Origin of the sequence: Aquisalibacillus elongatus, from assembly GCF_003843875.1 — a bacterium.
Lineage (GTDB): Bacteria > Bacillota > Bacilli > Bacillales > Alkalibacillaceae > Aquisalibacillus > Aquisalibacillus elongatus.
This window is the reverse complement of record NZ_RKRF01000010.1, coordinates 56923-114593: the sequence shown is the minus strand read 5'-3', so window position 1 is coordinate 114593 and position 57671 is coordinate 56923. Positions and strand designations below refer to the sequence as shown.

Below are 57671 nucleotides of genomic sequence, written 5' to 3'. Positions count from 1 at the left end.
CTTCTTCTAGAATAACGAATTTATTTTTCGTATATTCAAATCCTTTTACAATATCATCGTTTGTCACTTCTTTCTCACACACAGGACAAACTTTCTCATATTTAACTGGAGACTGGCACTCTTTATGCAAATTGCGTAACTTAATATCTTTATTTTCCGTTGCTGAGTGGAGTTTGACCGGGATATTGACTAGCCCAAAGCTAATCGTTCCTTTCCACATCGTATGCATATTCATCACCTCTTTTAACGTTAGTTTTTGTCTTCTCCTCATAATAATGCAAGGTTAAGTAAAAATTATAAAATGGAGGGATGAAAATGTGGAAACCGATGTTGCCAACGTTAGTGGACGAAGCTCCAAGCTCAAAGGATTGGGTTTATGAAATTAAATATGACGGATTTCGTTGTGGATTAGAATGGACCGAACAAAACGTTAAGCTTTGGAGCCGAAATGGCAAAGAGTTAACAAGCTCCTTCCCAGAAATCACGCAATTTTGTAAAGCTTTAACAGAAGACATTAGAGACCATCTTCCTTTATTTTTAGATGGCGAATTAGTGGTTTTAAATACTCCTTATCACGCTGATTTTTCATCCATTCAACAACGTGGCCGACTCAAGGCCAAAAATAAAGTTAAAAAATTCAGTGAAACTAGACCCGCTTCACTGATCATTTTTGATTTAGTTACATGTTCAGGTGAATCGGCAAACGCTCAAACCTTAAAAGCCCGTCGAAAACAACTTGAATCCTTATTTGAGAACTTAAGGGTAGAAGAATTTCACCCTAGTCAGCGCTTAAATTTAGTTGAACAATTCCAATCGTTAGAAAGTATCCAAGACATCATGGACCTTCATCAAAGTGAAGGCTTAGTGGCTAAACATCTTTCATCAAATTACAAACTCGGAAAACGAACGGATCAATGGATAAAGGTTAAACACTACCGAGTGGTACAAGGTGTAATCACAGGTTGGAATATGAATAACGACTATTTCGATGTCGAAATTTTAAATGGTCAAAATTATGTTCCGTTAGGTAAAGTTAAAAACGGCTTTTCAACTCAACAAAAAGATACCCTTGTGTCTTTTATTAAAGAACATGGAGAGCCAACTGATCAGGAATCCTGGACAGTTCCCGAGGCAGCGGTCGTCGACATTAATTGTTTAGATGCAAATGATGAAGAACTAAGAGAACCTTCTTTTAAACAGTTTCGTTTTGATTTAGAACCAGACGAATGCTCGATAGAAAATGTAAGAATTGGACTTGCTCAACTGCCCAAAGAGGTTGATATATCTAAGCCAGACAAACTTTTATTCCCTAGTGTCAGTAAACTTGATTATGTCCTTTATCTAAGAGAAGTGGCACCACTGTTATTACCAAGACTAATCGATAAACGAATTACGATGATTCGTTATCCAGATGGCATTCATGAACATTCATTTTATCAAAAACACCTACCCGATTATGCACCGGATTTTATTAAAACTGCTCCTAGTGAAGATGATGAAGAAGATATCTTATGCCAAGATCTAAAAAGTCTTCTGTGGTTTGGGAATCACGCAGCTCTAGAATTTCACGTTCCATTTCAAACCATTGATTCAGAATACCCAGATGAGATGGTGTTTGACTTAGATCCACCTACACTCAATGAGTTTCCATTAGCTATTAAAGCCGCCCTTTTGATTAAAGACATGGTTGAACATCAAGACTATGCCCCTTTAGTTAAAACGTCAGGCAAAACAGGACTTCAAATCCACATTCCATTAATGCCTAAGAGTATGACGTTTGATGATACAAGAGAGTTTATGGAGGCTGTTGCGACCGTTTTAGTTAACCAATACCCTGAAGACTTTACGATTGAAAGACTTAAGAAAAACCGAGGAAAACGTTTATACATTGACTATATTCAACACGCCCCTGGTAAGACCATTGTTGCCCCTTATTCACCAAGAGCGACTGAGGATGCGACAGTTGCAACACCTTTATTTTGGAATGAAGTCAATGAACATTTGAATCCTAAAGACTTTACCATCCATAACGTTCCTAACAGATTAATTGAGCAGGGATGCCCGTTTTTACTGAAAAGAAATATGGAACCTTATGCATAAGAAATAATCTCTAGGAAAAATTATGAATTATGAACTAAATCGGTCAGGTGACATTATGAATTTCAAAAAATGGTTCTTTAAACATCATAAGGAACAAAATCCTAAGAATAACAAAGCTGAAGTTGATGATAATCTATTTGACTTACTAAAGCAGCTACGTGGTTCAAATGATTTCAAAGAAGTTGTCATCAAGGATGGTATTAAGAAAGTAAAACTTTTTTACTTTCATTCATTAGTTGATCGTAAAATTTTACATCGGGATATTATCCCTTATATAAAAAAGGAGCAGGTAAATTCTGTTGAAGATGTTCGAGAAGTCGTACCTTCTGAAAACATTGAAACAACCAGTGATGTAAATAAAATTCAAAACCAAATTCTCTCAGGATCCTGCATGGTTCAAGTAGGTGAAAACAGCCAAAGTGTTGCTCTAATGCGGGCTAAAATTAATAAAAACCGTAACGTTTCGATTCCTGAAGTTGAATTTAGCGTCGTTGGTCCAAAAGAAGCTTTTGTTGAATCACTAGATACGAACTTAAACCTCATTCGTAAACGGTTACCCATCCCTGAATTAAGAATTGAAGAAATGACTGTTGGTAAAATTACGAAATCAAAAGTTGCCATTCTATCGATTGAAGGCATTACAAATGAGGAGAACGTTAACACCTTAAGAGAGCGTCTACAATCAATTGAAGTAGACTCCATCATCGATAGCTCTTATATCGTGCAATTAATTTCAGATAATCAAAACTCACCTTTTCCACAATTAATCGATACTGAACGGCCTGACAGGGTGGCGGCAATTTTGACGGAAGGGAAGGTTGCGTTTTTAGTCGATGGTGCGCCACACGCAATCATTGCACCAACGACTTTAGTAGAATTTTTCTCAGCATTTGAAGATTATTTCTTAAATTGGATTACGGCTTCATTTTTTAGGCTCGTACGTTTATTTGGAGTATTCTTTTCTATCTTGGTTACACCTCTCTACGTAGCCGTTTTAACGTACCATTATGAATTAATTCCAAAAGATTTATTAGGCATTCTCGTCACTTCCAGACGGGAAATACCACTTCCGCCTATATTAGAAGCCATCTTTTTAGAACTGGCGATTGAGTTACTTCGAGAAGCAGGTGCAAGGCTTCCAACAAAAGTCGGCCAGACCATTGGCATCGTGGGTGGAATCGTGATTGGAACCGCCTCTGTTGAAGCCGGATTAACGAGTAATGTTTTATTAATCTTTGTAGCACTTGCTGCTTTAGCATCATTTACAACGCCTGTATACCAAATCGGTAATACGATTCGACTAATCCGTTTTCCATTTCTATTTAGTGCTCACTTGTGGGGATTACTAGGAGTGTCAATCTGTTTTTGTTTCTTTATGGGACACTTGCTTAGGTTAACTTCTTTAGGTAGGCCATTTTTAGAACCGATATATCCTCCTAGAGTGAAGGACTTTAAGGATGCTTTCATTCGTCTTCCTTGGACGTTCCAATCTCAGCGCCCTGTGGAGGTTCAAGCACAAGATACAATGCGCTTTAATAAGAAAAAGGCAAAAGAAAAAAAGGAAATCGATGAGTAGGGATTAAAGTGAAGGAACTACAAAGACAAGTTAGTGATAGATATAAAGTGTCACCTTATTTAGTACTTTTTCTAATTAGTTCTATTCAAATCGGAGTTGGAGTATTAGGCTTTCAATCTAACGTTGTTAATATTGCTGGGAACGATTCATGGATTGCCGTCATTTTAGCGGGATTGCTTATCCATATACTTATATGGATAATCTACAAAATCTTAAAGTATGGAAATGGCGATCTCATAACAATTCATTATGATGTGTTTGGCAAATGGCTTGGTGGTGTATTTAGCTTTGTTTGGATTTTATATTTCATTGGTATTGGTGTAGTCGTGCTAAGAACATTTTTACAAGTCGTCCAAGTATGGATGTTTTCGGACATAAATATGTTTTGGGTAACATCAGTCTATTTAATATTAATATATTATCTAGTCTCGGGTGGTTTTCGTGTAGTAACAGGTGTAGCGTTTCTAGGAATCGTTATACCATCCTATCTCATCCTATCACTCATTTATACATTGGAATATACTAACTTCAATCACCTATTACCCGTATGGAATCATTCATATCGAGATATTTTATCCGCTAGTCAAACGATGACATTCAGTTTCATTGGTTTTAGCGCATTATTAATTTTTTATCCTTATATAAAAGAACCTGAAAAGTCGAAAGTCTGGGGCCATGCGGGGAATTTATATTCATTTATTTTATATTTAATAATCATTCTAATTACTATTGCTTATTTTACAGAAGGTCATTTAGTCAGGCATTACTGGCCGACGCTTACGATGTGGAAAACGGTTGAAATGCCATTTGTTGAGCGGTTCGAATACATTGGAATCTCTTCATGGGGACTCATTATTCTACCAAATGTTTGCTTAGCATTCTGGGCGGCTTCAAGAGGTATAAGGCAACTCTTTCGTTTTAGTCAACGCAAAGGATTAATCTTAATTTTATTACTAACTTTAGGAGCAAATATGTTTATTAGTAGTCACGATCAATTAGTGACGTTTAACGAGTATTTCTCGCAAATTGGATTTTATTTAATTACATGTTATTTACCTTTCTTACTCTTAATGACTTATTTTCGAATAGGAAGGAAGAAAAAGTCATGAAAAAAGCGCTTCTTATTTTAATAATTGTGCTATTATCAGGATGTATTGACCAAAGAATCCTAGATGAAGTTCGTTTGACCACAGCTGTCGGTTATGATCCAGGTGAGAACGACCAAATCAAAGTAACTGCTGTATCACCGTTTTTTCAAGCCGATAAATCAACGATTAATGAAACATTCACAGTGTTAACACCCTTAAGCAAAGACGCTAAACATAAATTCAGTATGTCGAATTCAAAACCTTTCGTCAGTGGAAAAATTGAAGCTATTATTATTAATGAGGAATTAGCAGATAATGGCGTATTAACAATTGTAGATGGAATGATTAGAGATCCGTCTATAGGTTCTAGAGCATATATAGCAACGACCAAAGATGAAGTTTCTAAATTACTGCAAGGTCAATATAGTAGCCAAGATAATGGTATGTTTATTTCCGACACACTTGATCACAATATCATTTCAGGATCATTGCCTAGAACAAACCTTCATTTATTTTTTAATGATTATTACGCTAAAGGTAAAGATCCATTTATACCTGATCTATCACAAGACAAGAATTCAATTAAGATTTCTGGGGTGGCCTTATTAAAAGAAGATCAAATAGTCGGACATGTCAATCAAGATCAACTTTTCACATTTAAGACGTTAGTTCAGAAAAAAACTGAGAATGATACATTCTTAGTTGATATTAACGATGAAGATCAAGCCTTGTTATTTAAAATTAGTTCACATACAGATTATGATATTCAAAACCTTAATAATAATCCTGAGGTTAAGGTTAAAGTCAAAATGAATTTAACCATTCGTGAATACTCTGAAAGTGAATTAAACGAGAAAAAAATTATAGAAATTGAAACAGCGGCCGAAGAAAAGTTTAAAGAACAAGCAACAAATCTAATACAACAATTTCAAGAATTAAATGTTGATCCGATTGGAATAGGTCAAATGGCAAGCGCAAAATCAAGACAGTGGAATAAAGAACAATGGTACGACCAGTACCCAGACATTAATTTTCAAATCGAGACAAATTTTAAAATAACCGAAACAGGTGTAGCAGAGTAAAAATGGAATAATTCTACTTACTTAAACATCCACCTAACTTACACTTGATTGTTCCTAATTAACATTTAAAAGCTCCCAATTAACTTTAGTGGCTTTTCTATTTACGTTTGAACGTTTTTTATTAACATTACGAGCTTTTTTATTAACATTATAACTCTTCCTAATTAACTAAAAAAGGTTGGTATCAACTGTCGCCAGTTGATACCAACCCAAATTTATGGCTGTTCCCTCATTTGCTTAAACAATTGATGTCCAAAGACTGCTGCACCAGCTATCAATATGGCTTGGATAATCGAATTGAAATTAAACCCTAACATGGTGCTTGTTAAAATTAAGCTGATTCCTAGTAAGGTTAGCGGTATAAATCTAGTGGGAAATAGTTTAGCTTGTTTAATCATTTTCCCTAGAATCATGAGAACAGGAACTAAGATAAGGGCTTCTTCCATAATGAAGTTCATAAACTCCATTCTCCATCCCTCCTTTATCTTTATATCTGATTCACCCAGCCAATTCGAAATGGTCCTGATATTACACGATATATAACTTTAGGATTGGATATACCATTTTTTTCTCTATTAGAAAGCTGCAAAATTAGGAGCTTGAAGGAATTAACATGTCCCACTTTGCTACCTAACAATTAGCAACCTTCATATACTTTATATATTCAAATGCAATCAATAATGAAACGGTGGATGAACTAATTTAAGATCTATTATTAAAATCGGCTTTCATCATAAAATGTGGAGTTATATTTTAAATACCATGTTCTGAATTTTTTGTAAACGGGATATTGACCCAATTACAGCACATAAATACAAAAAAAGAGCAAATTCCTGAATCGGAAAATGCTCTAGCTATTATTATTTAGACAATTTTAAACCAAATCATTGTTATACCCAACTTATAAAGCTTCGTTAACTTATTTTACAATACAATTATTCTACTACTATATTTGACTGTATATAAACGTTATGTGCGATTATGCTACCATCTTTATAAAGATCATATGTGACATTCGTAAGTTCACCGTGAAATGTAATCTTACCTTCTGGTTTTGGGAGCGTCATGGCTACAACTGATGTTTTTTTGCCTTGTTCAATGCTATTGATCATATCAGTAATTTGATCTTGTTCTGTTGTCTCATATTCGGTTGTCCCATCAATGTTGATTGTCACTTGACGGTATTGTTGTTCTGGTAAAATGACTTGATCCACAGGGGCACTTAAGATTGGAATCATACCAGATTCATCGCTACACTCTGTTAAATTAATATGAACTTGTTGTTCTTGAAAACTCTCCTCGATCGACTGACATGTCACTGATTTTACTTCTTTTTCTGAACTAAATCCGTCCTGGGTGTTATCCATATACACATTAAAATGATCCTCGTTTGGCTTTATCACCTCAAAAGTTGGGTCCCCTTCTACAGTATAGGCCATGATTCTAAGCGTCTTTCCGTCCTTTAAATGATGAATGTATGCGATATTTTCATAGTCTCCGTGTATAAATAATAAATCATTTGGTTCATCAATTTCTCTAATTATGTCAAACGCCTTTCCTTGTCCTGGATATGACTCTGCAATCGCACCTGTTTTTACCTTTAATTTCTCACCAAACATCAGTGACTCTCTCATCTGGTCATCGACGTCATCTAAGTTAAAATAAACAGCACTGCCTGCCTCTTGGTTTACGGTTTCAAATTTCATTTCATGAAACGGTTTTGATAATCTATTCTCAGTTACTAGAACTCTATTTTCATCCAAATCAGCTACATAACCTTCAAACGTATTCAGGTCTTCATGCTCATCAGGCATACTGCCATCAGACTGAGAAGATCCACAGCCCGTCACTAAAATTAGTCCAACTAAGATAAATATTTGGGTTAATCTTTTCAATAGAAAAACCTCCTTCATCTAACTAGTCGTATTAGATCGAAGGAGGTTACAATTTTTAAGCATTTATTTGAAAACCTATTTTACCGAAATTTTTCGTATCTTTTAAATAATTGAATGCTTCTTCATACTCATCTAACCTGAACGTCCGGTCTAGCTCAGGCTTGATTTGGTACTCACTCACTAAATCTAACATCGTTCTGAATTCTTCTGCACTTCCCATCGTTGAGCCTAATAGATTAAACTGCCCATAAAAGAAGTGCCTAATATCAATCTCAACTTTATCTTCAGTTGTAGAACCGAACGTCACAATGGTTCCACCTTTTCGAATGATCTTTAACGATTTATTAAATGTCGCCTTACCTACACTTTCGATTAATAAATCGACTGATTCATCCTTTAACGCTTCATTCCAGTCACTATGCGTATCGATGGCTACATCAGCCCCTAAAGACTTAGCCTTCTCTAGCTTTTCCTTGCTTCTAGAGGTTACGATAACTCGTGCCCCAACTTCCTTAGCGAATTTCAGCACAAACGTCAGCACACCACTTCCGATCCCTGGTAACATGACCGTATCATTTGGCTTCACTTTTCCACGTGTAAATAACACTCGATAAGCAGTCAGTGCTGCTAAAGGCAATACTCCCGCTTCAGCCCAAGTTAAATGTTCAGGCTTCCGCTCTACATGGTCAGCGTCCATGACGATATACTCTGCAAACGTTCCATCATCTGGTAAACCTAGAATTTCAAACCCTTCTGGCGGAGCTTCGCTAATCCTATCCCAACCTAAGCCTGGGTTAATCACAGCTTCATCGTCTATATGCCAATCCTGAACGTTAGAACCGATCTCTGTAATTACACCCGCACCGTCTGAGCCAAGAATGAGTGGACCATCTTCCACTTGATGACGGCTAGTAACCGCAATGTCCCGACGGTTCATACCAGCAGCTTTTAATTTAACTTTGACTTGGTTTGGTCCAACTAAAGGTTCTTGTACGTCTTCAATTGTTAAGCCTTCAAGTCCCTTTAGTTCCTTATGAACAATCGCTTTCAACGAGCTTCCTCCTTTCTAATTTTTTCACCTCAAATTCCATCGTTTAAACCTTACCTTACCATTTGGAGGAATTTGTGTCATTCGCCAAAGGTCTTCTGTCATAATACTTCCTATCGTTGGGTAGCCTCCTGTTGTTTGTGAGTCCGCTAATAGCACCACAGGGTCACCGCTCGGCGGAACCTGTATCGTTCCAAAAGTCACGGCTTCGGAGATAATATCAACTGGCTTTCTTAGTTCAATTGCTTGATCACCTTTTAATAAAGCTCCCATGCGATCACCTTTTGTAACAGTAAAGCTAGTAGAATAAAAAGCCTTTATAGATAATTCATCAAATAATGATTCATGGTGGCTCGGAACAACTCTTAACGTCACTTCATTAGTATAAGTGGGAATCTCTCTGTGTGGAATATTTAATGACTGGAGAACATGATTCGATTTTATTGAAAGACGATCCTTTTTCTTTAATCTTCGACCTAATCCGGCTTTTTCATAAACAGATTGCGAACCGAGATATTCTGGCGAATCCACACCGCCAGCCAATGCGATATATGTGATGACACCTGAATTAGTTCCTTTTAACGATAATTGTTGGCCTTTATTTAGTTGTATCGGGGTCCACATTGAAACAAATTCGCAATCTACTTTTGGAGTCATAGGTGCCCCAGTGATAGACACTGTCACATCTTCTAAGATCTTAAATTTAGCGCCACCATACATGACTTCAATGGCAGCTTCATGCTGGTTATTTCCAACTAGTGCGTTCGCCCATTCAAACGCATATGAATCCATCGCACCTGATATAGGCACACCGTATGAACGGTACGTTAGTCGACCTTGATCTTGTATAGATGTATAAACACCTGGTGATAAAACTTCTAACATTATCATCTTCCTTACTCTAACGATTTGATCTGAATCTGTTCATCTTCTAAAGCCTGTTTAATGAGTCGAGCATTTTGGGCTGCTTCAGGTGTATCCCCATGAAGACAGATTGTATCTGCGTTAAGTTTCACGTATGTCCCATTATTCGTCAGTACTCGTTCGTTTTTAACGATGTTTATCACTTGTTCGACAATATCTTCTAATTGATGTTTGACACTACCCGGTTCATGACGAGGCATTAAAAGGCCTTCCTCAGTATAAGTCCGATCTGCGAATGCTTCCTGCACAATATCTAACCCTTTTTCTCTCCCCGCTTCAACTAAGAAGCTATTACATAATCCAAACAATTTCAATTTAGGGTTAAAATCGCATACCGCCTGTGCAATCGTTTGAGCCATTTCGTAATTTCGATTTGCCATATTGTAAAGAGCGCCATGCGGTTTTACGTGCTGAACTTCAAGTCCATAAAGTTGAGCGAATCCTTGAAACGCTCCGAGTTGGTAAACAACCAAGTCATATATTTCATCTAAGTTAAGATCTAATTGCTTCCGACCAAAACCTTTTAGGTCAGGAAATCCTGGGTGTGCTCCTATAGCAACACCTTTGTCTTTCGCTAATTGGATTGTTTTAGGAATCGTTTGATAATCTCCAGCATGAAATCCGCAAGCTACATTGGCAGAGCTGACCACATCTAGAAGTTCATGATCGTGTCCAAACGAATAGATCCCAAAGCTTTCACCTAAATCGGCGTTTAAATCAATAGTTTTCATCTAACCACTCCACTTCTGGCTGTTGTCCTTCATCAAGTTGTAATTTGCTTATTTCATAAAATTTTAGGACGTCACCTGCTTGAAATAAAAAAGGTTGCTCTTTTTCTAAATCAAAAATCGAAATAGGTGTATACCCAATAATATTCCACCCACCAGGTGATTCGACTGAATAAATACCTGTTTGGTGATTAGCTATTCCGACACTTCCAGCCGGTGTCTTCGGTCGCGGTTGGTTTAGCCTTGGAGTGGCGAGCTGTTCATCTAAGCCACCTAAATAAGGAAAACCTGGCAGGAACCCAATCATATAAACCTGATACTGACCATCCACATGACGCTTAATGACCTCATCAGTCGTTATATGATTGTATTGAGCTACACGTTCTAAATCTGGACCATCATAATACACCGGAATATGAATGATTTTTGTCTTCACTTCATCAGACTGACTAGTTAATTCTTCAATCAGGCCTTTAAGTTTGTCTTCCATTTCGTTGTAACTAATCAATTTATGGTTGAAAAACACAGTCACGTTTGTATAAGTAGGCACGACATCGATGATATAAGGGTCATTTAGTTCTAATATCTTTCGATAAAGCTGCTGCGCGTTCCGGTTAATGTTTAAGTCAATGACATCACCGAACGAAACCGTTATAGACTGGTCATTTAATGGAAAAATCTTTTGCATGCTAATCCCTTTCTTTGCTGACTTTTAAATATGAACCGATGATTGAAATGACGAATACAATTCCAAATGATCTTAGGAACATTTGGAAGGCGGACGCTCCTAAAATAGCTTCATTTCTAAACTCTTCACGCTCCGAAACCATTGTTAATGACGAAGATAAATGCGTTCCGGAATAAATTAAAAAGGCCATCATCATCGAAACAACGAGACTGTAAACAAAAATTGACTTCAATCTGGTACTAATATTTAATCCACTAAATCGTCTTGCTATAACGACTATAAAAACTACGGTTACAGCAAATAACAACCAATATATGGTTTCATAGTTTGTAATACTTTGATAGATATCAGCGTATTCTCTTCGAATATCAATCGGTTTCGAGAATAAATGATAATTTAAGAACTCATGTAATTCGTCTAACTCGATAGGCTCGCCGCCGTTAGGATCCCCACTACGTCTTAGAAATTCTAATTTGTTTAAAAATACAATGTTAAGCAAGTAAACGGCAATTTGTACAATGATGACTAAACTGAAAATCGATGGATTGGCATTTAAAAGTTCCATTACTTCACTGTGTCTTAAATCTTTAAAATAAACAATAGAGGAGAATATTAACATAATTGAAAATAAAATCATGGATAAAATGGCGCTATACTTAATTGCTTTAATCCCTCTAGGGAGCTCTACTTTTCTTGTAAAACTAAAAACGGATAATATTACGACAAAGCTAATAAGAAAACCTTTCCATAAACTGTGTAAAGATAAAAAGCTAAGTGATGATTCTCTAATAAAATCCCTACCGTCCATTGAACCTGTGTATTGAGTGACTAAACTTACAACAAATAGTATCAAAGCATATACAGTACTAAATGCTAAAGCTTTGAGTAATAAATCCTGCCAATTGTTAAATTGAACCCTTCTCATTATGACAATAGAGACAATCGCAATTGATACCATCGCAATGACAAAGTAATAAGCTAAGCCCATATACGATGTATTTTTTGTACTATAATCAATGACCTCTTCTCGCTTATCGAAATTAGAACTTTCTACTTCTGTCGGCACTAAATTAGCAATCAACAAAAGGTCAAACGGTGACATACCATTACCTTCTTCAAGTTCGGTAGGCTCAGGTTCACCTTGATTATTATTATTCCTATTGAAGTGGTTTATTTCATCTTTAATGTTCTTAAAAGAGGACGTTATATAACGGTACTGATAAAATATTTCTTGAGATGGATTATATTCTTGAGAATCTACATAACCTGGTTCACCATTTGTTTCCTCACCGACAGAAAAGTAAGTTAAGAATGCAATCATAATCATAGATATAATGACAAATGGTGCCATCTTAAGCATAGTCTTTCCCACAAACTTATAATTCAAGTTTTCTCTGCTATAAGATATTTGCCTGTGATCTTCCATTTGTGTCGCTTCTAACTGCTCAAATGTTTCTCCACAAAAATGGCAATACAAAGCATCTTTAACTTTATTAGAACCACAGTTTGGACATTCGAATTCATAGTTTTCACGATTTAAAACTTTCGATTCATGAGGTTTATGTAAAGGATAACCATCATGTATACAGTAATGGGACGTTGGACTATTGGCGGTACCACACTTCGTACAATAAATCATGTGGATACCCCCTGCTTTTGGTTATGCCTACTTCCACAAACATGGCAAAAGTTAGAATGGAGTGCCATCTCCGTCCCACATGCTCGGCAATATGAAGTCTCTTCTTCTTTCACACTCTCAATCTTTTTACCACATCTTGAACAATATGTATCATTTAGATCAATAGCATGACCACAACTACACCTAAATTGTAAGTCATCACGATTCAATTTCGATTTTAACTCATACATTTCAGCATCAAGAGAACTAATTTTCTCTTCAAATTCCGTAAGTTCCTCACTGTAGAACTGTCCAATCCGATATTGATAATAGATTGATTGTCCCAGTTTTGCTAACAGTTTTGACTTCTCTCTTTTTAGTCTTTCAATCTCTTGATTCACATACTCATTCATCGTAATCCCCCATTATTAACCATCAATAAATATATTTTAACATACAAAATATTCAATTAAATTATCGAATCTTCAATTTAAAAAAATAAAAAAAGCTATCCCTGTCGAACGTAGACAGGGATAGCCTTGTATTCAAATACTACTGATTTTCTTTACCGTTTCCTTTGCCTTTTCCATTGCCATCACCGTTATCTTTGTCTTTATCTTTACCTTTTTTAACGATATTGACTTTACCTTCAGCTTCAGCTGTTGTAACATTACCAAACTCGTCAGTGGCATTAACTTGAATAGTAAAGCTCTGTCCTTCTAGCCCTTTTGGAATTGTCCAGTACCCAACATAATGTCCTTCCTCTGTTTCCATCATAGGAAGTTCATCCGTATCTTGTAGACTATTTGTATCAGATACTAAATTCGCAAGAACTGAGAATGTTGCGTCAAGGTCTGTTTCACTGTCGAATTCAATGACGACTGTTTCACCTTTCATTACACTTTTGTCCTCAGTTGGAGTTAAATTATTTATTTCTGGTGCGGTGAAATCAACTTCAACGGTCGTCGTTTCTGTACTCATGTTTCCAGCAAGATCATATGCTTGAACTTCAATGTTATTCTCACCTTCATCAAGCATAATACGCTTAGAATAGGTTCCATCCTCAATTGAAGCTTCTTGACCATTTACTAATACATAGTCAAGGTGTTCATCTGAAACGTTACCTTCAACTGTAACAGTCTCTCTATTTAACATGTCTCCATTTGATGGGTGCTCAATCGATAACTCAGGAGCAGCTGTATCTAGAGTTACCGTTACAATATCAGTTTCATTTGCTTGTTCCCCATCTACCATGTTGATAGCTTGTAATTCATTCGTTCCTTCTTCTAATTCAATCGGTAAGCTGAACTGTCCTTCTTCATCAATCTCAACTTGACCAACTTCTTCTCCGTTATTTTCAATCACAACCGTAGTTGTTGGAGAGGCTGTACCTTCAACGGTTAACTCAGATTCATTTGTAATTAAACCATCAGAAGGGTTTGTTAACTTAACATCTTCTACAGCATAATCCACTCGTGCACGAATCATGTAGTTACCTTCATCAGCAGGAGATTGAGACCAAGTTCCACCTACAGATTGGTAGCTTCGTTCTGCATTTGTACTGCTCTCATCTGTAGCGAGCCCTGGAACATCAGGATTCGCATCTGTTTGGACATACACCATATAGAAGTCACCGTCAACTTGAATGTTATATTCACGTAAATCAACGACTGTCCATTGATCTAAATCGCGAATTGCCTCAGCTTCAATTGGACCGATCAACTTCTCTCCAGGTAATCCATCAGATCCACTAGCATCCCAAACTTCAACCGCAAAGTCTGTTCCACCTGGATTAGGCCAATCCGTTCCATGGAACTGGAAGACACCATCTGTTACAATCGCTTCGTCTTTTCCTTCTGGAAGCGACATTTTAACAGCCCATTTATTGCCCGCGTCATAAAAAGCACGCGCGTTCTCAGCTGTTCCATCATCGTATCCAATTTCTTCACCTGGATACGTGAACATAGGTTCAAGTTCAATATTTAATTCTTTGTTCTCATCAAAATTCACGCTAATTTCTTTGCTGTGGAATCCTTGTGCATATACTTTCATCGTGTATTCGCCTTCGTATGCTGTTAGATCATAATTACCATTAGCATCCGTTTCCACAGGTTCAACGTTTGCATCTTCAATAAGCTGCAAAGTTGCACCTTCAATTGCATTGCCAGAGTTGGCGCTTGTTACCGTACCTGAAACAGAGTAGCTAGGTAATTCTTCTAAAACAAAGTTAGCATTCACAGTCTCATCTGCTTCAAGATTAACCATTTGTTCTTCAGATGCAAAACCGTAAGCTTCAGCTAGTACTGTGAATTCACCCGCAGGATGTACAAAGGAATAACTTCCATCAGCAGGGTTCGTATTCACAGACTTACCACTTTCAAGAACAGATACTTGGGCATCTAAAGGAAGTGTATTGAGATCATTCGACGCCTCAAATTCTTCAACTTTAGGATCTACCATAAGTGGTTCTATGGTTGACGGATCGACTCTTTCAGCATCTTTAGGTTCTATATTTACTGGATCAGTTGGTTGAATAGTAGCGTTGGAACCAACCGTTGAGTCTGAAAGCGTCACATCGTCAATATACCAACCTTCTCTAGTTATAATACTGTCAGAATCTAAATTGAATCCAATATAGACTCTTTCACCAGCATAATCAGACAAATCAACCTCAACTGTATTCCATGTTTCATCTGTACCAGTTAGCTCAAGCAACGACTCCCAGTTTTCCATATCGTGAGAGATAAAGACATTACCATAATCCCAACCAGATTCAATGTTGTACCAATTTTCAAATTGAAGGTATGATTCGCCTTCTGGCAAGTCAATTGGAGGCATTAGTAAAGTGGAATTTTCACTATTATTATAATCGCCACCTAAATTAGTAGCATACACATTCTCTCCTGATACTGCGTCACCTGGTCCTGAAGTTGGTTCACCTTGTTCCCAAGAAATATTTTCTCCATTAACTTGCCAACCAATTGCAGGTGATTCGAAGTCAGCGGTATAACCAACTGTTACTCCCGAATCAATTGAGACAGTATATTCTTCACTTACTGTATTACCTCCGAAATCATCAACTGTAACAGTATAAGTGAGGTCTCCTTCTACAACATCCTCTCCAGGAATTGTTGCTTCATACAGACCAGATTTAAAATTACCTTCTGAACGTACCGCTTCAACGGTATTCTCATCACCATTAGCGTTCACATAAGATACTTCTACTGACGTAACGCTAATATTATCACTTGCTTCAATTAATAGATCTAAGTCCATTTCTGAAAATGCTTGTTCAGGTGCTTCATGGTTGAACGTAGGTGCTTCAGTGTCTTCACCATCCATTGTTACAGTCCCTTCAATCGTACCTAGTCCATCCATTACAGCAGAAACGGCGTTATAAGCATCTACTAAACCATGTCCAAAACCATTATTCGGTGATTCTGGATAATCACCATTTGTTAATGGTAAAGCAGTTGACATTAAAATTTCTTCTAGGTCATCTACTGACAACCCAGCATTAGCTTCAATTAATAATGCGGCTACACCAGAGACGGCTGGTCCTGCCATCGATGTACCATTCCATCCACCTTCATATCCGCTACCTGGGACAGATGAACGAATATTTACACCTGGTGCTGCAATTTCTGGTTTGATTTCATCGTAAGGTGATGGGCCTTCTAACGAGAAGCTTGCTAAATTATTACTAGCATCAGTAGCACCCGTTGCAAAAGATTCAGGATAGTTAGCTGGAACAGCAATAGATCCTGGACCACCTGGATTTGTTAACGTTGTATTACCCGCAGAGAACTCAGGGAAAATGCCAGCAGCTCTCCAAGCAGTTACCACATCACGATACCATTCATCTAAACCTGGGCCTCCACCCCAAGAGTTATTAACAACATCCGGAGCTTTAGAGACATCTCCACCTGGAGCTAAAATCCACTCGCCACCAGCTAAAATATCAGCATCTGAGCCACTACCACCAGCACCAAAAATTTTAACACCAATAAACTCAGCCCCTGGTGCTACACCAACCTGGTTAGAGCCGTCTGGTTCACTACCTACCATTGTACCTGTAACATGAGTACCATGACCATGATCGTCATACGCACTGCTTTGTCCATTTACAGGATCGAAAAAGCTATACGTATGATCAACTTCACCAGTTGAAGCGTCGTAGCCACGATATTTTTCCATTAGAGCAGGGTGATCCCATTGAACACCTGTATCTAGTGAAGCAACTACAATACCTGATCCATCAATACCCATATCCCAAACTTGGGGTGCATTAACTTGTTCTACGTTCCACTCAACATTCGCTATTTCTGACTGAATAGCTTCTGCATTTTCATCAATCTCTACATCATACAACTGTCTAGTTTCATTAGGTAGAATTTTCTCTACACTATGGAAATTAGATAGTTTATTTGCAATTTCTTTTGTTGCTGTAACAGCCATCCCATTTACAATGTAATATGAATGGAAATCGTCTACTGTACCACTGTCCATTGCTTGTTCTAGGAATTTAATAACATCTGCCTGAGATGTTTTTGCTGTATATTTCAACTCCGAAATCACTGATGAGCGCTGTGCAAGTTCCGTATTAAATGCAGATAAACCTTGTGATTTAGCATTTGTTTTTGCTTCATCAGCTACTTTTTGAACATCTGCTTTTTCACTGAACTTTACTAAGAATGTCACCTTCTCATCATTTTCAAACTCATCGTTTAACCGTTCGCTGATCTTGTTTTGATTTGTAGCTTCTTTTAATGAGCTAGCTATATCTCCAGAATTGGCGAAAGCCATTCCAGGTGCTACTAGTGTCCATAGCATAGAGATAGTCATAGCAATACTCATTACTTTTAATCTCTTCATTATTCTCCTCCTCCCGAAATTTAAAACCGTTTGTTTTTCTGAGATGAGGGTTTATTTGACCGTTTGTCCCCCTTTCTTTTTATAAATCTATCAATTATAGCTACAACCAAGATGTTATGTTTAATATAATAGAGATGGTATAACGAAATTTGTCATAAAATGTAATAATTTGTAGCCCGAAAATAAAATCAGTTCATTTGCTTCATCCAATTTTTGTAATTTGAAACTTAAGCCTTTTATTTCGACAATAAACGCCTTTTAATTCTATGACTATTGTACTCATTCTTTATTTCAAGATCATAATTTGATAGATTAGTTCTATCAAACATTTTAATTTATATAATTTTACAAACCTTAGCAGATAGTTAACCACTCATTTATTCCATAAAATGACAATTTTATATCTACTAAGTTCTAAAGGAGAATTCATATGAAAAAAATATTATTAACTGGTTTTGAACCATTCCTATCTTTTAATACAAACCCGACGATGGAAATTGCAAATAGCTTAGATGGAGAAACTCTTGAACAATATCAAGTGATCACTCGAATTTTACCTGTAGAATTCAAAAAGGCAGGAAACGTTATGACTGAATTAATCGATGAGATTGAGCCTGATGTTGTCGTTGCTTTAGGACTTGCAGGTAATCGTAGACATATAACACCAGAGAGAATTGCTATTAACTGTAATGAAGGACCTGAAGATAATGAAGGTAATAAACCTGATGGGGAAAAAATATACGAGGATGGCCCTGATGGTTATTTTTCAACATTGCCGATTAAATCGATGGTTGAGCACATGAAAGAAAAAGGATACCCGGCTTCTATTTCAAATTCAGCGGGGACATATGTTTGTAATCATGTGATGTACCATGCACTTCATCACGCTCATGTACACAAACTTAATTACCGAGCAGGATTTATTCACGTTCCACCTTCACACGATATGGCCTTAGAAAAGCCTCAGTTAGCTAGCTGGTCTCAAAAAGACCTGAACGAGGCAATCCTAGCTGCGATAAAAGTGTTTTAAACGTATTTTTAATATAAAAATCCCGAACGATTTTAGTTATCGTTTCGGGATTTTTTCTTAATAAGTTCATCTTCTAATTCTCGAACTCTCTTGTTTAAACTGTAAAACATCGGGAAAAATAAAATAGCAACGATGACAACAGGCCCTAATGAACTTAATAATAATTCCCTTAAAGAATCCAAATTTTCACCTCCAATAATTACATCAAATCTTCTTCATCCCGCTTTTCGATAGCTTCTTTTGTTAAACCATCGACTTTATCTCTAAATCTGTGCGCTATTCGACTAGATGCATTAGCAGCAATACTTCCAACAATGTCATCTAAAAAAGTATGACACTTCTCGCCACTTTTTGTATCTAAATATTGGATGACGCCGACTTTTTGTTTATCCAGGTGCCCATAAGTGGTTACTGCAATACTACCATAACCTAACGCAGCGCCTAGCGCAATGGTTTCATCCACACCGAAAAGGCCTTCATCTTGTGCGATTAACGATTGTAAAGGTTCAGACAATTGTTCCTTCTCAGCCAACACATCGAGCTCAATTCCGACCAAAATAGCATGCTGAATTTCGCGTTTTTCTAACACTTTCTCTACACTATCTACACAATCATCCATAGTTAACGTATCATTATAAGGTCCTTGCATAATATACACAATATCAGCTATATCTTCAACGGAAACCCCCCGTTCTTCTAACCGTTGTCTTGCTGCTAATTCAACTTCTTGACTCCTAATATGCTTTAACGACATGTGAACTCCCCCTCTTTTTATTATATCACTTGAGGTCTTTCGGATGAGTTTAAATTATCGCAATATTCTAGTATTAAATGAATAGAGAGTCGTAATATTAGCCATAATGAATAAATATGGTAAAATTGTCTTGTCACAGATATACAAACATGATGGAGGTTTTAATGATGGGCAGAAAGGGTACCATGGTTGAAAAGGATATTGATAGTCAATATTTGAATGAAACGTTGACTGTTAAGATCTTTAAACCTGAAAACTTCTCACCCTTATACAAATATCACATTTGTATCATGCAAGATGGTGACGATTATTTTCAATTAGGACGAATGGCAACTGTAAGTGATCGTCTTCATGAACAAAATGAAATTGAGAATACCATTTTCGCAGGCATACATTATAAAGATCGTCATGATCGTTGGGATAAATATCACCCAGATGGTCAAAATAATGACGCTTATATGAAATTTTTAGTATTTGAAGTTGCCCCACTTCTTGATAAAGAATTACCGAGTTATCATGTTGGATCATGTCGTGTACTGATGGGCGATTCATTAGGTGGAACTGTATCCTTAATGACTGCATTAAAATATCCGAATAATTTTGGGAAAATTATTATGCAATCACCTTATGTGGATGAGACTGTAACTTCTGCCGTAAAAGAATCAACAGAGGTTCAAAGTATGACGATTTATCATACGATTGGTAAAGATGAAGTTGAAGTTCCAACAACTAAGGGTGATAAAGATGACTTTCTAACGCCAAACCGTGAAATATCCGAGGTTTTAAATGAGCGCGTCAGTGACTATACTTATAAAGAATTAGAAGGAAAGCATACTTGGAAACAATGGCAAAAAGACTTACCAGAGGCAATAAAGAAAATTTTCGGAAATTAAGTCTATTTACTGACGAAATTTTATTGAATTTTTTGTTATAATAATGATTAGACTTTTTTATATAGTAACGTGAAATTTAATTATTAGGAGGGAATTATATGTCTGAACTAACATATGGCATTGCAATTTTTCCATCAAAAGAAATTCAAGACACGGCAAATTCTTATCGAAAACGATATGACCCAAGATATAACAAAATTCCACCTCATATCACCTTAAAAGAGAAGTTTCAAGCCAGCCAAGAAGAAATTAAAGAAATTACAAAAGAACTGAACCAAGTAGCATCAGAAGTTGAACCTTTTGAAATTGAAATTAACAAAGTAAGCTCTTTCAGCCCTGTAACAAATACAGTTTATTTAAAAGTTGAACCAAATGAGAGCTTAACGACTTTAAACAAAAAAATGAATGAAGGAAAGTTCTTAGAAAACCAAAAGTATGCATTCGTTCCTCATATTACAATTAGCCAGGAATTATCTGAGGACGAGCATTCTGATGTTTATGGAAGCTTAAGAATGTCAGAGTTCGATATGAAAGATCATATCGACCGTTTTCAATTATTGTATCAACTAGAAGACGGTGCTTGGACAGTATTTGAAACATTTAAGTTAGGAAAATAACGATGAGAGTATTTGAAGTAAAAACTAATCAACAGTTGGAAGATGCTTATCAGGTAAGAAAAATAGTCTTCATTGAAGAACAAGACGTTCCACCAGAAATTGAAGTCGATGAACATGAGGATTCAGCTATTCACTTCGTTGGATATAAAGATGAAAAGCCGATCGCTGCTAGTCGTATGAGGCTAGTTGACGATTACGGCAAACTAGAAAGAATTTGCGTCTTAAAAGAAGAACGCGGCAAACATTACGGCGTTGAGATCATACAAGAAATGGAACAATACTTAAAAGTTCATAAAGTTAAAAAGTCGAAATTGAATGCTCAAACCCATGCTGAAGATTTCTATAAAAAGATTGGGTATAAGACAGTATCAGATGAATTTATGGACGCTGGAATACCTCATGTGACGATGGTGAAAGAACTAAGCTGACGATTGAATCGTCAGCTTTTTTATATGAGAAGGTATTGAGTGAGCCTCATTTGACCATACTGAATAAAGCCAAATGTTCATTCAGGATGGTGACAGAATTGGATTATGTAAGAATTTTAGCAGATAGTCTAATAGGCTTCACAGCTTTATTCATTTTAACCAAAGTACTTGGGAAATCTCAAATCACACAAATTACAGCTTTCGACTTTATCGCTGCTCTAGTTTTGGGTGAATTAGTCGGGAATGCTCTTTTTGACCCTGAGGTTGGCGGCCTTATGATCATATTTGCTGTTTCAATTTGGGGGGTATTAATTTATATAACTGAGTGGTTTACTCAAAAGTACAGGCGTACAAGGACAATCTTAGAAGGGAAACCCTCAATCATTATTCGAAGGGGCCAAATACAGCGTGATATTATGAAAAAAAGCAAACTCGATATGAACCAGCTCATGCACTTATTACGTGATAAAGATGTCTTTTCTATTCAAGAAGTCGATTATGCCATTTTTGAGACAAATGGCTCTATCAATGTTTTGAGAAAGTACATTTACCAGACACCAACGAACGAATTCTTTAACGCAACCCCTCAGGAGACTGTCTTGCCAATATCCGTTATTTCAGACGGAGAATTACTACCTGAGAACATTCAAGAGATTGAATGGGACGAACAACAAGTGCTAGAGGAAATATCAAATCAAGGCCTTCAGCTAAATGAAGTGATGTACGCCGAATATAATAAGGAGGAAGGGTTGTATGTTTTACCATACTAAGTCCCTTCCTCCTCTTTTATTTGAAACATCCAGCGATGACGCTGAATGTAGTGATCAATTTTTTCTTGTTGAATTAAAGCTGTTATATATGCAGTAGCAGCTGTCCTAAACAATAAGAACATGGATAATTGGCTAGCATTCACTGACATTTCATCACAAAAAATAGAAACAAGCTCTTCATGAGAAATCGGCTGCTTGTCCTGGATGATACAGTACAATCTATGAAGAAGGTCTTGATGATATTCTATATTTCGTTCAATTGTTTTTATAAAATTTTCTTCATAATTTCCATGCCCAGGGACTGCCCCATTGGCTGAGAACGATTTTAGTTTTTCTAAGCTATCCATAGTTTTGTAAACACTTGTGATATAAGGGATTTTGTGTTTGTGTAACTCTTTTTCACCAAAGTAACTGTCAGCAGCAAATAGTGTGTCATGAATGCGTATAGCTAATTGATTATAACTGTGACCTGGTGTCGCAATTGCTTCAAACTGAAACTCATCAATCTGATGATCCCCTTCATCTATCACGATGTCCGCTTCGATTGAGGGTCCTTCTAAAAATTTATTTCTCAACTCATCAAGTGGGTCATTTCCCATAAACAAGTAAGTTGGTTCTAAAATGGGATGTTGTAAAATGGTAGCTTCAAATTTAGGAGCAATGACTTTTACATTATATACATCCTGTAAATATTTAGCTCCGCCATAATGATCTGAATGTGCATGCGTAATGAGCAAATGAGTAATTGGTAGATTTTGAGCCTCTATTTGTCTCACGACTTTTCTTATGGAGGATTTATCAATGGCAGCATCAATAATCATACCTTGATTTCCTTCATGCACATAGCCGATATTAACGGAGCTTAAAAATACATAATTGTGTTCATTAATTTGTTGCATATTCATATTAACGAAACTCCTTTATTAGTTCGATACTAAATGGTTTCGCTAAAATATCTCCCTTTTCCTGTTATATCTGCAAGTTGATTGTGATTAAATTTTGTGTACTTCGATTCTGTTGGCTGATAAACTTTAGTTGGCTTATAAGCCGATACGCTGTTTTCATTTGATTGTTCGTGTAAGTCTTCTTCTTGACCGCGTTTCAATTCTTTCAATTCTGCACGAAAGATTTTCTCTAAAGCTAGGTTGGATTTCTGTGATTTGGTAATATGACGACGCTGATATTGTTGATACTGATGAAAATCAACCGGTAAAATATAACCCACCATCACCAACCCCTTTCTACAAATAATTTACCCTTTCTTCTATTAAAATATTCGTATTTAATAGATTTTATGTGGGGTATTATTTAAGATTCGAACCATTTTTCTATTTTTTGCATCCAATCATCCAGTCGTTTTTCATCTTCTATTAAAACCTTTTCCCATTCTTGCTGTTTTTCCTGCTCATTTATAAACTTTTTTTCAGGAGACTTGCCAATTTCAATTAAAATTTTCTCAAGATCCGTTAGCCATTTCACGTCAACAACTCCTTTTGTCTAAAAAAGAACCCGTACGATGTACGAGTTCTTCTTCGCCATAAAGTCAAATTTAAATTAAATCCAGAAGAACGGTGGGCGTCGGTCTTCATGGTGATCGTCGTCATGATGGTCACCATGCTCTTCATGTTCCTCGTGCTCTTCGTGTTCTTCCAACTTTGGCTCTTCAGCCCCCTCCATCTCTTCCATTCTTCTACGCGGTGGTCCAAATAAGAAATCACGATCACGACGTTCTGGACGCTCAGGGCGCTCAAACACCACATTATCAGCTCTCACCACTAAATCTTTTACGCGAACCTCTTTCTTTTCGTCTGACACAACATTCACTCCCTCCAACGAATTTACGATACTAGTATATTCATCCAATATTTTTCAGAATGGTCGCTTGACCTACTAATTAAAATTTTAGCTATTAATAATTTTATAAAGCTAGGACTCTTATAACGAAGAAAAGTAAAAATCACATCAATTGCCCACACCCAACCGTGTCAAATGCATAGATTATTAACGTAAGAAAAGTCATATATGACCAGAAAGGAGAATGACAATGTCTTGTCGAGGAGAAGATCGTTCAGACAACTGCGTAAGTGATATTCTTCGTCAAATTGTAGACGCACAAAACGACATCGTCGAAAACGATTGTGATATAAGTTGTAAGCAATCGATTGAGGATTTATTGGGTGATACTACATCACCGTCCGGCCTGGATACAGTTCCTGTACTCCTATACTGTGAGTGCAAACCATTTAAAGGTTTTGGGGTCCGCAATGACCAAAACCGTACTTGTGTAGCTAGCTTCTACTTCCGTGTTCAGAAGGTTTATGATGACGACTGTGCTGTATTGGAACTATTACGTGACCCTGCAGACTCTCGTCAAAACCCATCAGACCCTTGTGAACAAAAAACAGCTAACTTAAGAAGCACTGGCATTTGCATCAACGTTGACTTAGATTGCTTCTGTCACGTTACTTGCTTACCAGCGACAAATGCTAGAAATTAATTCAAATAAAAAATGCCTGCAAGGTTGACCTGCAGGCATTTTTTGTGTTTATAAATCTTAAAAACCGATAAGCTGAATATCCAAAATAATATCTTTTGGTAAAGCTCGCCGGCGTGGAATATCTCGAACGACCACATTCACGATCTCATCACTTATATCCTCAATAACCCCATTAATCGTTCCTTCTTTGGTTAGGATTTTACATTTTAACTTAGGCAACGTCTCTTGCATTTTTAAGATGTATTGAAACTTTTCGTCTAAAGACAAACTTTGAAAACGACTTCTGCTAGAGGCCTTTGCTTGTTCTGCAGGATCTTGTTTTGCATCGTCCTGACCGCTGTAATAAAAAGATTGTGAAGTGACTTCTGGGAACGCCTCCTGATTTTGGGCAATATACAATAAAGGTGGCTTTGAGCGTCGATCTTCCATCAACACAGACTCCTTTCTCTTTTGACTCTATCCCATTTTATGCATATTAGCCCATAGTCGTGAGTTAAGTATGATTTAGTTTTCAGATTCTAAATTTCTTATAACCTCATTCAATATTTGTATCATTTTTCAGGGTTATCTGCTTTTTGAAAACCTTTTTTAGAATAAGCGAAACAGCTAACACAATCCGTAGTAATTTCATCAAAAAACCTCCCCTTACTCAAATAAAGATCCCATTTATTACTAATCATATAAAAAAGCAGCTCAATTTTTAATTGAACTGCTTTTAAGTCTTAATATCCCATTATATTGTAACCCGAATCCACGTGAATGATCTCACCTGTCACACCGCGGGATAAGTCACTCATTAAGAAGTATGCTGTATCACCGACTTCTTCTTTCGTTACAGGTTTACGTAATGGTGAGCGTTCTTCGATTTCTTTAAGGATCGCGTTAAAATCACCGACACCTTTAGCCGACACGGTACGAATTGGACCAGCTGAAATAGCATTTACGCGTACACCGTATTTTCCTAAATCATTTGCTAAGTAACGCATAGTGGCATCAAGGCTTGCCTTTGCAACACCCATGACGTTGTAGTTTTCAACGACACGCTCACCGCCTAGATACGTTAGTGTTAAAATGCTTCCGCCTTCAGTCATGAGATCTTTAGCCGAGCGAGCAATTGCTGCTAATGAGAAAGCACTGATATCTTGCGCTAATGCAAATCCTTCTCTTGATGTATTTAAAAATTCACCACTTAACTCCTCACGTTTTGCAAAAGCGATACAGTGAGCTAACCCGTGAATCACCCCAACATCATTCTTAATGTTTTCAAACGTCTGTTCAATGGCTTCATCAGATGTCACGTCACACTCATAAAATAATGAGTCATCACGATCCAACGTCGCAGCTAGGTCACGAACCGGTTTTTCAAAGCGCTCATTCGCATATGTGAACACTAGGCGTGCACCTGCATTGTGTAGAGACTGAGCAATACCCCAGGCGATGCTTCGCTTATTCGCGACACCCATGACCACATACGTACGGCCTTCTAAAGAAAAGTTCATTTATTCCGCCTCCTGATTTTGGACAATTTTTTATGGTTTAATATTAGTACCTAGTCCTATTTTATATAAAAAAACATAAATACTCAATCCATATTTTAAATAAAGTGTTTAAACTAAGTATTCCATAAAAATTGTAGCTGTTCCGAAATAGATAATAACTGAAATAGTATCATTGATCGTTGTAATAAATGGTCCACTTGCAACTGCAGGGTCAATTTTTAACTTATGCATTAATAAAGGTAAAAAAGCGCCTGCTATTGTTGCAACAATCAGTGAAATCATAATAGAAAAGCCAACTACTAGTCCTAAATGAATTTCACTCATCCCTTGCCAAACCATGATAATTAACGTAATGACAATTCCACAAACAACCCCCGTAATCAATCCTGTTAAGGTCTCGCGTTTCAAACGTTTTAATACCCCTTCACTCATCGCATCTCCAGTCGCTATACCACGAACGGTTACGGCGAGAGCCTGTGTTCCAGTATTACCTGCCATCCCCGCAATTAGCGGAATAAAGACAGCTAGAATCGCAACTTGTTCTAATGTGTTCTCAAATTGACCGATCAAACTGGCTGTGATCATACCAAGGAACAATAAAATAATTAACCAAGGTAAACGTTTCCTTGCAGAATCCCAAGCACTCAAATCATTACGGTCCATATCACGAACTGCCGCTAACTTAGAATAGTCATCGCTCGCTTCTTCATCCATAACATCTAGGATATCATCGACTGTAATAATCCCTAATAAGTGCTTTTTAAAATCAACTACCGGGAGAGCTAAGAAATCATAATCACGCATTAACCTCGCAATATATTCTTGATCATCTCCAGCCGACGCATATACGACATGTTCACTCATGATGTCACTTACGACCCAGTCGTCTTCAGCTATAATTAAATCTCTTAAAGAAATGACACCGGCCAACCGTTTATCATTATCCGTAACAAAGACATAATAGATTGTTTCAGCATCTGGTGCTTTCTCTCTTAAATGAAGCATCGCTTGTCGTATTGTCATGTTTTGATTGACGACGACAAACTCGGTCGTCATAATACTTCCTGCTGTCCGTTCTTCATAATGAAGTAAATCTTTAATTTCTTTAGCTTCATCTCGTTGCATTAACGTTAAGTAACTCGCAATTTGATTTCGTTCCAGTGTATTCATAATATCAACAGCATCATCCGTTGATAACTCATCGAATATTTGCGCTGCAAATCTTGGGTTCATTTCTGTTATAATCTCACCGACATCCTCTAATTCGAAATGCTCAATAATCTCAGACATTTCATCAGGTGATAAATACGTATAAATTTGCAATCGAATGTCTTTAGGTAAATTAACAAAAATATTCGCCTGGTCATAAGGATGCAGCTCTAAAAATTCTGATCGGAATAAATCTATGGAGTCCTCTTTTAATGCATTATGAATTCTTTCAATAATCCATTCGTATTCAATGCTTTTATGGTTTGGTTGAACTTCCATAGTCTTGACCTCCTTTAGCGAATACCGATACGTATATATTATATAAAAATGATGACTAATACCAACTAAACATGAAAATTTTTTTAAAACTATGTATGATCTTTGCTTTTACCTCCTTTTCACTATTTTAAATTATACAATTTTAACGTATCATTAATTGTAGAGTTCATGAAGAGACTAAAGGGAGTATAAATAATGAACGATTCTATAAAAAGACAGCGACTAGACACATTCATGATTTTAATAGTTGTGTTACTTGTGATCATTAGTTGTATCACATTATTCTCGCTACAGAATACATTACCAGCTGCCATCCGAGGTCGCCCATTCTATATCTACCAAGGTGTTTGGTTTATCGCAGGTGTCATTGCGGTAGGTGCGATTATGCTCGTTGACTTTGATCAATATAGGCGATTCGCTATGCCTCTTTATTGGATTGGCGTCCTTTCACTCGTCGGACTGTTTTTTCTACCTTGGGCTGTACGCTTAAATGGTGCCTTAAGTTGGTATCAAATTCCTATTGTTAACACGACGGTTCAGCCAGCAGAATTTATGAAGTTATTTTTAATTTTGGCCTTAGCTCATGTTATTGCTTCTCATAATGAAAAATGGGAAGGCGATAAAAATTTAAAATACGATTTTATTTTATTAGGTAAAATGTTCGCGTTAACACTGCCGCCATTTTATCTCATTTTAATACAGCCCGACACAGGTATAGCAGTTGTTATTTTATTTATTGTTGGATTTATGGCACTGATTTCTGGGTTAAGATGGCGATTTATATTTTCACTAGTTGGTATTACTTTTTTAATAACTGCGTTGGCAACAATTATATATTTAACATTTCCAGATGAAGTATCAGCCATGTTTGCGGACACTGAATTTGAACATGCTTTAGAGCGTATACAAGCTTGGCAAGACCCAACCCAGTATCAGGATGGATCTGCTGCACAAGCCATTAGATCCGCTCTAGCTGTTGGATCCGGGCAATTATTTGGTAAAGGAATAATGGGCACCGAAGTTTACGTTTATGAACGCCATACCGATATGATTTTCTCAGCTATTGCTGAACAATTTGGTTTTATCGGTTCTAGTATTGTTATTGTCCTATTCTTCCTGTTAATTTATCGGATAATCCAAATAGCACTTGAATGCCGTGATCCATTTGGAACCTATTTAAGCATAGGTATCGTAGGCATGTTAACATATCAAATATTCCAAAATATAGGGATGTCTATTCAATTAATACCATTAACTGGATTACCTCTTCCGTTTATTAGTTATGGTGGTACATCATTAATTGTTTATTTAGCTGCCATCGGTTTTATCTTAAATATTCACTCACGACAAAAATCATTTATGTTTGAAACAGAGAACCGTTAAATATATTCTTAAAGATCGAAGGATAAGAAGCGATGAACGACATCGCTTCTTTTGTTATAGGATGGCATAATTTGACGTACCTGCAATGTAATGCTTGTCCTTCTATTTCAAGTTTTGTTGAACCATATAAACCATCACCTATTAAGGGATGGCCAAGATGTGAAAAATGAACTCGGATTTGGTGTGTTCGACCAGTATCAAGCCAAACCTTAAGTAGTGATCCGTGTTCACTTTCTCTAATCACTTCATAATGTGTCACTGCATGTTTTCCATTTGGATCAATTTTACGTTCAATAATAGATGGTAAATTTCTTGAGATTGGAAGGTTTATGGTATCTGTTTTATTAATCAGTTGACCTTCCAATATAGCTCGATATTCTCGCTCAATACTCGTTTTACTTAAAACATGGTGAACATAACTGTTTTTGGCTACTATGACTACACCTGAAGTATACTTATCTAGTCGTGTCACAATATGAATAGAACTTCTTACTTGATGCTTTTTATAATAATCAGCTAAAGCATTTGCGAGTGTTATATGATCATTCATATTAGGTAACACCGACAACCCTCTTGGTTTATTAATGGCTAATAACACTTCATCTTCGTAAATAATATCAAGAGGGTATGAGATTGGTGCAATGTTGTCTCCAATATATTCCTCAGGCATAACGATTTCGAGTTCATCACGAGTATTTAACGTCTGTTTAACTGTGACAGGGTGTTTATTAAGTAATATTTGTCCATGTTGTTTAATATTTTTAATTAGCCGACTAGAAAAAGCTCGTTCGCTTAAAAAGTCACGAACGAGCTTTCCTTCATCTTGCTTCCGAATAACCCAACGCATGATTTACATCTCCGATCTTGAATCAGATATAAACGAATCATGAACTCGTTTCCAGAACGGAAACGGGCGAAAGCGGGCGAAACGAACCCTTTCTTTAGCCACGCGACACTGAATACTATGAACGTCATTAAAAGCCATTGTCAAATGGTCAATCGTAATCATAAATGTTCGTTCATTCTTCGGGCGCAACACAGCTGTATGATGCTTAGGAAGTATTAGTGGTGAACCAACTGTACGGAACACCCGGTTGTTGATTGAGGCCATTTCTGTAATTTGAAAAGCCTCTAAAGAAGGGTGAATAATGGCTCCGCCGAGAGCTTTGTTATAAGCTGTTGATCCAGAAGGTGTCGATATACAAAGCCCATCTCCACGGAAGGTTTCAAAGTGTTCACCTTTAATCTCAACGTCTAAGACTACAGAACCTTCTGCTGTTTTTACAGTGATTTCATTCAAAGCAATATATGTGTGTTCTTTGTCGTATTCATTTGGCCTAATCGTTAACTCAAGGAGTGGATACTCGACCACTTGAAACGGCGTTCTAGCTATTTCAATAATGAGTTTTTCTAATTCTTTTGGTATCCAATCTGCATAGAAACCTAAATGGCCAGTATGTATCCCGATAAATGCGGTTTGATCTAGTCGGTGGACATACCTATGAAAAGCTTCTAATAATGTACCATCACCACCTACAGAAATACATAGGTCGGGTTCATCTTCATCGTACTCCATTTTAAATTGTGCTAAATAACTTTTTAACTTGGATTTAATTTCTTTTGAGTCTTGATCTCCTCGACACTGAACAGCAAACTTCATAACCATGACCCCTTTACCTCTAATCTTTTTTACGGCGAAAGACTTCTTGAGCATCACGAATTTCTTGACGTATTTTGGACATTTCTTCATCCAATCTAAAGGCGGCTTCTGATGCGCTCCTTAGACGCTGTTTAATATCAGTTGGTATTTGACCTGAGTATTTATAATTTAAGGAATGCTCATTAATAGCCCAAAAGTTCATTGCTAATGTACGAATTTGTATCTCGGCTAATAATTGCTTCTCCCCGTAAATCGTCTCAACTGGATATCGTATAATGACGTGATAAGAACGATAGCCACTATCCTTGTTTTTTTCAATGTAATCTTTTTCTTCTTCGATTGTAAAGTCTTTTCTCAATTTTAACATGTCAACAATATCATAAATATCCTCAACAAAAGGACAAACGACTCTTAACCCTGCAATGTCTTGAACCTCTTCTTCAACATTCGCCATCGCAATGTTCCGTCGTTTTGCTTTCTCTATAATGCTTGTGATCGGCTTTACCCGACCTGTAACAAACTCAATCGGAGAATGGCGAGATTCGTAATCAAATTGTTTGCGCATTCCTTTAAGTTTAATCTTTAGTTCATCGACTGCTTGAGTATACGGTGCTAAGAATATTTCCCAATTCAATGCCGTTCCCCTCACTTTCCACTTCTTGCTAACTTGCAAGTTTATTGTATCACAAAATATCCTATCATAACCTTTGAAACAACTAGAAGTTTCAGTCATAATGAATGAAAAGTAAACGCCATTTTAAACTTGGAGGATGTAACCATGCAAGAGCTTGAGATTGAATTTAAAAATCTATTAACGAAAGAACAGTACCACTCACTTAAACAAAAATGGTTTTCCGACGAGACGCCTCAATCACAAACAAATTATTACTTCGAAACAGACGATTTCAAACTAAAGCATAATCAAGCTGCCTTAAGAGTTCGTAAAAAGGGAAATCAATATGTTGCAACACTGAAACAGCCACAATCAGAGGGCCTTTTAGAAACCCATGATCCATTAACAGAAGATGAGGCTCAGAACTGGTTTAATCATCAAGTTGCATTAAAGGACAATATAAAACATCAACTTCAGCAGATGAATATTGCCGAAGATCACATCAACTATAAAGGGTTTCTAAAAACAGATCGACTAGAAAAAACTGAATCGAATTTTACTATCGTATTAGATCACAGTGAATATAATGGTTTTGAAGATTATGAGTTAGAAGTTGAAGCTCCTTCTTATGAAGAAGGTTTAGCCTTCTTCCAAAAATTACTTAACGACTATCATATCGAACAAAAGCCTAGTACAAACAAAATCCAGCGTTTTTTCCAGACACTCACTAACGCATAAAGTTTGCCTTAGTATCTTAACGTTGCTAAAATAAATAAAGTAAATGGTTACCTTATTTATAATTTTTGCTCTAAATATGACATACTAGAATTTATATCTGATATATTAATGATTTACTCAGAAAGGGTTTTATCTAACATGGCTTACCAACAAGGCAACATCTATGAAGCTATCGGCGGAGCTGAAGCAGTTGATCGACTAGTAGAAGCTTTTTATAAAAGAGTTGGGCAACATCCTGACTTAATTCCTATTTTTCCAGATGATTTAACTGAAACAGCACGTAAACAAAAACAATTTCTTACTCAATTTTTCGGAGGCCCTCCGTTATATATTCAGGAACATGGACACCCGATGTTGCGTGCACGTCATATGCCATTCCCAATCACACCTACAAGACGTGATGCTTGGTTAGAATGTATGGCTGGTGCTTTGGAAGAAGCTGAAATTGAAGAACCTTATAAATCATCAATTTTTGAACGCTTAACGATGACAGCGAATCATATGATGAATACTGAAGAATAATTGGAAAGGGGAAATCGATGTGGGAAAGTTAACATCACAGCTTATGAACAATCTAACATCGAATGATAATTCCCAGGTAAACTTCTGCTCGTTAATTAATAAACCTGTTGAAATATATGTATTTGTTGACCCTATTTGTCCGATATCTTGGTCATTAGAGCCAGCCATTAAGAAATTAGCTATGGAATACGGTTGTTATTTTAGATTAAGAACGATTGTTTCTAGTAATCTACCAAAATTAAACCTTTTCTCATCAGCAAATTCAAAAGAGTTGGCACAATATTGGGATAAAACAGCAAGCCGAACTGGCATGAGCTGTGATGGCGATTTTTGGTATGAACAATCTTTATCCTCACCATCTTTAACTGCTCTTGCTATAAAGGCGGCAGAATTGCAAGGACAACGACACGGTTCAAAGTACTTGAGAAAGCTTCAGGAGTTTTTATTTTTAAACAAACGAAACATTTCTGATGAGGAAGTACTCTATGAAATAGCAGAAGATGTCAATTTAGACGTCAATGAATTCAAAAAAGACCTCCACTCCGAAACAGCAAAACGTGCTTTGCATAATGATTGGAAAATCACATGTGAAATGGAAGTAGAACAGCTCCCAACCATTGTGATGTTTAACCGTGAGAGTTCCGAGGATGGGCTGAGAATATCTGGACTTTATGACCATCATGTGTATGAGAAAGCTTTATTTGAAGTCCTTGATCGTGAAGTTAGACCAACAAAGATCCCATCATTAGAAGATTTCTTGTGTTATTTTGAATTCGTGGCAACAAAAGAGGTTGCAGTTGTTTATGGGTGGACAATGGAACAAGCAGAAAAAGAACTCAAAAAATTAGTTCTTAAACAAAAAGTAAAGAAAGTACCGGTAAAATATGGTACTTTCTGGCAGTATATTCTTTAAAAAATAGGAGGGGCTCCCTTCTATTTTTTTATGTTTATGGCACCGCATGATTGTAGTCTTTAATACATACATATGGATATAGAACGGTTTGCCGGAGGTATGGTTACCATGTTTAAATTCGTGACTTGGGTTTTATTAATTGGAGGGGCGTTTATATTTAACTTGCTAGGCCTTATGAATTTAGTGCCCAAATTCATATCAATTCCCTTTTTGTTTCTAACATTCTTCTTATTCTTCTATTTTATTCTTCAACGAAATTCCTTCAAACGATTTAAATAAAAGGCTGACCATGAAGCAAATTCATGATCAGCCTTTTTTCGTTTATTCTTTTAGTAGCTTCTCGAATTCATCGAGTTTTTGATCAAATACATCTAATGCTGAGAGGATCGGATCTTTCGATGTCATATCAACCCCAGCTTTTTTCAGAACGTCAATTGGATCTTCACTGCTACCCGCTTTAAGATAATTCTTATAGCGTTCAACAGCTTCGTCACCTTCGTCTAAGATCTTCTGAGCTAACGTTGTAGCAGCAGAATAACCTGTAGCGTACTGATAAACATAGTAATTCATATAGAAGTGAGGAATACGAGCCCATTCTAAACCGATATCCTCATCTACTACGACATCATTGCCAAAATACTTCTTGTTTAAGTTGTAGTAAATAGTTGTTAATTTTTCAGCTGTTAAAGCTTCGCCGTTTTGGTCACGCTTATGAACTTCATGTTCAAATTCAGCAAACATTGTCTGACGGAAAACCGTTCCTCTAAATCCTTCTAAGAAATTGTTTAACAGATATAACTTCTTCGTCTTATCATCTAATGTTTTTAACATGTAATCATTAAGTAAAGCCTCGTTTGTCGTTGAAGCAACTTCTGCGACAAAGATCGAATAGTCACCGTAACGAGGGGCTTGGTTCTCACGTGTATAATAACTGTGTAATGAGTGGCCAAGTTCATGAGCTAGCGTGAACATATTATCTACATTGTCCTGCCAGTTCATTAAGATATAAGGATTAGTTGAATATCCGCCTGATGAATAAGCACCGCTTCGTTTACCTTTGGTTTCTAACCAATCAATCCAGCGCTCTTTATATGCTTTCTGTAGGAGATTCGTATACTCTTCCCCTAAAGGTTTTAATCCATTAACCACATGATCTTTAGCTTCGTCGATTGTTAATTCTATTTTCTCATCCACTAAAGGTGTATAAATGTCATACATATGAAGCTCATCAACATTTAACATTTCTTTTTTCAACTTCATATAACGATGTAAAGAAGATAGGCGCTCATTAATCGCATCCACTAAATTATCATATACGGTTTCGGGTATATTGTTTTGGTCTAATGCTGCTTCACGAGCTGATTGGTAATTTTTAGCCTGAGCGAAGAAATTGTCTTTCTTTACTTGGCCGGATAAAGTTGCCGCAAACGTATTACGGTACTTACCGAATGTTTCATACATCGCTTTAAAAGCATTTTCTCTTACAGAACGATCTTTTGAATCTAAGAATTCACGATACCGTCCGTGTGAAAGCTGTACGTCATTTCCGTCTTCATCTTTAATCGTTGGAAAGTCAATATCAGCATTATTTAACATCCCAAAAGCGTTTGAAGGTGTTGATGTCACTTCTTGTGCTTGAGCTAATAAGGCCTCTTCTTTTTCACTTAGCACGTGTGGACGTGACTTCATAATGTCTCGTAATACTTTTTCATAATGCTTTAATTCATCGTTTTCTTTTAAATATTGTTCAATTTGTTCATCTGTCATAGCTAGAATTTCAGGTGTTACAAAACTAAAAGCACTCATAACATGAGTAGCTAATGTTTGAGCACGAGCGTCTTGATCTTGATATTTACTGTTTGCTGTATCCTGATCAGAACGCATGTGTGCATAAACGAATAACTTCTCTAGACGGATTTTAATTTCATCCTCAAATTTAAATACTTCAAGTAAAGTCTGTGAAGAATCTGCAATTTTCCCTTTGTATTCCTTAATCTTAGGAAAATCCATCTTAAGGGCCTCGAATTCTTTTTCCCAATCATCATCTGTTGCAAAAATAGCTTCTAGGTCCCACGTTAAATCCGTTGGCACTTCTTCCCTTGTTTTTAAACCAGTTGCTGTTTCTGTCACTTATGTAACCTCCCCAAATAATTTCTATAACTTTATTCTATAGAAAAAACTTACTTCTGTAAAAGATATGAAACAACATTTAAAATCTTAATAATTTTTGTAAAAGAATTTCATCTGACTGATTAGCTTCATCTAATGTTTTAGGAAAATAAAAATCTCTTAACTTGATATAATATGGTTCATCTCTTCTAATATATCCTAATTGCTCTAAGACATTTAAATAACTTAACGCAGGGTGTGAAGGATGGCCTGGATAAATGGATAATATTGGGGACAAAAAATGTGCTTTAGTTTTTTGATAAATATCAGCCCAATGAAATGAATTACCTATCCTAAGGTCGGCTATTAATAGGACGATTGTTGTTTGCCATATATAGTTTGGTAAGTTATAACGGTGGGCGTTGTTGACTGGAAGATGCACACAAGAAGGTAGCGACTGAGGGTGTAAATACCTTAAGTATAAATTTTTTAAATACGCTTTCTCAAGATCTGTAACATAAGGTCGGCTTTGACTCCGAAAACGTCTTTTTTCGTTTAACCAAACCTTTTTTAACTTTGGGATCGATACATTGAATGGCCGAAATAATTCTTGCCAGGTCAATTTATCAATCGTTTTTTTCCTTAAATGCGAGAAGGCTTTTGATTTATTCGCAATGGGGTTGCTTGCTGTGGTAAATAGTTTGCTTGATGGATCATAAAACCATAACTTAGATTGGTCACTTTTCGGGAAATACATAACACTCGACTTTAAGGTGGTATTTAATCGAATGTATTTAGTACTTGGATTATAATAATTCTTGCCGTAAATCCACATTGGAAAGATCCCCCTTGAGGCCATTCCGTGGGTTCTATTTAAATGGTCTGAAATAGTAATAGGTGCGTTCTGGTATTCAATACCGAACCAGCGATTATTAACCTTCAATAGGAGATCAATTCTTTGTTGAATACTCGGCATATAATGTTCTAACTTCGCTTGGAAACCTTGCTGGAGTGCCCAGTGGTATAAATCTAATTTACCTTGTAAGTGGTCTTCACCTTCACCTGTATGATGGGAACAATCAGCATCTTTATGGTGGGCAAAATGAGGGATCATAATGGGGCCTGCTTTTAAAATTACTTTTTCTCGACATGCTGGACAAAAAAGAGATTTCCGACGTATGTGTCGCAATTGATCCTCAGAACAATTATACGCCAGAATCTCATGCCCATTTGCATCTACTGCACTTAACATGACATCGACTCCTCTTCATTATAGTAATGGGGATAGTAAGCGGAACAGGGATTCCATTACTCGGATGAAGATTGATCGATTTTTAAATCTTTCAATGTCTATCTCTCTAGACTTTAAGAAATCCTCTTTAAAGTCTGCAACCAATTTATTTGTGCTTTCAGTCCGGAATAAGAACGCATTTACTTCAAAATTCAAGTGGAAGCTTCTCATATCCATATTTGAAGTTCCAATGGATGCTAGCTCATGGTCTACAATCACAATCTTACTATGCATAAACCCTTCTTCATACTCAAAAATTCTAATACCTGCATCCAATAATTCTGGATAATATGACCTTGATGCGTGAAAGACAATTCGCTTATCCGGACGTCTTGGCATTAACAGTCGTACATCGACACCACTTAAACTCGCTACTTTCATCGCCGTTAAAATGTCATCATCTGGTATAAAGTAAGGCGAGGCAATCCAAATCGATTTTTTGGCAGATATAATCATGGAGAAATAGAGTTTCTTAATCGTCTCCCATTGATTATCGGGGCCACTCGTAATCATTTGCACGCCGCCGAAACGGTCATCTAAAATTTCAGGTGACAAATACTCTGGTTTCAATAAATTCTCATCTGTTTCGTGTCTCCAGTCTTGTAAAAAGATCGTCTGCAGACTACGGACAGCTTCACCTCTAACATATAGATGAGTATCTCTCCAATTACCGAAGTACTTATTTTTCCCTAAGTATTCATCACCAATATTTAATCCACCAACAAATCCAATTTTACCATCTACTACAATGATTTTTCGGTGGTTTCGAAAGTTAATACGATTCCCGATAAAAGGAAGCCTAACTGGTGAAAATGCCACAAACTCTACCCCAGCTTTTTTTAACTCTTCTTTATATTTGTTGTCCATTTTCCAACTTCCAACAGCGTCGTATAAGAAACGGACCTCAACACCAGCTTTAGCTTTCTCAATTAAAATATCTTTAATCTCATTTCCGATCTCATCACTACGAACGATGTAATACTCCAAATGAATATGATGTTCAGCTTGCTTAATAGCATTAATGATTGCAGGAAACTTTTCACTGCCGTTTGTAAGCACTTTGGAGTCAGTATTAAATGATATCGGTGAATTCCCGAGATGTTGAGCCAGTCGAAATAACATCTTCTGGTGGTCACCCATTTGATTCAATTCTTCTTCATTAATGGGTCGTTGGCCTTCTACTCGGTTAAAAGCTTGTTCATCTGCTTCTTGCTTTTCTTTATAACGCTTTTTCTTCGTATAGTTACGTCCAAATAATAGATAGAAGAAGAATCCTAATACAGGAAATACTGCAAATACGAGTAACCAATTTAAGGTCTCAGAAGGATTTCGATTTTCAATAAAAATTATAAAACCAAATAAGACTGCTGAAATAGTAATTAAAATGGAGAAAGATGTAATAAACCGTCCTTCCCAAATTATAAAAGAAAAATAAAAAACAGCAGATACAATGATTAAAAATATGGTTACTTGTATCCATTTCAACATATAAGTACATCCTCTTCTGCTAGTGCTACGAACCTAAATTAAAGATACAGAATATTTTACCATATTGCAACAAAATTTTTACATATCAACATAAAAATAGAACACTGACTTTAATCAGTGTTCTTCCCTAATTTATTTAATTTGAAACTTATTTTTTAATTGCTTTAATGCATTCTGCTTGAAAACAAATTGACCATATTCCATTAAATAGTGAATAGACATTGGTGATTCTTCACTGAATTCTAAAATACGACTAATATAGTTTTCTTGCTCATCTTCACTCAAGTAGCCTTCTGGGAATGCCACATATAGATAGTAATGATTATTAAATGCATATAATCGATCATCGATAAATCGTGAGTCTGTCAGTGAATGACTTAAAGAAATAACGTCTTCAATGTCTCTGAATGTCACCATTAAATCTAAATGATCATCTTGTTGTTCTTCACTTGCTTCTTGTTCTGGTTTATATGACTTTTTCGATTTACGACGTTGACTATTATGGTCCATGAGTGATTCTAGCTTCTCATCTAAGTTAGTTTGTAAAGGGTTCATCTCCTCATGTGGAAACTCTAATTTCTCTCCGTCTTTAGAGACTTGAGCTTTCGTTACGACGATCTCTAGCCCTTTATCGAGTGCTTGCACTTGAATCCATAACGGTCCATCTATACTAAAATCTTCTTCATCATTGACTTCATCCATCATTTCCCAGAAAAGTTGTTCACCTTTTTCGCGATTATACCAGATATCTTCTCGATTAAAGCCTCTCTCTTCAATATCCTGATAGGAAATGTAAAACTTTAACGTGTTTTCATTAATACGTTCTATTTCCATTATCTTCCTCTCCCTTCATTAATAATCGAAACTGGGAAGGATCACTGGATAATCAATTTTCCTACAAATTCATTACCCTTTTTACTAAAATGCTAATCATTTTCATAAGACGACGTTCTTAATCATATTTTATGATAGGTAGTCTTAAAACGAAAATGCTTTTACAACTAAAAACTAAAATCCATATTAGCCCTAATTTCTATTATGTGTTGAGTATATTACATAACAAATTGTTGGACAAACTTTCTGCATTGATTTTATTTAGTGTATGATTTTATCTCATATTTTAGAATTTGTCACTACTTTTTATGGAGGTTTTTTATGGAAATCATATTTGTTGACTTTAATTGGGATTTACTAAAAGCTGTACTTATTATCATTGGACTCGATCTAATTTTAGGCGGGGATAACGCCGTTGTCATTGCTATGGCTAGCCGAAACCTTCCTAAGCATAATCAAAATAAAGCGATTCTCTTCGGGACAAGCTTAGCTATCATCATCCGAGTCATATTAGCTACCGTCGCCATCTATCTTCTTACTATTCCATACGTCCAATTAGTTGGAGGACTATTTTTATTTTATATAGCGCTTAGGCTACTAATTGAACAAGAGGAAGAAGTTGAAATCGCATCTTCGACCACATTAATCGGAGCGGTAAAAACAATTGTAGTGGCAGATTTGATTATGAGTTTTGATAATGTATTAGCGATTGCCGCTGCCTCAAATCAAAATGTCCTGCTAATTATCTTTGGACTAGCAGTGTCTGTACCCATCATTATCTTTGGCAGTAAAATCATTCTAATGATGATGAACAAATACCCCATTATTGTTTATGCAGGTGCCTCGCTACTGGCTTATACTAGTGCCGATTTAATTTTACATGAAGAACGATTAGAAGGAACGTTTCAATTAATCCCAAATGAGCAACTATATCTGCCATTATTTTTCATGACATTAGTTTGCTTCTTAGGTGTCCTTGTTAATCATTATCGTAGAAACTAAAAAGTCGAATCGCTAACGATTCGACTTTTCTTTTGGTTAAAATATATTAATTGACTAAACGTTGTGCCTCTTTCAATTGGAATGAGCGCACCTTTCTAGGTAAAAAGCGTCTAATCTCATCCTCATTGTAGCCAACTTGAAGACGTTTATCATCCAAGATAATTGGTCGTCTAAGTAAGCCTGGGTTTTGTTGAATTAAACTAATCAAATCTTTTAGTGGCATTTGATCTAAACTGACATCTAATGTTTGAAATACTTTAGAACGAGTTGATATAATCTCATCTGTTCCATCTTCTGTCATACGTAAAATCTCTTTAATTTCATCTTCTGATAAAACGTCTGAGAAAATATTACGTTCTTTAAATGGAATTTCGTGCTCTTCTAACCATGCACGAGCTTTACGACAAGATGTACAGCTTGGTGAAGTAAATAATGTTACCATGCCATTCACCCTCCTTTTGAAAGGTATTCTATATCTGTAACAGCTTGAAACTGTTATTTAATTATAATTAATCTAAATTACCTTTCATTTCATATTATACAATAAACCTAAGTATTTAGATAGGACATTTAGAAAATTGTAATACATTTTTCACAAATACCCAGTAAGTAAATCTGTTATATTTATGTTTTACCCTACTTTGGATATATTAAACATTTTTTCATAAAAAATTTTTTTATTTTTTTAAGTATATTCTAATTATCATACTCGGTAAGCTTTCCTATAGGCATTTTCAGACTTATTTCAATAGAATTTTTCCATAACAAAAGAATGACCCTGTATGTAATGACACACAGGGTAACCCTTTCTTTATAATTTAATTTGGTTTTTTAATAGCCTCGAATAAATCAACATCACGTGATTGATCAATGGTTAATACTTCTTCAACAGGTTGATAACTTTCACCATAAATTTCTTCATCTTTATAAGTATGAATTTTCTCATACATTTGTTTCATCTTATCATAAATAATTTCTTCAGATGCTTCATCTGGTGCCCAATACAGAATCTCTAGTGTGTTAAGTTCTTGTGTAGCAAGTGATTTTCGCGTATAACCAATTGACTGTGCATGTGTAAAGCCTTCCCTATGATAGAAGTGTAGACGTTTTTCTGAATCTGTATCGTCATAATCAACAGGCTCAACCTCCAAAATGATCGGCTTACCTTTAGCTTTCAGTTTTTCCATCAATTGATGTCCTAATCCTTGTCCTCTTGTCTTAGGAGAGACAAATACATAATCTATAAAGATAAATGAATCAAACTCGGCATACATCATTACATGATGCTCACCTTCATCCTTATAATAGACATCTCCTTTTTCCTTTAAAAGGGTCTCAAAATGTTTTTTTGATTTCATCTCTTCTACAGGAAAATACTGATTAAGCTTTTCATACCAATTCATTGATCTACTCCTTTTATGACTGTCATTAGTCTTAACGTACGGCAGAGTTAGAAATTTATGCCGTTTCCTCTTTGCATTACTTATTATAACGAAGATGGTTAAGAGGGTTAAATTCCATATAACTGTCTTCAATAGGAAATATATTCATTAACCTTCTTTAGCTTAACTTCTATCTAAAATCCCTTTTTATTTATCATACATCCTTTATCATTCTCTTAAATAATCGATAAATACTGACGCTTTTTATTATTATCTCTTTAATACGTTACAGAAATGAGACATAAAAAAGCCAACCAGCAAATGCCGGTTGACTTTCATATTTTAAATTAGTTTTGCGGGTCGTAGTCAACACCTTCAGTATAAGTGTTTCCTGCATCCCAAAGTAAATATTCGTACACACCGTTATCATATAGCGCATCAATCTGGTCTTGGACCTGCTTTGGACCATACGTGAAAGATTGACCTGGTGAATATAACCAAGATGCTGTGAAGTCTTGAATCCAGGGCCTAGATATAGGTCCATCATCTAGTTGCTCTAATAATTCACTTTCTTCCTGAATATATTCGTCTATTAAACGATAAGGTTCTGTATCTGGATTTTGAATTCCAAAGTAACCTGTTGTCCAATGACTTGGGTAAATCATAGAAGAAATGACATCAACATTATTAGCAATTCTTAAGAAGTTTTGCCCAATTCCGGGTGCATCTCCAATCGTAGCCGTGTAGCCAAAAATATCGACAGATACATCTATGTCATAAACTTCAAGTTCATTGTTAGCATACTCAACAAAATCAGTTACAGCATTCACACGTTCTCTTATATTATCTAGACTCGCATCATCATAATCACCACGTGTGTAGTCCAATCTCTCGTCATTTTTTTCGAACCCTTCAGGGAACCGAACATAATCAAATTGAATTTCCTTAAATCCTAACTCAGCTGCTTCTTTAGCAATCTCTACATTATACTCCCATACATCTTTTACAAATGGGTTCACAAAAGCTTCCCCTTTATTGTTTTCCCAAACTTCACCATTATCTTTAAACGACCATTCTGGTTTTTTGTGAGCTAGTTCAGAGTCCTTAAAAACAACTACTCTTGCAATCGGATATATGCCTTCTTCTTCTAAACGATCCATCATTTCTTTCGGATCACCTATGAAATTTTGAGAAGCTTCATGGAAAGGAGAATCCTCTGGGAATTCATACGTAATATTTCCGTGATCATCTTTAATATCAATGACCATAGAATTTAACTCTGTTTCGTTGACGTACTCTATTAAATTTTCAAATCTAAAATTTCCTGCTGAATGACCTGTTAAATATATTCCACGAACAGCATCTGGATACTCAAATTCATAGCCTGTGTCATACACAAAACGTGGCGCAGGATCAGGAACCTCTTTTAATTGAAGCTTTGTCTCAAATTCACTATGAAAAGATACCGTATTAACCGTATCCTCTTCAGCTTCACCAGCTACAATAACAGACGGCACTATGAAACTTAATAATAAGCCTACTAGAATTATGTAATGTTTTTTCATGTCGAATTCCCCCAGTTGTTCTCTATATGGATATTATATTATAAAAGTGAGAATAATAGAGTAATAAATTGAAATTTTTTAATAAAATATTTTTCCAATCTTATTGAACTTTTTTTGTAATTATTTTTTGATTTGATAGTCGAAAAGAGTTGCAATGAACTGATTTTTTATCTATAATAAATTAAAATTGAACGAACGAAAGGCTATGAAGAAGTTTAAGTAGATCTTCACCTCTCTTAATCAGTGAGCCTGGATAGTGAGAACAGGTAAGTATGTGAGGATTGAAATTGGGACTTACGAGCCGATGACCGGCAGCATCCGTTATCTGCTTTTAAGTGACCAATTTTGGTAATTAGGGTGGCACCGCGGTTCCATTCGTCCCTAGAGTTTATGGGAGGAATGGATTTTTTTATGTTTAATTAAGAAATGGAAGGAGTAAATCATAATGACTCAGACTATTTTTTCAGGAATTCAACCATCAGGAACATTAACAATCGGGAACTACTTGGGGGCAATGAAACAATTTCCGGAACTTCAAGATGAGTACAACAGTTACTTCTGTATCGTTGATCACCACGCGATCACAGTGCCTCAAGACCGCTTGAAGTTACGTGAGCGGACCCGTTCACTTGCTGCAATGTATATTGCGTGTGGGATTGATCCGAATAAAGTGACTTTATTTATTCAATCCGAAGTACCTGCTCATACCGAGCTAGCGTGGATGTTACAATGTGTCGCATCAGTCGGTGAACTAGAACGTATGACACAGTTTAAAGATAAATCTGAAGGTCAGGAATCTGTCACTGCAGGTTTATTAACGTACCCTCCACTAATGGCAGCTGATATTTTACTTTATCAAACAGATATTGTACCTGTTGGCGATGATCAAAAACAGCATATTGAATTAACTCGTAACCTAGCAGAACGCTTTAACAATCGATACAACGATATCTTTAATGTACCCGACATTAAAATTCAAGAAGTCGGCGCACGCATTATGTCATTACAAAACCCAACAAAGAAAATGAGTAAATCAGATGATAATCAGAAAGCGACCATTTATTTATTAGACGATCCAAAACGAATTGAGAAAAAAATCAAAAGTGCCGTAACTGATTCGGAAGGCATCATTGAGTTTGATAAAGACAACAAACCAGGGATATCAAATTTACTCAATATCTATGCAGGTTTTACAAACAAATCAGTTGATCAAATCGTTGCAGAATATGAAGGAAAAGGCTACGGCGACTTTAAAACAGACCTTGCCGAAATTGTGTCTAACTATATTTCTGATATTCAACAACGCTACCATGAGCTTTATGAATCTGAAGAGTTAGATGATATTTTAGACCAAGGCCAAGAAAAAGCTAATAAAGTCGCATCTAAAACTCTTAAAAAAGCTAAAAAAGCAATGGGAATTGGCCGCGTTCATCAAAAAAGATAATCAAAAAGGGTGTCCATCTGATCGGTGGACACCCTTTATTTTTTGTTTTGGGAATTAGATTGTGTTTCTGTCAGTCTAAAAGTTTAAACTATGATGACCCTTTAAGAACATTTTTCTTCCGTTGTTCCATCTCATACAGCCTTTCAAAAAACGGCTGGCCTTTAGCCATCTTTTCGCACAGTTCTTCATGCTTGGAACCCCAACCTATTTTCACTTCTTCTAGCAATAAATCGTAGCCTTCATCAAAAGTCATCACTTGAATTCGTTCGTACCATTCTGGTTTCCACTCAGTTAACCAGTACCTGAGTTCGTCAATTCGTTGACCTTGATTTAACTGGTCAATCATTAACATTAACAGATGTTTTAATTGTCGTTCTTTACGCGTTAAGCCAACCATATAAATCGGCTCAAGTGATAATAAATGATGTTCTTTTCGATCAACTGGAATGGTGAAATTAAACGTCATTGGATCCTTTTGTTTAACTAAATCAAGAACGAGTCGCTCTTGTCTTGGAATTAACCTGCTTTTTCGTACAGGAATTTCGTAACCTAACGTATCAATGACGAGTGCATGTTGACCATCAGTTAACACGAAAGCATAATCTAGGGGGATTCTCTTATGATGTTTTTTCAAGTAAGCGCGTTGGTAAACTTGCTCGAGTAAGGGGTTGGGAATGTCTTGCATATTATTTTCTATGTAATTGTACAAATCTTCTTCTACAAGGACAACGGGAATCTGGTCTAAAAGCTCAATAGCATCATCTTTTCGCCATTCATGGAATTGACAGACATTATAGCCATTTTCTTCACCTTCGAACCAATTCACCCAAATGTCGTGAACATATAACATCATAATCCCTCGCTTTTCTAAATCCTCCATTTATGCTCATTATGACCAAGTGACTTATTTTTATTCTTAATTTATGAATCAAATGGTTGAATATACATAGACAAAAACATAAGAAACAAGCCTGCTGGAAGCAAATAACACTCAGGACGGTCGTGGATGAAAATCAAAAAATCTGAATAGTTCATTCCAGCAGGTAAAAAATTTAAATAACCAATAATGGAAACGCCTCCTACGCATGTAAAACCAAAGCCAATTAGAAAAATAATTAATTGCCACATAATGTAACCTCCAGGCTTGTCCACTCGTCTATAATCAATATATGATGAATTGTTAAAAATATTTAATAGAATCCACCTTTACGAAACAAAAATTTAGGTGTAAATTGTGTAATAGTGGTTTACTGAAAGAGAGAGAGGGAATTTTGAATGGTTTCAAAAAGAACTGAAAAGAAAAAACTTAAACGCAAACGTAAACGCAAAACCATTTTATCTGTTTTATTAATTTTATTTTTAAGTGCGATTGCATTTTCAGTATATGAATACTGGGCAGGGAAAAACGCAGCTCAAGAAGATATGGAAAAGTATCGTGATGAGGAAAAAAGTGAGCAATACGAAAATGAATTTACAGGTGATGATGAAGCTCCTGAAGATGAAAGAACGAACGTCTTAATTTTGGGTGAAGACTACGATCGCAATGGTACGTCACGAACAGATACGATTATGGTTGGTCAGTATGACAAAGAACATAACCGAGCAAAATTAGTCTCGATTATGCGTGATACGTATGTTGATATTCCCGGTTATGGCAAAAATAAAATCAATGCGGCCTTTGCTTATGGCGGGCCAGAATTATTGAGAAAAACCATTAAACAAAATTTTGGTATAGATTTACATTACTATGCAATTGTTAATTTCAAAGGATTTGAAAGCATTGTCGATACAATTGCACCTGATGGCGTTCAAATTGATGTTGAAAAGCGAATGTATTATAATGCTAAGGATGTATATATAGATTTATATCCAGGTGTTCAGAACTTAGATGGCTCTCAATTATTAGATTATGCTCGTTATAGAAATGATTATGAAAGTGACTTTGGACGCGTCAGAAGACAGCAGCAAGTCATGAGTGCATTAAAAGATGAAATGTTGTCATTCACAAGCTTAATTAAATTACCTAGAACCATTGGAACTCTTCAGCCATACATCGATACGAATATGAAGGGTGACACGATTGTTTCAATAGCTACTGATTTCTTAAAAGATACGCCAGACCAAATTGAAACAATGCGAATTCCCATGGAAGGAACTTACTCAAACCAAACCTATTCTCATGCTGGAGCTGTATTAGAAATAAATAAAGTGAAAAACTCAAATGAACTTCAGGAATTTTTTGAAAATCAGCCTAAAGAAGAAGATCAAACAAATGAATCCAATAACTCGGATTCAAGCGATCAAAGTTAAGTAAGTAAAAAGTCCATGTGACGATGAATTCATCGTCACATGGACTTTTTTAGTATTCGCCTCTTGATGTTTATGCGCCACTTTTTCGTATTTATGCGCTAGCTTTTCAAACTTATGCGCCACGAATTTTGTCGAACGGTACCTTTTTATCAATTTATGCGCTGTTCTAAGACCATTTATGCGCTAATTTAAAAAGGCTGACCCCCAAATTAAAGGAGTCAGCCTTTATCATTTAACCATTAAATTTTTTAAAAACTAAGGATGCATTGTGCCCGCCGAATCCTAATGAGTTAGTCATAGCAACATTAAGATCTGCTTCTCGTGACTCATTTGGTACATAATCTAGGTCACATTCTTCATCTTTAGTGTCATAATTTATCGTTGGTGGCATTATGTTATGCTTTAAACTTAATGCCGTAATAATAGCTTCGACACCACCAGCAGCACCAAGTAAATGGCCAGTCATGGATTTTGTTGAGCTCATAGCTAAATTATAAGCATGATCTTTAAATACGGTTTTGACTGCTGTTGTTTCGTATTTATCGTTATATTCAGTACTCGTTCCATGAGCATTAATATAATCCATTTCATCGGCATTCATTTCAGCATCGTCTAGTGCTTGTTGCATGGCACGGGCTGCACCTTCCCCTTCTGGAGCTGGCGCCGTGATATGATATGCATCACCAGTTGAACCATAACCTACAATTTCTGCGTAGATCGTAGCACCACGCGCTTGAGCTGATTCTAGTGATTCTAAAATAATAATACCGGATCCTTCACCCATAACAAAGCCATCACGGTCTCTATCAAATGGACGGCTCGCACTGTTTGGGTCCGTATTCGTTGATAAAGCACCCATAGAAGAGAAGCCGGCTAATGACATTTGGTTAAATGGCGCCTCAGCACCACCAGTAATCATAGCATCTGCATCTCCACGCTCGATTACTTTATAAGCATCACCAATAGAGTTTGTTCCCGATGCACAAGCTGTTACTGAACATGAATTAATTCCCTTAGCTCCTAAAATAATCGAAACTTGGCCTGATGCCATATCTGGAATGATCATCGGAATAAAGAAAGGACTAACGCGGCCCTTCTCTTTATATTTTTCAAAACTTTCTTCATAAGTTGTCATACCACCGATTCCAGAGCCAATCCAAACGCCTACGCGATCAGCATTTTCTTCTGTAATTTCTAGTCCTGAATGTTCAACTGCCATTTTAGAAGCTGCTACTGCATACTGTGTAAAAGCATCCATTTTACGCGCTTCACGTTTTTCCATATAGTCTTTGGGATCAAAATCATTTAACTGAGCGGCAACTTTAGCTGAATATTGATCAGCATCTAACTTTGTTAACTCACTGATACCCGTTTGACCTGATGTAATATTATGCCAAAACGAATCTACATCGTTACCAACGGGTGATATTACTCCTAATCCCGTCACAACAACTCTTCTTTTAGTCATCGAATCATTACCTCCTCTTATTTTCCCCAACGTAAGGCAACGGCACCCCAAGTAAGTCCGCCACCAAAACCAACTAGGACAATAAGTTCATCTTCTTTAATCTTACCTGCTTTTACATCTTCAGACAATGCAATAGGAATAGATGCTGCAGATGTGTTTCCATATTTATGAACAGATTTAGACATTTTTTCATCTGGTATCTCTAGTTTCTCTCTAGCTGCTTCCATAATACGAATGTTAGCTTGGTGTGGAATTAAATAATCTACATCATCTTTTGTTAACCCCACTTTTTCAACTACGTTTAAAGCTGAGTCACCCATTTGTCTAACCGCAAACTTGAAAACTTCACGACCATTCATATGAATATAGTCTTCAGATGTTTGGTGCAAGTGTGGGATTCCCGTTCCATCTGCGCCCAATTCAAAGGATAAAATACCTTTATCATCTGACACAGGACCAATAACTGCAGCTCCTGCTCCATCTCCGAATAACACACATGTGTTCCGGTCTTCCCAATCTGTAATCTTAGAAAGCTTCTCAACACCTACAACGAGAATATTTTGATAAGTTCCTGATTCAATAAATTGCTTGGCTGTAACCATTCCATAAATAAAACCTGAACAAGCAGCGCTTAAGTCCATAGCGGATGCTTGAAAGGCACCTAAACGTTCTTGTATTTGACAAGCTACTGATGGGAAGCCCATATCGGACGTTACAGTTGCAACTAAAATCATATCTAAATCTTTTGCTGAGATCCCAGATTCTTCTAATGCTCCAACTGCTGATTCATACGCCATATTCGACGTATCAATGTCATCTGGAGCAATTCGCCTTTCCGCAATTCCAGTTCTTGCTTGAATCCATTCATCTGACGTATCTACTATTTTTTCTAAATCTTTATTTGTTACAACATGTTCTGGCACATAATGCCCAGTCCCTAAAATACCTGCTTTCATCGTGGTCATCTCCTCATTACATACTATTATTATCATATATTATGACCTGGTTTTAATTTTATCAAAAAAAAGACCGAAAGAAAAGATATGATTAATCTAAACTTCCGGTATCAATATAGTTTGCTATTGACTGTTCCATTTCTTCTTGAATATCTTCGCTTACTTCATCCCCGAACTCACCTAAATGGACATACTTATTATCAAAGCCAAAATGAATAATACCAGATGGCAGATCCTCATTGTCATATTCATCCGCAATGTGCAGATACAGCTCTTCTAGGTCTTGTATGGTACTTGTAATTACAGTATCCGGTGCTACATCGTACTGATCATTGATATACCCAATCGCATAAATATCTTGTTCTTGAGCTGCATTTATAATCGGTACATTGAACCCATCCCCAGCTGGATAAACGACATCTATATCATTTTCCATTAATTCATCGAATAGTAACATCGCCCGCTGTTGATCATACCAGTCAAATACAGACTTTAACTGTAACTGAACGTCTGAATCAACCGATCTAACACCTTCGAAAAAACCTTGTACCTCTGGCTGATTCTGATAAGCAGAAATCACTCCGATATGACCTGTCTCAGTCATTTTAGCTGATAACTTACCAGCAAAATAACCCATTTCAAATCCATCAAACTGGATACTCGTAATATTATGATCAAATGTATTACCATTAAAATACACAAAATGAATATCTGGATAGTACTCATTTAATTGATCAAAGTATTGCCCGAACTGAGCACCATGTCCAAAAATCAAATTAACCCCTTGGCGGTCTAAATCTTTAACATGTTCCTCAGTTTCTCGTTGAGTGGTGACATTTTCATGAGTTAATACGCTTACATTGTGCTCGTCTTTAATGTTAAGAGCACCTAAATAGGCACCTTTTCCCCAAGTTTCATCGTGAATCGTACCATCTAGCAAAAGGCCAACATTATTTAATTGTCCTCTGTCAAAAACTTGTCCACAACTAACAAGGAGTGAAAAAGTAATGATGATCCATAACGTCGTCCATATCTTTTTCAATCCAAGCACTCCGATTCTTTTTATAAGTCCGTATATGTCTATTTTGAAACTTTTCAGATTATATAGCAACTGATTAAGATAAATTAATCATATTTTATCAAATGAATACCATGCTGTTCTTCTCCATTTATATGAATGGACGAAGGTAATTGAGAGTAAGCTAGTAATGAAGCTAAAAACTTTACTATATACTTTTTATTCATATCAATTCGATCGTCGATTAGTATACTAGTCTTATTTATCTTTTCAGAAAAATAATCGCATAAAACGTCGTTTGACGAGAAATCATAGATTGATTTAAAATCGATTTCATTATAATCATCTTCACTAAAATGAAAATCAGCATTTCTAGCAACTAATGCGTAACGTTCAAATTTCTCATCATCTTGAATATTATCTAGGCCATACACTTCTACTTCTTGATCTAGTAATTCATTGACAAGCATAAAGGCTATGTTGTCAAAACAGCTTTTAATTAAAATTTTCATCTGAACCACCTTTTTGAAGTAACATAAAAACGTCAAATTATTATTATTTATTTTTTCGATAACCTTTGGTAAACTGTATTTTGGAATGTAATGAAAAATGAGGTGACATTATGCGTTTAATTTGGACAGTCATTTGGAGTTTTCTTCTAAGCTTAATGGTTGTATATGTACTTGCTAGTATGACAGGAGATGAATTCAGTCTATCATTCGCTGGAATACTAACAGCAATTTTCACAATTGTAGCTGTAGTATTAGGTGAAGGTGTCATTAAAGATGACGCATCGAACTAATAGGAGAGGTTGACTCATTCCAGAAAAGACATTGAGTCAACCTCTTTTTTTAGAACCAAGGTAACAGACTTAAAGCAGCAATCGCAGTTAATGGTAAAATTAGTCTCCTTAACCCTACACCCGGTCCTTGTGGATACCCGTAGTATGGGTACCCATAGTACCCTGAGTATGGGTAGAATTGGCGTTGGTCTTGATTGTGAATGACTGGTGTAACGACATAAACATGGTCATCATCCAAATCAACAATAACACCCTGTAACTGTTCACCTTGGTTTGTTTCAATTAACACGTACTGATTCATGTGACTCTTACATAAATTTTGAATATGATCCTTTGAGTAAGTATTCACAAAAACCTTACCTCCCTTTTCAAGATTAACTTATTCAAAGAATCTAGGTTATGTGCACATATAGGGGGATTAAAATGACAGAATTATTAGAGTTACTTAAGTATTTGTTTTTAGGTATATTCCAGGGCTTTACAGAACCGATACCTATTTCATCGAGCGGTCATTTGCGAATCGTCAGAGAATTAATGGAAATCGATATGCAAAGTTTGGCATTCGAAGGTTTTGTTAATTTTGGGTCATTAATAGCTGTTGTATTGGTTTATCGAAAAGATTTACTGGAACTTGCAGTTAATGGTTCAAAGTTCGTCATTAGCCGAGAACCAGAGTATAAATCGGACTTTTATTATATATTTTTACTTGTCATTGCCACTATTCCAGCTGGACTGTTAGGGGTATTGTTTGAAGATACAATCAGTGGTGTTATAGGCGAAAACTTAAAAACTATTGGAATATCGCTTATTATTACTGGTTTAGCTCTTTGGATTATTCGGAACTTAAAAGGATTTAAATCTGATGAGGAAATTACGATAAAAGATGCGATAATTGTCGGGGCAGCTCAAGCAGTAGCTTTAATACCTGGCATTAGTCGTTCAGGTGCGACAATTGTTGGCGCCATGCTAGTTGGTTTTAAACGATCATCTGCACTTAGGTTTTCTTTCTTAATGTATATTCCTGTTAGTTTAGGCACGATGATATTCTCTGTTAATGACATGAAGGACGAGTTTTCAAGCCAATTTGCGCTCCTACTTATTGCACTTATTGGCGCAATTATTGCTTCATACTTCGCGTTGATTTGGTTCATTAATATTATGAAATCCGGCAACCTAAGGTATTTCGCATTCTATTGCTTTATTGTCGGCGCACTAGTTTTTATTTTTATGTAATTTAAAAAAGATTAAAGAAAAGACCGTACAGATGATTTAATCATTCTAATCATTGTACGGTCTTAGTTATACGCTCCGTCAAAATACTCCGCTTTCCTCGGGCACGGCCTCAACTTCCCAAAACTCACTGCCGTTCGTTTTGCGTGATTTTCGGCTCGTGCTGTTCCCGAAGGAGTCTGCGTATTTTGACTACGCTAATAAATATCACATTCTATAGTGCATTTTGATCCCACAATTACCTTTTGTCTAAGGCTATTACTTTATTATATTAATCTGGAATACCAAGTGCGATTTTAGCATAGCGTGACATGCGTTCTTTTGTCCATGGCGGATTCCATACAATATTCACGTCTATATCTTGAACTTCAGGAATATCTGAAAGTGCACGTCTAACATCTTGTTCAATTGTCCCAGCTAATGGGCATCCCATTGCCGTTAATGTCATTGTGACTTTTGCCGTATTTTCTTCATCCATATCAATACCATAAACTAATCCCAAATTTACGATATCAATGCCTAACTCTGGGTCGATCACGTTCTCAAGTGCACCCCATAGATTTTCCTCTAAGGCTTTATCCATTGTCAGTCCTCCTTCAACATTCTCTATTCTATTATAAACATGTTTGACCATATTTTTAAAGGACTATGAATCACGTTGTTGAGTTAGAGGAAGCATTTAAAACATGCTCTTCAATGAAATGCATGACTTGCCACTCAATTTCTGGTTGCCGGTTAAAGACTAACGTTAAATGATTGGCATTCGTTTTTAGAACGTTTATATTTTTTAATAACGTTTTCAGTTTATAAAACTCAAAATCATAAAACAACGGACGGTGGCCTAGATCACCAGTTGCCTGAATTAATAATGTCGGTACATCTATTTTGTTGGCAACCTGCTCAATTCTAAAATCAAAAAAGCTTAAAAAGTCACGTTCAATTAGAGTTTTATCAGATTTATGTTCCCAATGATTATCCACTTTTTCAATTTCGTAGTTAACGATTTTATTCATATATTCAGTCCAACGAATTCCCAGTTTTTCATAATTTTCACGTGTCTGATCGATATAATCTAATCGAGATAAATATGTCTTTTCTAACCGTAAAAGGGACGGCAAAATTAATTCTTTTTGGCCTCCGTCTGTTTCAGCTGCCCCATCCAGTAAAATAATACCAGCTACATTCTTCAGTCGTGTAGCTGCTTTTAAACAAATATAAGCTCCCATTGAGTATCCCATTAAAATAGGACGGTCTACATTTAAAGATTGAATAAATTCGACTAAGTCATCAACATGATGGTCAATGGATGTATCTACATCTGCATTTGAACTTTTTCCACGACCTCTTAAATCATACGTAATCATGCGGTATTGCATCTCGACTGCTTTTTGAAAATGCCCAAGCTGCATATGATGACCTGTAAGGCCGTGAACTCCTATAATGGTTCCCTTATCACCTGGACTTTCATGAAGGAATAAATACTTTCCGTTTGATAAATTTTTCTTACGCCACATTTTCATCCGCAAGCCCCCACTAGCTTTTTAGCTTGGTTTCGTGGTAGAGTACCATGATGCTTCGTTTTGACGTCTATACTGCTTTACCTTTTCTTCTTTCAGTTCAACCCCTAATCCAGGTTCATCTGGTAGGTATAATTTGCTGTTTGCCGGTCTTAGAGGTTTAGTAACAATGTCATCCGCTAGCCAATCAGGCCCAAAGATCTCTGTTCCATAGTCTAAGGAGCGGATACAACTAAACACTTGTAAACACGCAGCTGTTCCGATTGAACTTTCTAGTGATGTCCCGCCAAAACAAGAAATTCCTGAGCTTTCTGCAACCGCCCCAACTTTTAATGTCTTATGCATTCCACCAAATTTGTGAATCTTTAAAGAAAAAATGTCAGCGCCTTTTAATTGCGCTAAATGGTACGCATCATATATGGAACAGACACTTTCATCGGCCATGATAGGCACTTTCTTCATATCTACTAATTCACTTAACCCTTCATAATCCTCAGGTGGTAATGGTTGTTCTAAGAAATCAATCCCCGCTTCATTTAGTTCTTCCATCGATGTTTTAGCGATTAAACGACTCCATGAACCATTTGGGTCAATACCAATTGTTGAAGTTCCGCTTAAACCATGAGCAATGTTAATGGAACGCTCAACATCATCTTCTGGGGCTTCTTTTCCTGATTTAATTTTAAAAACTTGATAATGTCCTTGATCGACTAACTGTTTTCCTTCTTCAATATCTCCTTGAACCGTACCACTCGCAAGTGCCCAACGGACATTTAACGACCTGTGACAAGCTCCACCTAAAAGTTGGTGCACTGGCACTTGATAGTACTTTCCTAGTGCGTCATACAAAGCCATCTCTACCGCAGCTTTAGCAAATGAATTTTGACGGATATGGCGGTCTAGCTTTTGCAGAAGTTGATCTATATAGCGTGGATCCTCACCCACTAATAGTGGTGCGATATATTGATCAATGACGAGTTTCATCGTTTCAACACTCTCGCCATTCCACCAGATGCCTGGTGTCGTTCCCTCGCCTATACCTTGTATGTCGGAACTTAGGTCAAGCCGAACTAATACAAACCCTTTTTGGTCAATTTTCTCTGTTGAAAATTGATGAGGGCGTTTAATCGGAATATCTAATAGCTCTGTTTGAATGCGACGTATTTTTAAACCCATCAGCATTCCTCCTAGTGTTCTTTAAAAGAAAGGGGAGGGTGTCTTATGTCATGGACAACCTCCCTCTTACATTGACGTTATTTAGTCGTCGTATCTCATGGCGAAATCTAATGAGGCTCTCTTATGGTCGCCATGGTCATGAAGCTTCGTCATGAGTGATGGGCGCACACCGTCTGCAACGTCAGTTTCTAGCCACTCATCACCTTCAAAGAATACTTGTGTAATTAACGTTTCATACCCTTTGTGCTTAAACATAATATGAAGGTGCGCTGGTCGATAAGGATGCTGATCAATCATTTTCAAAAATTCACCCGTCGGTCCACCAGTCGGAATTTGATAAGGAATAGGTACAATCGTCTCAACCTCAAAATACCCATTTTCATCTGTATAGAAACGGCCTCTTAAGTTATAAGGTGGTGCTTCTGAATCAAACGATGAATAGTACCCATCAGCATCATCTTGCCACATATCAACTAATGTGTTGGCTAGTGGCTTGCCATCTACGTCCGTTACCTTCCCGGAGAAAACTAACTTCTCCCCTTTTTCGTTCTCACGCATCGGTAGCTTGTATGGCTTTTCTAAAATTGGAGCCCCTTCCACATAATAAGGCCCTAACAAAGATGGTTCTGTACCAGGTTTATCCGAGTACATATTCTTAAGTACAGAAGACTCAATAAATACATCCATAAATAATGGGAGCTCCCCAGTTCTTCCTAAACAATCTGCCCATTTCACAAATTCTGTGTACTCTTCATGGTTAGGATTTGCCTCAGCCAAAAAGTTGTTTAAGTGTTTGTAAAACAACTCAAAAATCTCACTTACACGATTATCTGTTTTCGCTTCACTCATCTCGTAATTCCTCCTTTAAATTCTGAATTAGATAGCGGAATCCGCTAATCAACTATTCTTAAACAAATTAATGTCATCTGGGTTAATCCATGTATCATTTGTCCAACCATCTAAGTCATAATCGTTCATACACATTTCAGCAAACTTCATATACTCATCTGCCATTCCAGAGCCTTGTGCAGCAACTAAATTTTCTAAACGAATGTTTTCATGGTTACCCGAGTAATTTCGCTCATAAAGCTCGTGGCGACCGCCATATTCTGAGCCAATCGAATCCCAAAGCAATTTAATTAATTTAATTTTCTCTAACGACTCAATGTCGTTTGAGCCCCTGTAAAGACGGTCAAGTAATGGCCTTAGTTCAGGGTTCTTAAAGTCCTCTGCACTTGATGGCTGTACAATCAAGCTTCCAGCCACGACATTTTCTATAATTTCTTTCACACGTGGCCAGCCGATGGTCATAAAGACACGATAAGCTAGGCCATAATTTAAGTTAGGTAGGACTGTATCGCCGCGTCCCGGGTCAGGTGTTTTCGCCATAGAATCACTTAATGACCAGAACATATTACGCCACGCTAGAACTTCACCTACGTTTGCCTGCACACCACGAAATTCATCCGTTCCATTTGTTTTAATGGCTTTAAGCAATAAACCAGCCATAAAATCTAATTTAACGGCTAATCGAGTAACGCCATGGAATGTGAACCGATTTAAGAATCCACTTTCTGGGAAGAATGAATTTGCTTTTTCAACATTTTTATAAATTAAAATGTTTTCCCAAGGAATAACCGCTTCATCAAATACTAATACAGCATCATTTTCATCAAATCGGCTGCTTAATGGATAATCGAATGGACTTCCCATGACAGACGCTGTCATTTCATAACTTTGACGAGAAATCAGTTTGACTCCCGGCGTGTTCATCGGTGCTACAAACACTAACGCCATCTCTTCATTATCAACAGGAATAGCCCCATAATGAGCGACAAAGTTGTAATTCGTTAAGGCCGATCCAGTAGCAACCATTTTAGCTCCGCTTACAATAACACCCTCGTCCGTTTCACCAACAGCTCTTACAAACACATCATTAACAGCTTCCATTGGCTTGTTTCTGTCAACGGGCGGATTAATAATCGCATGGTTGAAATACCATAACTTCTCCTGAGCTTCTTTATACCAACGCTTAGCATTTTCTTGATATGGTGCGTAATAATCAGGGTCTGCGCCAAGTGTTGCTAAAAATGCTGCCTTATAATCTGGCGAGCGCCCCATCTGTCCGTATGTCAGCTTGGCCCATTCAGCAATCGCGTCACGACTTTCAACAAGGTCTTCTACTGTTTTGTCAGTTCTGAAAAACTTATGCGTGAACCCTCCACTTCCAGTGTCCGTTTCACATGTCAAAATATCGCTCGTTTTCTCATCGTAAAGAGCATCATAAAGTCTTGCGATTGACCTAGCAGAGTTTCTGAAAGCTGGATGAGTTGTTACATCCTCCACTCTTTCACCATGAATCCAAATCTCTCTGCCATCTCTAAGACTTTCAAGATACTCTTGTCCTGTGAGAGGTCTGCTTTTCGTCTTGCTTTCCATCTATTTAATTCCCCCTCCAAAATAAATTAGTAAGCGTATACAACCTACCTGTTACTATATTTATTAATAGAAAGTCGTTATATGACGGAAAATTTAAACAAGGTTGGGCATGAGGAAGAAAAATCTATGCTATGCTAGTTATAGGGGTGATATGAATGAAGTCTATTAATCCAAACGATTTAAGTAAAAAAGAGAATTATAAATTACTGAGTG

Annotated in this window: 61 protein-coding genes (2 of these 61 only partly in view); 20 read left to right on the top strand and 41 right to left on the bottom strand. The window is 36.5% G+C overall.

Going from position 1 to position 57671, the window contains the following annotated elements:
• A protein-coding gene (gene ku / locus EDC24_RS10460) for a non-homologous end joining protein Ku (RefSeq protein WP_124222324.1) crosses the window boundary here: on the bottom strand, positions 1 to 229 show its beginning. The gene continues 644 nt to the left of window position 1, outside the view; 229 of the gene's 873 nt are visible here — the first part of the coding sequence; the start codon lies at positions 227 to 229; its stop codon lies beyond the left edge, outside the window.
• 86 nt (positions 230 to 315) lie between these two features.
• On the opposite strand from ku, the gene ligD reads away from it, so the two are divergent.
• The 4 genes from ligD to EDC24_RS10440 are packed head-to-tail and all read left to right on the top strand — an operon-like array spanning position 316 to position 5846.
• On the top strand, positions 316 to 2100 hold the full coding sequence (gene ligD / locus EDC24_RS10455; RefSeq protein WP_170158554.1) for a DNA ligase D: 1785 nt from the start codon (positions 316 to 318) through the stop codon (positions 2098 to 2100).
• A gap of 22 nt (positions 2101 to 2122) precedes the next feature.
• A complete protein-coding gene (locus EDC24_RS10450; RefSeq protein ID WP_245998114.1) occupies positions 2123 to 3676 on the top strand; it encodes a spore germination protein in 1554 nt (517 codons plus the stop codon).
• Between the two features lie 8 nt (positions 3677 to 3684).
• Positions 3685 to 4785 carry a GerAB/ArcD/ProY family transporter gene (locus EDC24_RS10445; RefSeq protein WP_170158553.1) on the top strand — a complete coding sequence of 367 codons (1101 nt, stop codon included), beginning with the start codon at positions 3685 to 3687 and terminating at the stop codon, positions 4783 to 4785.
• Entirely contained in the window at positions 4782 to 5846 is a 1065-nt protein-coding gene (locus EDC24_RS10440; RefSeq protein WP_170158552.1) for a Ger(x)C family spore germination protein, read from the top strand. The genes EDC24_RS10445 and EDC24_RS10440 overlap by 4 nt, the downstream gene beginning before the upstream one ends.
• Positions 5847 to 6061: 215 nt before the next feature.
• Here the strand turns inward: EDC24_RS10440 and EDC24_RS10435 are convergent, their stop codons facing one another.
• The 9 genes from EDC24_RS10435 to EDC24_RS10395 form a co-directional block, all read right to left on the bottom strand.
• On the bottom strand, positions 6062 to 6313 hold the full coding sequence (locus tag EDC24_RS10435) for a phage holin family protein (RefSeq protein WP_124222317.1): 252 nt from the start codon (positions 6311 to 6313) through the stop codon (positions 6062 to 6064).
• 468 nt (positions 6314 to 6781) lie between these two features.
• The gene (locus tag EDC24_RS10430; RefSeq protein ID WP_170158551.1) at positions 6782 to 7741 is read right to left on the bottom strand and encodes a DUF3221 domain-containing protein; all 960 of its coding nucleotides are present in this window, start codon (positions 7739 to 7741) and stop codon (positions 6782 to 6784) included.
• Between the two features lie 55 nt (positions 7742 to 7796).
• On the bottom strand, positions 7797 to 8792 hold the full coding sequence (locus EDC24_RS10425) for a zinc-binding dehydrogenase (RefSeq protein ID WP_124222313.1): 996 nt from the start codon (positions 8790 to 8792) through the stop codon (positions 7797 to 7799).
• A 24-nt stretch (positions 8793 to 8816) separates the two neighbouring features.
• On the bottom strand, positions 8817 to 9674 hold the full coding sequence (locus EDC24_RS10420; RefSeq protein ID WP_170158550.1) for a 5-oxoprolinase subunit C family protein: 858 nt from the start codon (positions 9672 to 9674) through the stop codon (positions 8817 to 8819).
• Positions 9675 to 9685: 11 nt separating this feature from the next.
• The gene (locus EDC24_RS10415; protein WP_124222310.1) at positions 9686 to 10444 is read right to left on the bottom strand and encodes a LamB/YcsF family protein; all 759 of its coding nucleotides are present in this window, start codon (positions 10442 to 10444) and stop codon (positions 9686 to 9688) included.
• Positions 10431 to 11129 (bottom strand): 5-oxoprolinase subunit PxpB, encoded by a 699-nt coding sequence (gene pxpB / locus EDC24_RS10410; RefSeq protein WP_124222308.1) that lies wholly within the window; start codon positions 11127 to 11129, stop codon positions 10431 to 10433. Before pxpB ends, EDC24_RS10415 begins: the two co-directional genes overlap by 14 nt.
• Position 11130: 1 nt before the next feature.
• Positions 11131 to 12768 carry a zinc ribbon domain-containing protein gene (locus tag EDC24_RS10405; RefSeq protein ID WP_124222306.1) on the bottom strand — a complete coding sequence of 546 codons (1638 nt, stop codon included), beginning with the start codon at positions 12766 to 12768 and terminating at the stop codon, positions 11131 to 11133.
• Positions 12765 to 13160, bottom strand: coding sequence for a zinc ribbon domain-containing protein (locus EDC24_RS10400; RefSeq protein WP_124222304.1), 396 nt, complete (start codon positions 13158 to 13160; stop codon positions 12765 to 12767). Before EDC24_RS10400 ends, EDC24_RS10405 begins: the two co-directional genes overlap by 4 nt.
• A 139-nt stretch (positions 13161 to 13299) precedes the next feature.
• Positions 13300 to 17622, bottom strand: a complete 4323-nt coding sequence (locus EDC24_RS10395; RefSeq protein ID WP_124222302.1) for a S8 family serine peptidase — start codon at positions 17620 to 17622, stop codon at positions 13300 to 13302.
• A gap of 430 nt (positions 17623 to 18052) precedes the next feature.
• Here EDC24_RS10395 and pcp point away from each other — a divergent pair, with 430 nt between their 5' ends.
• A complete protein-coding gene (gene pcp, locus EDC24_RS10390; protein ID WP_124222300.1) occupies positions 18053 to 18652 on the top strand; it encodes a pyroglutamyl-peptidase I in 600 nt (199 codons plus the stop codon).
• 32 nt (positions 18653 to 18684) lie between these two features.
• Here pcp and EDC24_RS15190 read toward each other — a convergent pair whose 3' ends face one another.
• Together EDC24_RS15190 and EDC24_RS10385 are read right to left on the bottom strand one after the other, a co-directional pair.
• Positions 18685 to 18834, bottom strand: a complete 150-nt coding sequence (locus EDC24_RS15190) for a hypothetical protein (RefSeq protein WP_170158549.1) — start codon at positions 18832 to 18834, stop codon at positions 18685 to 18687.
• Positions 18835 to 18851: 17 nt separating this feature from the next.
• Complete coding sequence (locus EDC24_RS10385) at positions 18852 to 19406, bottom strand: phosphatidylglycerophosphatase A family protein (protein ID WP_124222298.1); 555 nt, start codon at positions 19404 to 19406, stop codon at positions 18852 to 18854.
• Positions 19407 to 19573: 167 nt separating this feature from the next.
• Between EDC24_RS10385 and EDC24_RS10380 the strand changes: the two genes are divergently transcribed.
• The 4 genes from EDC24_RS10380 to EDC24_RS10365 all read left to right on the top strand — a co-directional run bounded on the left by EDC24_RS10380 (position 19574) and on the right by EDC24_RS10365 (position 22114).
• Positions 19574 to 20299, top strand: coding sequence for an alpha/beta hydrolase (locus EDC24_RS10380; protein ID WP_124222591.1), 726 nt, complete (start codon positions 19574 to 19576; stop codon positions 20297 to 20299).
• 98 nt (positions 20300 to 20397) lie between these two features.
• Positions 20398 to 20916 (top strand): YjcG family protein, encoded by a 519-nt coding sequence (locus tag EDC24_RS10375; protein WP_124222296.1) that lies wholly within the window; start codon positions 20398 to 20400, stop codon positions 20914 to 20916.
• Positions 20917 to 20918: 2 nt separating this feature from the next.
• A complete protein-coding gene (locus tag EDC24_RS10370) occupies positions 20919 to 21344 on the top strand; it encodes a GNAT family N-acetyltransferase (protein WP_124222294.1) in 426 nt (141 codons plus the stop codon).
• An 89-nt stretch (positions 21345 to 21433) separates the two neighbouring features.
• The gene (locus tag EDC24_RS10365) at positions 21434 to 22114 is read left to right on the top strand and encodes a DUF421 domain-containing protein (RefSeq protein ID WP_342769359.1); all 681 of its coding nucleotides are present in this window, start codon (positions 21434 to 21436) and stop codon (positions 22112 to 22114) included.
• Here EDC24_RS10365 and EDC24_RS10360 read toward each other — a convergent pair.
• From EDC24_RS10360 to EDC24_RS10350, 4 genes are all read right to left on the bottom strand, one after another.
• The gene (locus EDC24_RS10360; RefSeq protein WP_124222292.1) at positions 22111 to 23019 is read right to left on the bottom strand and encodes an MBL fold metallo-hydrolase; all 909 of its coding nucleotides are present in this window, start codon (positions 23017 to 23019) and stop codon (positions 22111 to 22113) included. The two genes, EDC24_RS10365 and EDC24_RS10360, sit on opposite strands and share 4 nt — an antisense overlap.
• 29 nt (positions 23020 to 23048) lie before the next feature.
• Positions 23049 to 23339 (bottom strand): hypothetical protein, encoded by a 291-nt coding sequence (locus tag EDC24_RS10355; RefSeq protein WP_148087084.1) that lies wholly within the window; start codon positions 23337 to 23339, stop codon positions 23049 to 23051.
• A gap of 83 nt (positions 23340 to 23422) precedes the next feature.
• Positions 23423 to 23593, bottom strand: a complete 171-nt coding sequence (locus EDC24_RS15185) for a hypothetical protein (protein ID WP_170158548.1) — start codon at positions 23591 to 23593, stop codon at positions 23423 to 23425.
• Positions 23594 to 23668: 75 nt separating this feature from the next.
• Positions 23669 to 23929 carry a hypothetical protein gene (locus tag EDC24_RS10350; RefSeq protein ID WP_124222288.1) on the bottom strand — a complete coding sequence of 87 codons (261 nt, stop codon included), beginning with the start codon at positions 23927 to 23929 and terminating at the stop codon, positions 23669 to 23671.
• Between the two features lie 229 nt (positions 23930 to 24158).
• Here EDC24_RS10350 and EDC24_RS10345 point away from each other — a divergent pair, with 229 nt between their 5' ends.
• Positions 24159 to 24611 carry a CotY/CotZ family spore coat protein gene (locus tag EDC24_RS10345; protein WP_124222287.1) on the top strand — a complete coding sequence of 151 codons (453 nt, stop codon included), beginning with the start codon at positions 24159 to 24161 and terminating at the stop codon, positions 24609 to 24611.
• A 57-nt stretch (positions 24612 to 24668) separates the two neighbouring features.
• Here the strand turns inward: EDC24_RS10345 and EDC24_RS10340 are convergent, their stop codons facing one another.
• From EDC24_RS10340 to mgtE, 3 genes are all read right to left on the bottom strand, one after another.
• Entirely contained in the window at positions 24669 to 25040 is a 372-nt protein-coding gene (locus tag EDC24_RS10340; RefSeq protein ID WP_124222285.1) for a CotO family spore coat protein, read from the bottom strand.
• A 293-nt stretch (positions 25041 to 25333) separates the two neighbouring features.
• Positions 25334 to 26110: an enoyl-ACP reductase FabI gene (gene fabI / locus EDC24_RS10335; protein ID WP_124222283.1), complete on the bottom strand. Its 777-nt coding sequence runs from the start codon at positions 26108 to 26110 to the stop codon at positions 25334 to 25336.
• A gap of 108 nt (positions 26111 to 26218) precedes the next feature.
• Entirely contained in the window at positions 26219 to 27598 is a 1380-nt protein-coding gene (gene mgtE, locus EDC24_RS10330; RefSeq protein WP_124222281.1) for a magnesium transporter, read from the bottom strand.
• Positions 27599 to 27793: 195 nt separating this feature from the next.
• On the opposite strand from mgtE, the gene EDC24_RS10325 reads away from it, so the two are divergent.
• Positions 27794 to 28981 carry an FtsW/RodA/SpoVE family cell cycle protein gene (locus EDC24_RS10325; protein ID WP_124222279.1) on the top strand — a complete coding sequence of 396 codons (1188 nt, stop codon included), beginning with the start codon at positions 27794 to 27796 and terminating at the stop codon, positions 28979 to 28981.
• Here the strand turns inward: EDC24_RS10325 and EDC24_RS10320 are convergent.
• Genes EDC24_RS10320 through yjbM form a run of 3 tightly spaced genes read right to left on the bottom strand, consistent with a single transcriptional unit; the run spans position 28956 to position 31275 of the window.
• Positions 28956 to 29828: an RluA family pseudouridine synthase gene (locus tag EDC24_RS10320; RefSeq protein ID WP_124222278.1), complete on the bottom strand. Its 873-nt coding sequence runs from the start codon at positions 29826 to 29828 to the stop codon at positions 28956 to 28958. The genes EDC24_RS10325 and EDC24_RS10320 overlap by 26 nt on opposite strands.
• Before the next feature lie 3 nt (positions 29829 to 29831).
• Entirely contained in the window at positions 29832 to 30641 is an 810-nt protein-coding gene (locus tag EDC24_RS10315; RefSeq protein ID WP_124222276.1) for an NAD kinase, read from the bottom strand.
• Between the two features lie 19 nt (positions 30642 to 30660).
• Positions 30661 to 31275, bottom strand: a complete 615-nt coding sequence (gene yjbM, locus EDC24_RS10310; protein ID WP_124222274.1) for a GTP diphosphokinase — start codon at positions 31273 to 31275, stop codon at positions 30661 to 30663.
• A gap of 144 nt (positions 31276 to 31419) precedes the next feature.
• Here yjbM and EDC24_RS10305 point away from each other — a divergent pair, with 144 nt between their 5' ends.
• From EDC24_RS10305 to EDC24_RS10295, 3 genes are all read left to right on the top strand, one after another.
• Entirely contained in the window at positions 31420 to 31992 is a 573-nt protein-coding gene (locus tag EDC24_RS10305; RefSeq protein WP_124222272.1) for a CYTH domain-containing protein, read from the top strand.
• Between the two features lie 138 nt (positions 31993 to 32130).
• Positions 32131 to 32514, top strand: a complete 384-nt coding sequence (locus EDC24_RS10300) for a globin domain-containing protein (RefSeq protein ID WP_124222270.1) — start codon at positions 32131 to 32133, stop codon at positions 32512 to 32514.
• A gap of 19 nt (positions 32515 to 32533) precedes the next feature.
• Complete coding sequence (locus EDC24_RS10295; RefSeq protein WP_281274519.1) at positions 32534 to 33427, top strand: ClpXP adapter SpxH family protein; 894 nt, start codon at positions 32534 to 32536, stop codon at positions 33425 to 33427.
• A gap of 321 nt (positions 33428 to 33748) precedes the next feature.
• Here the strand turns inward: EDC24_RS10295 and pepF are convergent, their stop codons facing one another.
• The 4 genes from pepF to mecA all read right to left on the bottom strand — a co-directional run bounded on the left by pepF (position 33749) and on the right by mecA (position 39149).
• Entirely contained in the window at positions 33749 to 35557 is a 1809-nt protein-coding gene (gene pepF / locus EDC24_RS10290) for an oligoendopeptidase F (RefSeq protein WP_124222268.1), read from the bottom strand.
• Positions 35558 to 35636: 79 nt separating this feature from the next.
• The gene (locus tag EDC24_RS10285; protein ID WP_124222266.1) at positions 35637 to 36788 is read right to left on the bottom strand and encodes a competence protein CoiA; all 1152 of its coding nucleotides are present in this window, start codon (positions 36786 to 36788) and stop codon (positions 35637 to 35639) included.
• A gap of 18 nt (positions 36789 to 36806) precedes the next feature.
• The gene (cls, locus tag EDC24_RS10280; RefSeq protein ID WP_124222264.1) at positions 36807 to 38315 is read right to left on the bottom strand and encodes a cardiolipin synthase; all 1509 of its coding nucleotides are present in this window, start codon (positions 38313 to 38315) and stop codon (positions 36807 to 36809) included.
• A gap of 132 nt (positions 38316 to 38447) precedes the next feature.
• On the bottom strand, positions 38448 to 39149 hold the full coding sequence (gene mecA / locus EDC24_RS10275) for an adaptor protein MecA (RefSeq protein ID WP_124222262.1): 702 nt from the start codon (positions 39147 to 39149) through the stop codon (positions 38448 to 38450).
• 321 nt (positions 39150 to 39470) lie between these two features.
• Between mecA and EDC24_RS10270 the strand changes: the two genes are divergently transcribed.
• A complete protein-coding gene (locus tag EDC24_RS10270; protein WP_124222260.1) occupies positions 39471 to 40151 on the top strand; it encodes a TerC family protein in 681 nt (226 codons plus the stop codon).
• Between the two features lie 46 nt (positions 40152 to 40197).
• On the opposite strand, the gene spxA is transcribed toward EDC24_RS10270, so the two are convergent.
• From spxA to EDC24_RS10255, 3 genes are all read right to left on the bottom strand, one after another.
• Positions 40198 to 40593, bottom strand: coding sequence for a transcriptional regulator SpxA (spxA, locus tag EDC24_RS10265; protein ID WP_124222258.1), 396 nt, complete (start codon positions 40591 to 40593; stop codon positions 40198 to 40200).
• A 376-nt stretch (positions 40594 to 40969) separates the two neighbouring features.
• Positions 40970 to 41554, bottom strand: a complete 585-nt coding sequence (locus tag EDC24_RS10260; protein ID WP_124222256.1) for a GNAT family N-acetyltransferase — start codon at positions 41552 to 41554, stop codon at positions 40970 to 40972.
• Between the two features lie 326 nt (positions 41555 to 41880).
• Positions 41881 to 43098, bottom strand: a complete 1218-nt coding sequence (locus EDC24_RS10255) for a putative glycoside hydrolase (protein ID WP_124222254.1) — start codon at positions 43096 to 43098, stop codon at positions 41881 to 41883.
• A 445-nt stretch (positions 43099 to 43543) separates the two neighbouring features.
• Here EDC24_RS10255 and trpS point away from each other — a divergent pair, with 445 nt between their 5' ends.
• The gene (gene trpS, locus EDC24_RS10250; protein ID WP_124222252.1) at positions 43544 to 44542 is read left to right on the top strand and encodes a tryptophan--tRNA ligase; all 999 of its coding nucleotides are present in this window, start codon (positions 43544 to 43546) and stop codon (positions 44540 to 44542) included.
• 88 nt (positions 44543 to 44630) lie between these two features.
• Here the strand turns inward: trpS and EDC24_RS10245 are convergent, their stop codons facing one another.
• Together EDC24_RS10245 and EDC24_RS10240 are read right to left on the bottom strand one after the other, a co-directional pair.
• On the bottom strand, positions 44631 to 45392 hold the full coding sequence (locus tag EDC24_RS10245) for a DUF3603 family protein (RefSeq protein ID WP_124222585.1): 762 nt from the start codon (positions 45390 to 45392) through the stop codon (positions 44631 to 44633).
• 71 nt (positions 45393 to 45463) lie between these two features.
• Entirely contained in the window at positions 45464 to 45670 is a 207-nt protein-coding gene (locus EDC24_RS10240; RefSeq protein WP_124222250.1) for a YuzI family membrane protein, read from the bottom strand.
• 147 nt (positions 45671 to 45817) lie between these two features.
• On the opposite strand from EDC24_RS10240, the gene EDC24_RS10235 reads away from it, so the two are divergent.
• Positions 45818 to 46852 (top strand): LCP family protein, encoded by a 1035-nt coding sequence (locus EDC24_RS10235; RefSeq protein WP_124222248.1) that lies wholly within the window; start codon positions 45818 to 45820, stop codon positions 46850 to 46852.
• Between the two features lie 232 nt (positions 46853 to 47084).
• On the opposite strand, the gene fabF is transcribed toward EDC24_RS10235, so the two are convergent.
• The 4 genes from fabF to EDC24_RS10215 form a co-directional block, all read right to left on the bottom strand.
• A complete protein-coding gene (gene fabF, locus EDC24_RS10230; protein WP_124222246.1) occupies positions 47085 to 48320 on the bottom strand; it encodes a beta-ketoacyl-ACP synthase II in 1236 nt (411 codons plus the stop codon).
• A 17-nt stretch (positions 48321 to 48337) separates the two neighbouring features.
• Complete coding sequence (locus tag EDC24_RS10225) at positions 48338 to 49276, bottom strand: beta-ketoacyl-ACP synthase III (protein ID WP_124222244.1); 939 nt, start codon at positions 49274 to 49276, stop codon at positions 48338 to 48340.
• Between the two features lie 91 nt (positions 49277 to 49367).
• Positions 49368 to 50318 carry a BMP family ABC transporter substrate-binding protein gene (locus EDC24_RS10220; RefSeq protein WP_170158547.1) on the bottom strand — a complete coding sequence of 317 codons (951 nt, stop codon included), beginning with the start codon at positions 50316 to 50318 and terminating at the stop codon, positions 49368 to 49370.
• An 83-nt stretch (positions 50319 to 50401) separates the two neighbouring features.
• Entirely contained in the window at positions 50402 to 50764 is a 363-nt protein-coding gene (locus tag EDC24_RS10215) for a hypothetical protein (protein WP_124222240.1), read from the bottom strand.
• 152 nt (positions 50765 to 50916) lie between these two features.
• Between EDC24_RS10215 and EDC24_RS10210 the strand changes: the two genes are divergently transcribed.
• Positions 50917 to 51096 carry a YjzD family protein gene (locus tag EDC24_RS10210; protein WP_124222238.1) on the top strand — a complete coding sequence of 60 codons (180 nt, stop codon included), beginning with the start codon at positions 50917 to 50919 and terminating at the stop codon, positions 51094 to 51096.
• A gap of 49 nt (positions 51097 to 51145) precedes the next feature.
• On the opposite strand, the gene EDC24_RS10205 is transcribed toward EDC24_RS10210, so the two are convergent.
• The gene (locus EDC24_RS10205) at positions 51146 to 51445 is read right to left on the bottom strand and encodes a hypothetical protein (protein ID WP_245998110.1); all 300 of its coding nucleotides are present in this window, start codon (positions 51443 to 51445) and stop codon (positions 51146 to 51148) included.
• Positions 51446 to 51519: 74 nt separating this feature from the next.
• Between EDC24_RS10205 and EDC24_RS10200 the strand changes: the two genes are divergently transcribed.
• Positions 51520 to 52329: an undecaprenyl-diphosphate phosphatase gene (locus EDC24_RS10200; RefSeq protein WP_124222236.1), complete on the top strand. Its 810-nt coding sequence runs from the start codon at positions 51520 to 51522 to the stop codon at positions 52327 to 52329.
• Positions 52330 to 52597: 268 nt separating this feature from the next.
• Here EDC24_RS10200 and EDC24_RS10195 read toward each other — a convergent pair whose 3' ends face one another.
• The 5 genes from EDC24_RS10195 to EDC24_RS10175 all read right to left on the bottom strand — a co-directional run bounded on the left by EDC24_RS10195 (position 52598) and on the right by EDC24_RS10175 (position 57458).
• Positions 52598 to 52909 (bottom strand): metal-sulfur cluster assembly factor, encoded by a 312-nt coding sequence (locus EDC24_RS10195; RefSeq protein ID WP_124222234.1) that lies wholly within the window; start codon positions 52907 to 52909, stop codon positions 52598 to 52600.
• Between the two features lie 70 nt (positions 52910 to 52979).
• A complete protein-coding gene (locus EDC24_RS10190) occupies positions 52980 to 53846 on the bottom strand; it encodes an alpha/beta hydrolase (protein WP_124222232.1) in 867 nt (288 codons plus the stop codon).
• 21 nt (positions 53847 to 53867) lie between these two features.
• Entirely contained in the window at positions 53868 to 55019 is a 1152-nt protein-coding gene (locus tag EDC24_RS10185; RefSeq protein ID WP_170158546.1) for a muconate/chloromuconate family cycloisomerase, read from the bottom strand.
• Positions 55020 to 55100: 81 nt separating this feature from the next.
• Entirely contained in the window at positions 55101 to 55868 is a 768-nt protein-coding gene (locus tag EDC24_RS10180; protein WP_124222228.1) for a dioxygenase family protein, read from the bottom strand.
• Between the two features lie 48 nt (positions 55869 to 55916).
• On the bottom strand, positions 55917 to 57458 hold the full coding sequence (locus tag EDC24_RS10175; protein WP_124222226.1) for a 4-hydroxyphenylacetate 3-hydroxylase N-terminal domain-containing protein: 1542 nt from the start codon (positions 57456 to 57458) through the stop codon (positions 55917 to 55919).
• Between the two features lie 155 nt (positions 57459 to 57613).
• Between EDC24_RS10175 and EDC24_RS10170 the strand changes: the two genes are divergently transcribed.
• Positions 57614 to 57671 carry the 5' portion of a flavin reductase family protein gene (locus EDC24_RS10170; RefSeq protein ID WP_124222224.1) on the top strand. The gene runs 563 nt beyond the window's last position, so 58 of the gene's 621 nt are visible here — the first part of the coding sequence; its start codon is at positions 57614 to 57616; the stop codon falls past the right edge of the window.

Excerpts from the sequence above, each read along its gene's own strand:
- ligD (WP_170158554.1), top strand. The coding sequence starts at position 316 with ATGTGGAAACCGATGTTGCCAACGTTAGTGGACGAAGCTCCAAGCTCA.
- EDC24_RS10450 (WP_245998114.1), top strand. The coding sequence starts at position 2,123 with ATGAATTATGAACTAAATCGGTCAGGTGACATTATGAATTTCAAAAAA.
- EDC24_RS10440 (WP_170158552.1), top strand. The coding sequence starts at position 4,782 with ATGAAAAAAGCGCTTCTTATTTTAATAATTGTGCTATTATCAGGATGT.
- EDC24_RS10435 (WP_124222317.1), bottom strand. The coding sequence starts at position 6,313 with ATGGAGTTTATGAACTTCATTATGGAAGAAGCCCTTATCTTAGTTCCT.
- EDC24_RS10420 (WP_170158550.1), bottom strand. The coding sequence starts at position 9,674 with ATGTTAGAAGTTTTATCACCAGGTGTTTATACATCTATACAAGATCAA.
- EDC24_RS10415 (WP_124222310.1), bottom strand. The coding sequence starts at position 10,444 with ATGAAAACTATTGATTTAAACGCCGATTTAGGTGAAAGCTTTGGGATC.
- pxpB (WP_124222308.1), bottom strand. The coding sequence starts at position 11,129 with ATGCAAAAGATTTTTCCATTAAATGACCAGTCTATAACGGTTTCGTTC.
- EDC24_RS10405 (WP_124222306.1), bottom strand. The coding sequence starts at position 12,768 with ATGATTTATTGTACGAAGTGTGGTACCGCCAATAGTCCAACGTCCCAT.
- EDC24_RS10400 (WP_124222304.1), bottom strand. The coding sequence starts at position 13,160 with ATGAATGAGTATGTGAATCAAGAGATTGAAAGACTAAAAAGAGAGAAG.
- EDC24_RS10395 (WP_124222302.1), bottom strand. The coding sequence starts at position 17,622 with ATGAAGAGATTAAAAGTAATGAGTATTGCTATGACTATCTCTATGCTA.
- pcp (WP_124222300.1), top strand. The coding sequence starts at position 18,053 with ATGAAAAAAATATTATTAACTGGTTTTGAACCATTCCTATCTTTTAAT.
- EDC24_RS10385 (WP_124222298.1), bottom strand. The coding sequence starts at position 19,406 with ATGTCGTTAAAGCATATTAGGAGTCAAGAAGTTGAATTAGCAGCAAGA.
- EDC24_RS10380 (WP_124222591.1), top strand. The coding sequence starts at position 19,574 with ATGGGCAGAAAGGGTACCATGGTTGAAAAGGATATTGATAGTCAATAT.
- EDC24_RS10375 (WP_124222296.1), top strand. The coding sequence starts at position 20,398 with ATGTCTGAACTAACATATGGCATTGCAATTTTTCCATCAAAAGAAATT.
- EDC24_RS10370 (WP_124222294.1), top strand. The coding sequence starts at position 20,919 with ATGAGAGTATTTGAAGTAAAAACTAATCAACAGTTGGAAGATGCTTAT.
- EDC24_RS10360 (WP_124222292.1), bottom strand. The coding sequence starts at position 23,019 with ATGAATATGCAACAAATTAATGAACACAATTATGTATTTTTAAGCTCC.
- EDC24_RS10345 (WP_124222287.1), top strand. The coding sequence starts at position 24,159 with ATGTCTTGTCGAGGAGAAGATCGTTCAGACAACTGCGTAAGTGATATT.
- EDC24_RS10340 (WP_124222285.1), bottom strand. The coding sequence starts at position 25,040 with ATGGAAGATCGACGCTCAAAGCCACCTTTATTGTATATTGCCCAAAAT.
- fabI (WP_124222283.1), bottom strand. The coding sequence starts at position 26,110 with ATGAACTTTTCTTTAGAAGGCCGTACGTATGTGGTCATGGGTGTCGCG.
- mgtE (WP_124222281.1), bottom strand. The coding sequence starts at position 27,598 with ATGGAAGTTCAACCAAACCATAAAAGCATTGAATACGAATGGATTATT.
- EDC24_RS10325 (WP_124222279.1), top strand. The coding sequence starts at position 27,794 with ATGAACGATTCTATAAAAAGACAGCGACTAGACACATTCATGATTTTA.
- EDC24_RS10320 (WP_124222278.1), bottom strand. The coding sequence starts at position 29,828 with ATGCGTTGGGTTATTCGGAAGCAAGATGAAGGAAAGCTCGTTCGTGAC.
- EDC24_RS10315 (WP_124222276.1), bottom strand. The coding sequence starts at position 30,641 with ATGAAGTTTGCTGTTCAGTGTCGAGGAGATCAAGACTCAAAAGAAATT.
- EDC24_RS10305 (WP_124222272.1), top strand. The coding sequence starts at position 31,420 with ATGCAAGAGCTTGAGATTGAATTTAAAAATCTATTAACGAAAGAACAG.
- EDC24_RS10300 (WP_124222270.1), top strand. The coding sequence starts at position 32,131 with ATGGCTTACCAACAAGGCAACATCTATGAAGCTATCGGCGGAGCTGAA.
- EDC24_RS10285 (WP_124222266.1), bottom strand. The coding sequence starts at position 36,788 with ATGTTAAGTGCAGTAGATGCAAATGGGCATGAGATTCTGGCGTATAAT.
- cls (WP_124222264.1), bottom strand. The coding sequence starts at position 38,315 with ATGTTGAAATGGATACAAGTAACCATATTTTTAATCATTGTATCTGCT.
- mecA (WP_124222262.1), bottom strand. The coding sequence starts at position 39,149 with ATGGAAATAGAACGTATTAATGAAAACACGTTAAAGTTTTACATTTCC.
- EDC24_RS10270 (WP_124222260.1), top strand. The coding sequence starts at position 39,471 with ATGGAAATCATATTTGTTGACTTTAATTGGGATTTACTAAAAGCTGTA.
- spxA (WP_124222258.1), bottom strand. The coding sequence starts at position 40,593 with ATGGTAACATTATTTACTTCACCAAGCTGTACATCTTGTCGTAAAGCT.
- EDC24_RS10260 (WP_124222256.1), bottom strand. The coding sequence starts at position 41,554 with ATGAATTGGTATGAAAAGCTTAATCAGTATTTTCCTGTAGAAGAGATG.
- EDC24_RS10255 (WP_124222254.1), bottom strand. The coding sequence starts at position 43,098 with ATGAAAAAACATTACATAATTCTAGTAGGCTTATTATTAAGTTTCATA.
- trpS (WP_124222252.1), top strand. The coding sequence starts at position 43,544 with ATGACTCAGACTATTTTTTCAGGAATTCAACCATCAGGAACATTAACA.
- EDC24_RS10245 (WP_124222585.1), bottom strand. The coding sequence starts at position 45,392 with ATGTTATATGTTCACGACATTTGGGTGAATTGGTTCGAAGGTGAAGAA.
- EDC24_RS10240 (WP_124222250.1), bottom strand. The coding sequence starts at position 45,670 with ATGTGGCAATTAATTATTTTTCTAATTGGCTTTGGTTTTACATGCGTA.
- EDC24_RS10235 (WP_124222248.1), top strand. The coding sequence starts at position 45,818 with ATGGTTTCAAAAAGAACTGAAAAGAAAAAACTTAAACGCAAACGTAAA.
- fabF (WP_124222246.1), bottom strand. The coding sequence starts at position 48,320 with ATGACTAAAAGAAGAGTTGTTGTGACGGGATTAGGAGTAATATCACCC.
- EDC24_RS10225 (WP_124222244.1), bottom strand. The coding sequence starts at position 49,276 with ATGAAAGCAGGTATTTTAGGGACTGGGCATTATGTGCCAGAACATGTT.
- EDC24_RS10215 (WP_124222240.1), bottom strand. The coding sequence starts at position 50,764 with ATGCTTGTCAATGAATTACTAGATCAAGAAGTAGAAGTGTATGGCCTA.
- EDC24_RS10210 (WP_124222238.1), top strand. The coding sequence starts at position 50,917 with ATGCGTTTAATTTGGACAGTCATTTGGAGTTTTCTTCTAAGCTTAATG.
- EDC24_RS10200 (WP_124222236.1), top strand. The coding sequence starts at position 51,520 with ATGACAGAATTATTAGAGTTACTTAAGTATTTGTTTTTAGGTATATTC.
- EDC24_RS10195 (WP_124222234.1), bottom strand. The coding sequence starts at position 52,909 with ATGGATAAAGCCTTAGAGGAAAATCTATGGGGTGCACTTGAGAACGTG.
- EDC24_RS10190 (WP_124222232.1), bottom strand. The coding sequence starts at position 53,846 with ATGAAAATGTGGCGTAAGAAAAATTTATCAAACGGAAAGTATTTATTC.
- EDC24_RS10185 (WP_170158546.1), bottom strand. The coding sequence starts at position 55,019 with ATGGGTTTAAAAATACGTCGCATTCAAACAGAGCTATTAGATATTCCG.
- EDC24_RS10180 (WP_124222228.1), bottom strand. The coding sequence starts at position 55,868 with ATGAGTGAAGCGAAAACAGATAATCGTGTAAGTGAGATTTTTGAGTTG.
- EDC24_RS10175 (WP_124222226.1), bottom strand. The coding sequence starts at position 57,458 with ATGGAAAGCAAGACGAAAAGCAGACCTCTCACAGGACAAGAGTATCTT.